The organism is Pseudomonas sp. JS425 (assembly GCF_018223845.1).
GTDB lineage: Bacteria > Pseudomonadota > Gammaproteobacteria > Pseudomonadales > Pseudomonadaceae > Aquipseudomonas > Aquipseudomonas asiatica.
In genome coordinates, this window is the sequence record NZ_CP073661.1 from 6,204,940 (window position 1) to 6,262,297 (window position 57,358).

At 59.0% G+C, this 57,358-nt stretch carries 50 protein-coding genes and 4 pseudogenes (1 of these 54 cut by a window edge); 22 read left to right on the forward strand and 32 right to left on the reverse strand.

What is annotated here, in order from left to right:
- The first annotated feature begins 48 nt into the window (after positions 1-48).
- From zwf to KDB76_RS28590, 5 genes are all read left to right on the forward strand, one after another.
- Complete coding sequence (gene zwf, locus KDB76_RS28570; protein WP_023660645.1) at positions 49-1,491, forward strand: glucose-6-phosphate dehydrogenase; 1,443 nt, start codon at positions 49-51, stop codon at positions 1,489-1,491.
- 87 nt (positions 1,492-1,578) lie between these two features.
- Complete coding sequence (locus tag KDB76_RS28575) at positions 1,579-1,893, forward strand: hypothetical protein (protein ID WP_013974840.1); 315 nt, start codon at positions 1,579-1,581, stop codon at positions 1,891-1,893.
- A 130-nt stretch (positions 1,894-2,023) separates the two neighbouring features.
- Positions 2,024-4,210: a DNA helicase II gene (uvrD, locus tag KDB76_RS28580; protein ID WP_013974841.1), complete on the forward strand. Its 2,187-nt coding sequence runs from the start codon at positions 2,024-2,026 to the stop codon at positions 4,208-4,210.
- A 292-nt stretch (positions 4,211-4,502) separates the two neighbouring features.
- Positions 4,503-5,357 (forward strand): TIM44-like domain-containing protein, encoded by an 855-nt coding sequence (locus KDB76_RS28585; RefSeq protein WP_013974842.1) that lies wholly within the window; start codon positions 4,503-4,505, stop codon positions 5,355-5,357.
- Positions 5,358-5,471: 114 nt separating this feature from the next.
- Entirely contained in the window at positions 5,472-5,879 is a 408-nt protein-coding gene (locus tag KDB76_RS28590; RefSeq protein ID WP_013974843.1) for an SMI1/KNR4 family protein, read from the forward strand.
- A gap of 261 nt (positions 5,880-6,140) precedes the next feature.
- On the opposite strand, the gene KDB76_RS28595 is transcribed toward KDB76_RS28590, so the two are convergent.
- The gene (locus KDB76_RS28595) at positions 6,141-7,901 is read right to left on the reverse strand and encodes a cation:proton antiporter (protein ID WP_013974844.1); all 1,761 of its coding nucleotides are present in this window, start codon (positions 7,899-7,901) and stop codon (positions 6,141-6,143) included.
- Positions 7,902-8,244: 343 nt separating this feature from the next.
- Here KDB76_RS28595 and KDB76_RS28600 point away from each other — a divergent pair, with 343 nt between their 5' ends.
- Entirely contained in the window at positions 8,245-8,730 is a 486-nt protein-coding gene (locus KDB76_RS28600; RefSeq protein WP_003260046.1) for an acyl-CoA thioesterase, read from the forward strand.
- Here the strand turns inward: KDB76_RS28600 and pdxY are convergent.
- Complete coding sequence (gene pdxY / locus KDB76_RS28605) at positions 8,727-9,599, reverse strand: pyridoxal kinase PdxY (RefSeq protein ID WP_013974845.1); 873 nt, start codon at positions 9,597-9,599, stop codon at positions 8,727-8,729. The genes KDB76_RS28600 and pdxY overlap by 4 nt on opposite strands.
- Positions 9,600-9,719: 120 nt before the next feature.
- Between pdxY and KDB76_RS28610 the strand changes: the two genes are divergently transcribed.
- The gene (locus tag KDB76_RS28610; protein WP_013974846.1) at positions 9,720-10,112 is read left to right on the forward strand and encodes a DUF3301 domain-containing protein; all 393 of its coding nucleotides are present in this window, start codon (positions 9,720-9,722) and stop codon (positions 10,110-10,112) included.
- Here the strand turns inward: KDB76_RS28610 and KDB76_RS28615 are convergent, their stop codons facing one another.
- The 3 genes from KDB76_RS28615 to zigA are packed head-to-tail and all read right to left on the reverse strand — an operon-like array spanning position 10,113 to position 12,955.
- On the reverse strand, positions 10,113-11,084 hold the full coding sequence (locus tag KDB76_RS28615) for a GTP-binding protein (RefSeq protein WP_013974847.1): 972 nt from the start codon (positions 11,082-11,084) through the stop codon (positions 10,113-10,115).
- A gap of 39 nt (positions 11,085-11,123) precedes the next feature.
- Positions 11,124-11,750, reverse strand: coding sequence for a DUF1826 domain-containing protein (locus tag KDB76_RS28620; protein WP_013974848.1), 627 nt, complete (start codon positions 11,748-11,750; stop codon positions 11,124-11,126).
- Positions 11,747-12,955, reverse strand: a complete 1,209-nt coding sequence (gene zigA / locus KDB76_RS28625; protein WP_013974849.1) for a zinc metallochaperone GTPase ZigA — start codon at positions 12,953-12,955, stop codon at positions 11,747-11,749. The genes KDB76_RS28620 and zigA overlap by 4 nt, the downstream gene beginning before the upstream one ends.
- Before the next feature lie 201 nt (positions 12,956-13,156).
- On the opposite strand from zigA, the gene folE2 reads away from it, so the two are divergent.
- A complete protein-coding gene (folE2, locus tag KDB76_RS28630) occupies positions 13,157-14,062 on the forward strand; it encodes a GTP cyclohydrolase FolE2 (protein WP_024087926.1) in 906 nt (301 codons plus the stop codon).
- Here folE2 and KDB76_RS28635 read toward each other — a convergent pair.
- The gene (locus KDB76_RS28635; RefSeq protein WP_015272374.1) at positions 14,046-14,573 is read right to left on the reverse strand and encodes a DUF3617 domain-containing protein; all 528 of its coding nucleotides are present in this window, start codon (positions 14,571-14,573) and stop codon (positions 14,046-14,048) included. The genes folE2 and KDB76_RS28635 overlap by 17 nt on opposite strands.
- A gap of 131 nt (positions 14,574-14,704) precedes the next feature.
- Between KDB76_RS28635 and cls the strand changes: the two genes are divergently transcribed.
- The gene (cls, locus tag KDB76_RS28640) at positions 14,705-16,144 is read left to right on the forward strand and encodes a cardiolipin synthase (protein WP_024087927.1); all 1,440 of its coding nucleotides are present in this window, start codon (positions 14,705-14,707) and stop codon (positions 16,142-16,144) included.
- A 141-nt stretch (positions 16,145-16,285) separates the two neighbouring features.
- Here the strand turns inward: cls and cfaB are convergent, their stop codons facing one another.
- The gene (cfaB, locus tag KDB76_RS28645) at positions 16,286-17,470 is read right to left on the reverse strand and encodes a C17 cyclopropane fatty acid synthase CfaB (protein ID WP_013974853.1); all 1,185 of its coding nucleotides are present in this window, start codon (positions 17,468-17,470) and stop codon (positions 16,286-16,288) included.
- A 207-nt stretch (positions 17,471-17,677) separates the two neighbouring features.
- Between cfaB and lpdA the strand changes: the two genes are divergently transcribed.
- Both lpdA and KDB76_RS28655 read left to right on the forward strand, forming a co-directional pair.
- Positions 17,678-19,078, forward strand: a complete 1,401-nt coding sequence (gene lpdA / locus KDB76_RS28650; protein ID WP_013974854.1) for a dihydrolipoyl dehydrogenase — start codon at positions 17,678-17,680, stop codon at positions 19,076-19,078.
- Between the two features lie 482 nt (positions 19,079-19,560).
- Positions 19,561-19,893, forward strand: a complete 333-nt coding sequence (locus KDB76_RS28655) for a DUF2790 domain-containing protein (RefSeq protein ID WP_019752830.1) — start codon at positions 19,561-19,563, stop codon at positions 19,891-19,893.
- Between the two features lie 66 nt (positions 19,894-19,959).
- Here the strand turns inward: KDB76_RS28655 and KDB76_RS28660 are convergent, their stop codons facing one another.
- From KDB76_RS28660 to KDB76_RS28690, 7 genes are all read right to left on the reverse strand, one after another.
- Positions 19,960-20,415, reverse strand: a complete 456-nt coding sequence (locus KDB76_RS28660) for a DUF411 domain-containing protein (RefSeq protein ID WP_019752831.1) — start codon at positions 20,413-20,415, stop codon at positions 19,960-19,962.
- A complete protein-coding gene (locus KDB76_RS28665; protein ID WP_024087928.1) occupies positions 20,405-21,187 on the reverse strand; it encodes a cytochrome c in 783 nt (260 codons plus the stop codon). The genes KDB76_RS28660 and KDB76_RS28665 overlap by 11 nt, the downstream gene beginning before the upstream one ends.
- Before the next feature lie 9 nt (positions 21,188-21,196).
- Positions 21,197-22,273, reverse strand: a complete 1,077-nt coding sequence (locus KDB76_RS28670) for a copper resistance protein B (protein WP_019752832.1) — start codon at positions 22,271-22,273, stop codon at positions 21,197-21,199.
- Positions 22,263-22,580, reverse strand: a complete 318-nt coding sequence (locus KDB76_RS28675; RefSeq protein WP_019752833.1) for a hypothetical protein — start codon at positions 22,578-22,580, stop codon at positions 22,263-22,265. The genes KDB76_RS28670 and KDB76_RS28675 overlap by 11 nt, the downstream gene beginning before the upstream one ends.
- Positions 22,581-22,594: 14 nt before the next feature.
- Positions 22,595-24,484: a copper resistance system multicopper oxidase gene (locus tag KDB76_RS28680; protein WP_024087929.1), complete on the reverse strand. Its 1,890-nt coding sequence runs from the start codon at positions 24,482-24,484 to the stop codon at positions 22,595-22,597.
- Positions 24,485-24,667: 183 nt separating this feature from the next.
- A complete protein-coding gene (locus KDB76_RS28685) occupies positions 24,668-24,874 on the reverse strand; it encodes a co-regulatory protein PtrA N-terminal domain-containing protein (protein ID WP_019752835.1) in 207 nt (68 codons plus the stop codon).
- Positions 24,875-25,065: 191 nt separating this feature from the next.
- A complete protein-coding gene (locus KDB76_RS28690; RefSeq protein ID WP_010955862.1) occupies positions 25,066-25,425 on the reverse strand; it encodes a co-regulatory protein PtrA N-terminal domain-containing protein in 360 nt (119 codons plus the stop codon).
- Between the two features lie 192 nt (positions 25,426-25,617).
- On the opposite strand from KDB76_RS28690, the gene KDB76_RS28695 reads away from it, so the two are divergent.
- The 6 genes and pseudogenes from KDB76_RS28695 (at position 25,618) to KDB76_RS28720 (ending at position 34,391) form a co-directional block, all read left to right on the forward strand.
- The gene (locus KDB76_RS28695; protein WP_019752836.1) at positions 25,618-26,295 is read left to right on the forward strand and encodes a heavy metal response regulator transcription factor; all 678 of its coding nucleotides are present in this window, start codon (positions 25,618-25,620) and stop codon (positions 26,293-26,295) included.
- The gene (locus KDB76_RS28700) at positions 26,295-27,701 is read left to right on the forward strand and encodes a heavy metal sensor histidine kinase (protein ID WP_110096817.1); all 1,407 of its coding nucleotides are present in this window, start codon (positions 26,295-26,297) and stop codon (positions 27,699-27,701) included. The genes KDB76_RS28695 and KDB76_RS28700 overlap by 1 nt, the downstream gene beginning before the upstream one ends.
- Before the next feature lie 476 nt (positions 27,702-28,177).
- Positions 28,178-29,431 (forward strand): TolC family protein, encoded by a 1,254-nt coding sequence (locus KDB76_RS28705; protein ID WP_024087931.1) that lies wholly within the window; start codon positions 28,178-28,180, stop codon positions 29,429-29,431.
- Entirely contained in the window at positions 29,428-30,900 is a 1,473-nt protein-coding gene (locus tag KDB76_RS28710; RefSeq protein WP_019752840.1) for an efflux RND transporter periplasmic adaptor subunit, read from the forward strand. The genes KDB76_RS28705 and KDB76_RS28710 overlap by 4 nt, the downstream gene beginning before the upstream one ends.
- A pseudogene (locus KDB76_RS28715) lies at positions 30,897-34,053 on the forward strand (efflux RND transporter permease subunit). Before KDB76_RS28710 ends, KDB76_RS28715 begins: the two are co-directional and overlap by 4 nt.
- Positions 34,050-34,391 carry a copper-binding protein gene (locus tag KDB76_RS28720; protein WP_019752842.1) on the forward strand — a complete coding sequence of 114 codons (342 nt, stop codon included), beginning with the start codon at positions 34,050-34,052 and terminating at the stop codon, positions 34,389-34,391. The pseudogene KDB76_RS28715 and the gene KDB76_RS28720 overlap by 4 nt, the downstream one beginning before the upstream one ends.
- Before the next feature lie 181 nt (positions 34,392-34,572).
- Here KDB76_RS28720 and KDB76_RS28725 read toward each other — a convergent pair whose 3' ends face one another.
- Entirely contained in the window at positions 34,573-35,028 is a 456-nt protein-coding gene (locus KDB76_RS28725; protein ID WP_144084450.1) for a hypothetical protein, read from the reverse strand.
- Positions 35,029-35,223: 195 nt separating this feature from the next.
- Between KDB76_RS28725 and KDB76_RS29995 the strand changes: the two are divergent.
- Positions 35,224-35,460 (forward strand): annotated as a pseudogene (locus KDB76_RS29995) (hypothetical protein); the annotation flags it as partial.
- Here the strand turns inward: KDB76_RS29995 and KDB76_RS28730 are convergent.
- The 7 genes and pseudogenes from KDB76_RS28730 to KDB76_RS30000 all read right to left on the reverse strand — a co-directional run.
- The gene (locus tag KDB76_RS28730) at positions 35,414-36,073 is read right to left on the reverse strand and encodes an isoprenylcysteine carboxylmethyltransferase family protein (protein WP_019752844.1); all 660 of its coding nucleotides are present in this window, start codon (positions 36,071-36,073) and stop codon (positions 35,414-35,416) included. The pseudogene KDB76_RS29995 and the gene KDB76_RS28730 sit on opposite strands and share 47 nt — an antisense overlap.
- Positions 36,070-36,345, reverse strand: a complete 276-nt coding sequence (locus KDB76_RS28735; protein ID WP_010955870.1) for a DUF2933 domain-containing protein — start codon at positions 36,343-36,345, stop codon at positions 36,070-36,072. Before KDB76_RS28735 ends, KDB76_RS28730 begins: the two co-directional genes overlap by 4 nt.
- A gap of 25 nt (positions 36,346-36,370) precedes the next feature.
- Positions 36,371-36,826: a hypothetical protein gene (locus KDB76_RS28740; RefSeq protein WP_019752846.1), complete on the reverse strand. Its 456-nt coding sequence runs from the start codon at positions 36,824-36,826 to the stop codon at positions 36,371-36,373.
- 134 nt (positions 36,827-36,960) lie between these two features.
- Positions 36,961-37,983, reverse strand: coding sequence for a cytochrome D1 domain-containing protein (locus tag KDB76_RS28745; RefSeq protein WP_019752847.1), 1,023 nt, complete (start codon positions 37,981-37,983; stop codon positions 36,961-36,963).
- A gap of 265 nt (positions 37,984-38,248) precedes the next feature.
- The gene (locus KDB76_RS28750; RefSeq protein ID WP_004575963.1) at positions 38,249-38,449 is read right to left on the reverse strand and encodes a heavy-metal-associated domain-containing protein; all 201 of its coding nucleotides are present in this window, start codon (positions 38,447-38,449) and stop codon (positions 38,249-38,251) included.
- A gap of 340 nt (positions 38,450-38,789) precedes the next feature.
- A complete protein-coding gene (locus KDB76_RS28755; protein ID WP_024087932.1) occupies positions 38,790-41,159 on the reverse strand; it encodes a heavy metal translocating P-type ATPase in 2,370 nt (789 codons plus the stop codon).
- Between the two features lie 48 nt (positions 41,160-41,207).
- Positions 41,208-41,341 (reverse strand): annotated as a pseudogene (locus KDB76_RS30000) (DUF2933 domain-containing protein); the annotation flags it as partial.
- A 208-nt stretch (positions 41,342-41,549) separates the two neighbouring features.
- Between KDB76_RS30000 and KDB76_RS30005 the strand changes: the two are divergent.
- A pseudogene (locus KDB76_RS30005) lies at positions 41,550-41,672 on the forward strand (helix-turn-helix transcriptional regulator); the annotation flags it as partial.
- A 70-nt stretch (positions 41,673-41,742) separates the two neighbouring features.
- On the opposite strand, the gene KDB76_RS28760 reads toward KDB76_RS30005, so the two are convergent.
- Positions 41,743-42,777, reverse strand: a complete 1,035-nt coding sequence (locus KDB76_RS28760; protein WP_019752850.1) for an IS110 family transposase — start codon at positions 42,775-42,777, stop codon at positions 41,743-41,745.
- A 117-nt stretch (positions 42,778-42,894) separates the two neighbouring features.
- Here KDB76_RS28760 and KDB76_RS28765 point away from each other — a divergent pair.
- The 3 genes from KDB76_RS28765 to KDB76_RS28775 all read left to right on the forward strand — a co-directional run bounded on the left by KDB76_RS28765 (position 42,895) and on the right by KDB76_RS28775 (position 45,794).
- A protein-coding gene (locus tag KDB76_RS28765; RefSeq protein WP_085982912.1) for an IS3 family transposase occupies positions 42,895-44,045 on the forward strand; the annotation gives its coding sequence in 2 pieces (ribosomal slippage) (positions 42,895-43,138 and positions 43,138-44,045; 1,152 coding nt in all).
- 133 nt (positions 44,046-44,178) lie between these two features.
- A complete protein-coding gene (locus KDB76_RS28770) occupies positions 44,179-45,159 on the forward strand; it encodes an IS5-like element ISPa26 family transposase (RefSeq protein ID WP_024086516.1) in 981 nt (326 codons plus the stop codon).
- Positions 45,160-45,455: 296 nt separating this feature from the next.
- Positions 45,456-45,794, forward strand: coding sequence for a hypothetical protein (locus KDB76_RS28775; protein WP_080676077.1), 339 nt, complete (start codon positions 45,456-45,458; stop codon positions 45,792-45,794).
- Between the two features lie 658 nt (positions 45,795-46,452).
- Here the strand turns inward: KDB76_RS28775 and istB are convergent.
- The 9 genes from istB to atpA all read right to left on the reverse strand — a co-directional run.
- Positions 46,453-47,208 carry an IS21-like element helper ATPase IstB gene (gene istB / locus KDB76_RS28780; RefSeq protein WP_038408850.1) on the reverse strand — a complete coding sequence of 252 codons (756 nt, stop codon included), beginning with the start codon at positions 47,206-47,208 and terminating at the stop codon, positions 46,453-46,455.
- A gap of 17 nt (positions 47,209-47,225) precedes the next feature.
- Positions 47,226-48,740, reverse strand: a complete 1,515-nt coding sequence (gene istA / locus KDB76_RS28785) for an IS21 family transposase (protein ID WP_038408847.1) — start codon at positions 48,738-48,740, stop codon at positions 47,226-47,228.
- A gap of 977 nt (positions 48,741-49,717) precedes the next feature.
- Positions 49,718-51,553, reverse strand: a complete 1,836-nt coding sequence (glmS, locus tag KDB76_RS28790; protein WP_013974900.1) for a glutamine--fructose-6-phosphate transaminase (isomerizing) — start codon at positions 51,551-51,553, stop codon at positions 49,718-49,720.
- A gap of 3 nt (positions 51,554-51,556) precedes the next feature.
- A complete protein-coding gene (locus KDB76_RS28795) occupies positions 51,557-52,333 on the reverse strand; it encodes a DeoR family transcriptional regulator (RefSeq protein WP_013974901.1) in 777 nt (258 codons plus the stop codon).
- Between the two features lie 307 nt (positions 52,334-52,640).
- Positions 52,641-54,008, reverse strand: coding sequence for a bifunctional UDP-N-acetylglucosamine diphosphorylase/glucosamine-1-phosphate N-acetyltransferase GlmU (gene glmU, locus KDB76_RS28800; protein ID WP_013974902.1), 1,368 nt, complete (start codon positions 54,006-54,008; stop codon positions 52,641-52,643).
- A 121-nt stretch (positions 54,009-54,129) separates the two neighbouring features.
- The gene (locus tag KDB76_RS28805) at positions 54,130-54,549 is read right to left on the reverse strand and encodes a F0F1 ATP synthase subunit epsilon (protein WP_003260039.1); all 420 of its coding nucleotides are present in this window, start codon (positions 54,547-54,549) and stop codon (positions 54,130-54,132) included.
- A 43-nt stretch (positions 54,550-54,592) separates the two neighbouring features.
- On the reverse strand, positions 54,593-55,969 hold the full coding sequence (atpD, locus tag KDB76_RS28810) for a F0F1 ATP synthase subunit beta (protein WP_013974904.1): 1,377 nt from the start codon (positions 55,967-55,969) through the stop codon (positions 54,593-54,595).
- 27 nt (positions 55,970-55,996) lie between these two features.
- Positions 55,997-56,857 (reverse strand): F0F1 ATP synthase subunit gamma, encoded by an 861-nt coding sequence (gene atpG / locus KDB76_RS28815; protein ID WP_013974905.1) that lies wholly within the window; start codon positions 56,855-56,857, stop codon positions 55,997-55,999.
- 48 nt (positions 56,858-56,905) lie between these two features.
- Positions 56,906-57,358 carry the end of a F0F1 ATP synthase subunit alpha gene (atpA, locus tag KDB76_RS28820; protein ID WP_013974906.1) on the reverse strand. Its footprint extends 1,092 nt past the window's final position, so only the last 453 of its 1,545 coding nucleotides appear in the window; the start codon falls outside the window, past its right edge; the stop codon is at positions 56,906-56,908.

Below are 57,358 nucleotides of genomic sequence, written 5' to 3' on the forward strand. Positions count from 1 at the left end.
TACATGGACGCCAACCCGCCCAGTTAAACGAACGTGGAGAGTGGTGGTTTGACTATTCCTTGCGACATTCTGGTCTTCGGCGGCACCGGCGATCTGGCCCTGCACAAATTGCTTCCGGCGCTCTACCACCTGTTTCGCGAGGCCCGTCTGAACAACGCCGTGCGGATCATCGCGCTGGCACGACGCAACTTGCCACGTAACGATTATCTCAAGCTCGCCGAACGCCATTGCCGGGCACAGATTGCCCGCAACGACTTCGACGAAGAGGTCTGGCAGCGGTTTTCCGCACGGGTCGACTATTTCGCCATGGATGCTTCGCAAAGCGCCGACTTCGGTCGCCTGGCGCGCTACCTGGGCGAGCCCGGCGGCTTGACGCGCATCTTCTACCTGGCCACCGCCCCCAATCTGTTCGTGCCGATTGCCAAGCACCTGCATAACGCCGGCCTGGCAGACACTGAGGCGCGCATCGTGCTGGAAAAGCCGATCGGCCACTCGCTGGAATCGGCTACCGCCATCAACGAAGCGATTGGCGCAGTGCTGGAGGAAAACCAGGTATTTCGCATCGACCACTACCTGGGCAAGGAAACCGTGCAGAACCTCATGGCCCTGCGTTTTGCCAACGCCCTGCTGGAGCCGGTGTGGCGCAACAACCAGGTTGATCACGTGCAGATCAGCGTTTGCGAGACCCTGGGTGTAGAGAACCGTGGTGCTTACTACGACCGCGCCGGGGCGACCCGCGACATGTTGCAGAACCACCTGCTTCAGCTGCTATGCCTGGTGGCCATGGAGCCCCCCGCGCAGTTCGAGGCCGAAGCGGTGCGTGACGAGAAAGTGAAGATCCTGCGGGCCCTCAAGCCCATCACTGGCCAGGACGTGCAGGACAAGACCGTACGCGGCCAGTATGGCGCCGGGCGCATCGGCGGCCAGGAAGTGCCGGCCTATTACTTCGAAAAGGACGTCGACAACGACAGCGACACCGAAACCTTCATCGCCATCGAGACGCACATCGACAATTGGCGCTGGGCGGGCGTGCCCTTCTACCTGCGTACCGGCAAGCGCATGGCACGGCGCTCATCGCAGATCGTCATCCAGTTCAAGCCGGTGCCCCACGAGCTTTTCAATGGTGGCCAGGTCAACCAGCTGCTGATCCAGTTGCAACCGGACGAACGCATCAGCCTGCGCATGATGACCAAGAGCCCGGGGAAGGGCATGCGCCTGGAGCCTGTGGACCTGGACCTGAACCTGGCCCAGGTGTTCAGCCAGACCCGCCGCTGGGACGCCTACGAGCGCCTGCTGCTGGATGTGCTGGAGGGCGACTCGACGCTGTTCATGCGCCGCGATGAGGTGGAAGCGGCCTGGGCCTGGATCGACCCGATCATCAAGGGCTGTGAAGAGCACTTCCAGGCGCCGCGACCGTACCCGGCAGGCTGTAACGGGCCAGAGCAAGCCAACAGCCTGCTCGCCAGGCACGGCAGGCAATGGCATAGCTGAAGCACTGCCCTGCTCCCGTGGCAGGCGAAAGGGCAGAAAGTAGCCCAGCGCACTGGCGCTACTTTCAACCCGAAACAGGAGCAGACAATGGCCATTATCACCAACCTCGTTGCAATCAACGACATCGCTCACGGCAAGCAGGTTTTCAGGGTTCACGGCACCGTTACGGTCGCCTCCCCGGCCATCGAACCGGTGCTGGTCGAACCCAAGCTGCGCCACAGGGGTGGCTGGGAAGTACTTGAGCTTCAACTTCTGGATAGCGGCGCAATCACTCCGCAGGTGCTGACGGAAAAAACCGTGGCTTTCGAGCGTGCAGGCGGCACTGGCTGGAAAACCGTGGAGATCATTCATGCAGACGGTTCGCAGCGCTGCGAAATTCGTACCATCGAGGCGATTGACTGAGCCGCTGCCGGCCAGGTCGCCCGAGCGGTGGCCTGGCACCTTCCATCGGCTCGATGAACGGGCATGTTGCAGGTGAATATTTATACAGTAGAGGTTTGCCCCATTTCCTGCCGCGCCCTAGAATGGCCCGATGCGCACAGACGACCTCTCCCTCCTGCTGAATTCCCTCAACGATGCCCAACGCCAGGCCGTAGCGGCCACGCTAGGGCGTCAACTGGTGCTTGCTGGCGCCGGTTCCGGTAAAACCCGCGTGCTGGTGCACCGCATTGCCTGGCTGATCCAGGTGGAGCAGGCATCGCCGCACTCGATCCTGTCGGTGACCTTCACCAACAAGGCCGCGGCAGAAATGCGCCAGCGTATCGAGCAACTGCTGGGTATCAACCCGGCGGGCATGTGGGTCGGCACCTTCCACGGCCTGGCCCATCGCCTGCTGCGGGCCCATTGGCAGGAAGCGAGGCTGGTGCAGAACTTCCAGATCCTCGACAGCGACGACCAGCAGCGCCTGATCAAGCGGGTGATGCGCGAGTTGGGCCTGGACGAGCAGAAATGGCCGGCACGCCAGGCCCAGTGGTTCATCAACGGGCAAAAGGACGAAGGCCTGCGTCCACAGCATATCCAGGCCGGGGGCGACCTGTTCCTGTCGACCATGCGCGACGTCTATACCGCCTATGAGCAGGCCTGCGAGCGCGCCGGGGTCATCGACTTCTCCGAGCTGCTGCTGCGCGCCCTGGACTTGTGGCGCGACCACCCGGGCCTGCTGGAGCACTACCAGCGGCGCTTCCGCCACGTGCTGGTGGACGAGTTCCAGGATACCAACGCCGTGCAGTACGCCTGGCTGCGCCTGCTGGCGCGCGGCGGTGACAGCCTGATGGCGGTGGGCGATGACGACCAGTCGATCTACGGCTGGCGCGGTGCCAAGATCGAGAACATTCACCAGTACACTGCCGACTTCCCCGACGCCGAGATGATCCGCCTGGAGCAGAACTACCGCTCCACCGGTGGCATCCTCAAGGCGGCGAACGCGCTGATCGCCAACAACAGCGGGCGCCTGGGCAAAGAGCTGTGGACCGACATGGGTGAAGGCGAACCGCTGACCCTGTATGCGGCCTACAACGAGCACGACGAAGCGCGCTACGTGGTGGAAACCATCGAGAGCCTGGTCAAGAAGGGCAATGCGCGCAACGAGATCGCCATACTGTACCGTTCCAACGCCCAGTCGCGGGTGCTGGAAGAAGCCCTGCTGCGCGAACGCATCCCCTACCGCATCTATGGCGGTCAGCGCTTCTTCGAGCGCGCCGAAATCAAGAACGCCATGGCTTACCTGCGGCTGATCGAAGGCCGCGGTAACGATGCTGCCCTGGAACGGGTGATCAACGTGCCGCCACGTGGCATTGGCGAAAAAACTGTCGAAGCCATACGCGAGCACGCCCGCCACAGCCAGCTGTCGATGTGGGAAGCAATGTGCCAGCTGCTTGCCGCCAAAGCCCTGAAAGGCCGCGCTGCCAGTGCCCTGGGTGCATTCATCGAGCTGATCGAGGGGTTGGCTGCCAAGGTCGTGGACATGCCGCTGCATACCATGACCCAAACCACCATCGAGCAGTCCGGGCTGATCATCTACCACCAGGAAGAAAAGGGTGAGAAGGGCCAGGCACGGGTAGAAAACCTTGAGGAACTGGTCAGCGCAGCGCGCAACTTCGAGTCTACCGACGAAGACGCCGACCTCTCGCCTCTCTCGGCATTCCTTGGCCACGCCTCGCTCGAAGCAGGCGATACACAGGCCGACGAGCATGAAGACAGCGTCCAGCTGATGACCTTGCACAGTGCCAAGGGCCTGGAGTTCCCGTATGTGTTCCTGGTGGGCATGGAAGAAGGCCTGTTCCCGCACAAGATGAGCCTGGAAGAGCCTGGCCGCCTGGAAGAGGAACGCCGCCTGGCTTATGTGGGCATCACCCGCGCCATGCGCCAGCTGGTCATGACCTACGCCGAAACGCGTCGCCTGTATGGCAGCGAGACCTACAACAAGGTGTCACGTTTCGTACGAGAAATTCCGGCAGGCCTGGTTCAGGAAGTGCGCCTTTCCAACAGCGTCAGCCGCCCGTTCGGCGGGGCCAAGACGGCCACGAACAGCAACCTGTTCGCCAATGCCAGCATTCCGCAGACCTCGTTCAATCTGGGCCAGCGTGTTCAGCATGCGGTGTTTGGCGAGGGTGTGATCCTCAACTTCGAAGGCTCCGGCGCCCAGGCGCGGGTGCAGGTAAATTTTGCCGAAGGCAGCAAGTGGCTGATGCTGGGGTATGCCAAACTCGAGGCCATCTGAAAGCCTGCGCGGTCCCTTGTAGGAGCGGCCTTTGTGGGAGCGGCCTTGTGTCGCGAAAGGGCCGCAAAGCGGCCCCACGATTGTGGCTTTGACGCTGATATCTCGGGGCTGCTTCGCAGCCCTATCGCGACACAAGGCCGCTCCCACAAGTATTGCGCCAGCATTCCGAGGGCAGGTCGTGCCGGGTTTGTAACATTCAGGCAAAAGCTCGAAACATTATGTCGCTGGTCATGTGCCCGGGAACCTGTGCACCATGACGCGCGTGCAATCCACAACAGGGGATATCCCACTTATGCAACGTTTTCTTAGCATCGCTCTGGCGCTCTGCGTCGGCCTGACGCTGAGCCTGGACGCCAACGCCAAGCGTTTTGGCGGCGGCAAGAGCTCGGGCTCCGCGCCTATTCACCAGACCCGCCAGGCCACGCCAACCACGCCTGCCGCCGCGCCGACCGCACCTGGCCGTGCCGCTCCGGCCGCCAGCGGTGCTTCGCGCTGGCTGGGCCCTCTGGCCGGCCTCGCCGCCGGTGGCCTGCTGGCTTCCATGTTCATGGGCGACGGTTTCGAAGGCTTCCAGATCATGGACTTCCTGATCGTGGCGCTCATCGCCTTCCTGGTGTTCCGTTTCATCGCCGCGCGCCGTCGCCAGCAGCAGCCGCAAATGGCCATGCCGGGCCATGCGCCGATGCAGCGTGAAGCTCACGCGCAGCCTGCCCAGCCGTCGATCTTCGGTGGTTCGGCCGCACCTGCTGCCGCAGCCGCCCCGGTGATCAACGCCCCGGCCTGGTTCAACGAGCAGAACTTCCTGGCTGCTGCCCGTAACCACTTCCAGGCGCTGCAGCAGCACTGGGACGCCAACGAGATGGACAAGATCGCCGAGTTCGTCACCCCGCAGATGCTCGAGTTCCTCAAGCGCGAGCGCGCCGAACTGGGTGATGGCTTCCAGTCCACCTACATCGACAACCTCGAGGTGCAGCTGGACGGTGTCGACGACCGCGCCGACCGTACCGACGCCACCCTGACCTTCCGTGGCGTGTCGAAAAACTCGCGCTTCGACCAGGGCGAAGTGTTCAGCGAAAGCTGGCACATGGTTCGCGCCCAGGGCGAAAACCAGCCTTGGCTGGTGGCCGGTATCCGTCAAAACGGCTAACCGCTGCGTGCTGCACAAAAAACCCCGGGCCTGTCCCGGGGTTTTTGCTTTTGCCAGAGTGGCCTACTAGGGTATAACGCGCAGCGTTGTCATCTAGGTCAGAGGAAGTGAACCGTGGAAGAAGTGATCGAACAACTCCGTGAAGCCAACGAGCCAGTGCCGGTGCCCCTTGAGCTTCCCGACGAGGACCTGCTGGTCGAAATCGAAGAAGAGCTGTTCATCAACATTCCGTTCGTGTTCAAAGAGTTCCTGCTGACCGTCAGTGACGTGGTGTATGGCTCACTGGAGCCGGTGACCGTTACCGACCCACAGTCACATACCTACCTGCCCGACGTCGCCGCCAACGCCTGGGATGCCGGCGTACCGCGTGACCTGATTCCACTGTGCCAGGACGGCGACAACTACTACTGCGTCGAAGAGGATGGCACCGTGGTGCTGTGGGATGCTGAAGAGGAAATCGTCGGTGAAGACAGCTGGGAATCGGTTTGGCACTGGGCGCGGGATGTCTGGCTGGAGAGCTGATTTCGATCTCTGATCTGGTGCTGCTTGTGCCGGCCTCTTCGCGGGTAAACCCGCTCCCACAGGTATTGCACAGGTGCTGATCATTGTGCAGTACCTGTGGGAGCGGGTTTACCCGCGAAGAGGCCGGCCCAAAAATGGGAAATTTATGGCCTAGTGCCACCGGTATAGTTAATATCGCCAGGCTTTCTGCGCCTGGCGACATCGCTACCGCTCCATCCCCTCGGACGACGGTGAAATCTTGCGCAGGGAGCATTGCCCTCTTCAGTGCGTATTCTCGCGGCTGTTCTCCAGCGTCTCCAGCAAGGCAATCTGCATGCGCGTATGCACGCGGATAAACCAGCGCCACAGCAAGGCCACCACCACCGCAGCCACCACGGCGATCACCAGCAGCAGCTCGCTGGTCGGCAGAATGCTCGCCGACAGCGCCGACAGCAGCAGGAAAATCACCAGCAGCGACAACAACGGGATCACCTCGGCAATAACTCGGCGCACGCGCTGAGTATGCCGTCCGGCCGTTTCCGGTTTGACGCCCATCTCCGCCAACAGCATCGACAGCGCCTTGAGCTTTCGATAGGCGGCAATCAGGAATGGCAGCGACAGCAATAGCGCTGCGCCCCAGATCAGCGCTTTCTGTTGGCTGGTATCGCTGACCCACTCGCTGAGCCAGTTGCCGATCCGCTCGGCGAAATAGCCTCCACTGAAGAAGATGGCGATCACCAGCGCCAGGTTCACCCCAACCTGCAACAGGATGCGCCGGATCATCGCCGCGAGCATGGCGCTCTCGCCTTGCGGCTGGATGCTCCGCAACCATTCGCCATACAACGACAACACCCGCGCCAGGCGGCTGGGCACCACCTTGCCCAGCTTGAGCGACAGCGGGTCGGCGGCACGGATCAGGTAGGGTGTCAGCAGCGTCGTGATTGCCGATACCGCCACAGCCACCGGGTAGAGGAAGTCGCTGGTCACCTGCAGAGTCATGCCCAGCGCGGCGATGATGAAGGAAAACTCGCCAATCTGCGAAAGCCCCATGCCCACCCGCAGCGATGTACGCCCGTCATTTCCGGCAATGAACGCGCCCATGCCACACGACAACATCTTGCCCAACACCACCGCCAGGGTAATGACCACGATTGGCCAGGCGTAGTCGATCAGCACCTGGGGGTCGATCATCAGGCCGATGGCGACGAAGAAGATGGCGCTGAACAGGTCGCGTACCGGTTCGATCAGGCTCTCGATCTTCAGCAACTGGCGCGATTCGGCCATGATCGCGCCAATCAGGAAGGCGCCAAGCACCATGCTGTACTCGAGCTTCACCACCAGCAGGCAGAAGCCGAAGCACAGGCCCAATACGGTTATCAGCAGCATCTCGTTGCTTTCGAACTTGGCCACGTAGGCCAGCAGGCGCGGCACCAGCAAGATACCGATGACCAGCGCGACGATCATGAACAGCGACAGCTTGCCGACCGTGGAGAACACCTCGCCCGAGCTGACCGTACCGCTGACGGCGATGCCCGACAGCAGGGCGATGATGCCGATACCGAGGATGTCCTCGACGATCAGCACGCCGAATATCAGCTGGGCGAAACGCTCGTTCTTCATCTTCAGGTCGTTGAGCGCCTTGACGATGATGGTGGTCGAGGAAATCGCCAGGATGGCGCCGAGGAACAGCGAATCCATGGTGTTCCAGCCGAACCAGCGGCCGATCTCGAAGCCGATCCAGATCATCAGCACGATTTCCAGGAACGCCGCGATAAACGCCGTGGCGCCTACCTTGAACAGCTTGCGCAGGCTGAATTCAAGACCCAGGCAGAACATCAGGAAGATCACCCCCAGCTCGGCGAGGGTCTTGATGGTGTCTTCATCGTGGATCAGGCCGAACGGTGGGGTGTGCGGGCCGATGATGAAGCCGGCGACGATGTAGCCCAGCACCACAGGCTGCTTGAGGCGGTGAAAGAGAATGGTGACCACGCCAGCAACCAGCATGATGACTGCCAGGTCCTGGATGAAGCTGATGGCATGCATGGCGTGATACTCCTTTTCTCGTCCGTTGCTGGATGCCTGGGCAGACCGCTCCTCTGCCAAGGCAACCCTGAGCGAGCAGCAAGTACATACTGTTTTGAATGCAGGAAAAGCCCATGTTGCATGGGTGCAGTCAGGTTAACATCGCACCCCGCCGCAAAGAGGCGGTGCAATATGCAGAAACAGATCGACTGGAAAAGCGCCGCTGATGGCATGATCGGCGTGACGATGGAGCGTCAGCCAACGTCCCGTACCAGGAAGGCAAATTCAAAAGAGGGGAACAGAAGTGTCTGCAGATAATGCCCCCCATTCGCCCGATTCCGCGCAACCTCACCGTGAGCACCCTATGGAACCTGGAAACGCCCAGCTGAGCATGACCGTCCTGATGACCCCGGACATGGCCAACTTTTCTGGCAACGTACATGGCGGCACCCTGCTCAAGTACCTCGACGAAGTGGCCTATGCGTGCGCCAGCCGCTATGCCGGCAGCTATGTAGTCACCCTGTCGGTCGACCAGGTGATCTTCCGTGAGCCGGTGCACGTGGGTGAACTTGTAACCTTCCTGGCGTCGGTCAACTACACCGGCAACACCTCGATGGAGGTGGGCATCAAGGTGGTGACCGAGAACATCCGAGAGCGCTCGGTGCGCCATTCCAACAGCTGCTTCTTCACCATGGTAGCGGTCGACGACAACCGTCGCCCGGTGCAGGTGCCGCCGCGCCAGCCGCAAAGCAGTGAAGAAAAGCGCCGCTTCCTGCAGGGCCAGCAGCGCCGTCAGATCCGCCAGGAGCTGGAAAAGCGCTACCAGGACCTGAAAACCGACGCGATTTAAAGCGCCAGCAGCTGTGCCTCGAAGCGCACCCTTGGGTGCGCAATGCGGTCCTGGGCCCGCACCAGCTGCAGTTCATAGCTGGAGCAGGCCTGAGTTTCCAGCAGCACTTCGTGTACGGCCGCAGCAGTGAATTCGAACGCCTGCACCCAACTGTCGCCGAGCAGGACGCGGGCCAGGAACAGGCCTGAGGTCAGGTCACCCACCCCTACCGGCTGCCGCGGGAACGCCAGCAGCGGGCGGCGCAGGTGCCAGCTCTGCTCGGCGGTCACCAGCAGCATCTCGAACTGGTCCTCGGCGCGCCCGGGGTAAGCAAGGTGCTTGACCAGCACCACCTGCGGCCCGCGCTGCAACAGGCTGCGCGCCATGTTCACGCAGTCCTCCAGCGACTGCGCTCGGCGGCCACAGAAGCTGTCCAGCTCCAGCTGGTTGGGGCACAGGATATCGGCCCTGGTAGCCGCCTCATCGAGCAGGAACTCGCTCACTTCCGCTGGCACGATACAGCCCTTCTCAGGGTGCCCCATGACCGGGTCGCAAAGGTACAAAGCCTTTGGGTTGACTGCCTTGATCCGCTCGACGCCAGCCAGAATCGCCCGGCCTTGTTCGGCACTGCCCAGGTAACCGGACAACACCGCATCGCAATGGCCCAGCTCGCCGATGTTGGAAATGCCTTCCACCAACGCGGGAATTTGCGCGGGGGCAAGCACTTCACCCGCCCACTGGCCATACTGTGTGTGATTGGAGAACTGCACGGTATTGAGCGGCCACACATTGACCCCGATACGCTGCATGGGAAACACCGCGGCGCTGTTGCCGGCGTGGCCGAACACCACGTGAGACTGGATGGCGAGCAGGTGCGGGGTACGTTTCATGCGGGAGGTTTCCAAAGCTGTTTCAGGGATTGTGCGCAACGCAGTATGAACTCGATTGCCACCTGTACGACAGGCCAGGGACGCAGTTAAGCTGGATCGACCTGTTTGGAGCATACGCAAATGTTGACCCTGGAAAACCTCTTCGTCCTGATGCTGGTCGCCACGGCAGGCGCCTGGTTGTGGCACAACCACGGGTTGCGCGAGAAAGCCCTGGAACGGGTCAAACAGCATTGCGCCAAGCTCGACCTCGAACTGCTCGACGACGCGGTCGCACTCAAGCGCATCGCCTTTGTCCGTGACGCCAACGGCCGCAAGCGCCTGGCGCGCGTCTACGCCTTCGAATTCACCGTCACGGGCGAACAGCGCCACCCCGGTACCGTGACCCAGTTCGGCGCCCACAGCGTGCAGATCGAACTAGCGCCCTACCCGTTCGAGATCAAGACCCCGCCGCGCGCCGACAACGTCATCGAGATGCAGCAGTGGCGCCAGGAGCACAACCGCTGGCGCAACTGATCAGCTGACACGACATTCGCTCAACCCGGCCTGCAGCGCGGATTGCGATTGCGGCTGGTCGAAAATCAGCTCGATACGCGTATCCCTGCGCCAGTCGCTGGGCTGCCAGGCGGGCATGTCCCCATTCAGGCCATTGAATGATTGCCAGCCCTCCACGCTGTGGATAACCCCTTTGGCACGCCGCCACGGCCAAGCCCGCAAGAACGCCTGCAACCGCTGTGGATAAAACTGCTGCCCAGGGTGCCAGCGCCAGCCGATGCTCCAACCTCCCTCTCCCTGCTGGGCAAGACAGATCGGCTGCCCGGGGTCTGCCCATAGCGCTGTCGGTGGATTTACAAGATTGTCGACAATCCTGTTATCCACAAGCGAGCTGTCGACAATGCCATGGGGTACAGCCGGAAGGTCCGACAAGGGCAGCCCACCTTGGACGGTCCAGAATATTTTCTTTTTATAAAATTTATTAGTTATCAACAATTTAGCGCTTTCATCCACAGCCTCTGATTTGTTCAAGACAACGCTTTCAGCAGCATCGAACGCCTGCTGTTGATCCTCCTGAAGCTGCTCGTTCCGGACCATCGACTGCGCGTCCACGACCATCAGCAATGGCTGTATTGTCAGCACTCCAGCCCAAGGGGCTTTTTGCAACTGAGCGAGTAACTGCAAGGGATGACCCAGCCCGGACGGCTCGATGAACAGCCTGTCAGGGCGGGATTTGCGCAGCAGTCGGCCCAGGCCCACCTGGAACGGCATGCCATTGACGCAGCACAGGCAGCCACCTGCGACTTCGCCGATGGCGATGCCGTCTTCGTCACGGCTGAGCAAGGCCGCATCCAGGCCTACCAGGCCGAATTCGTTGATCAATACTGCCCAGCGCTCATTGGCCGGGCGTTGGGCCAGCAGGTGACGGATCAGGGTAGTCTTGCCGGCCCCCAGCGGACCGGCAATCACGTGGGTGGGAATGTTCTGCAGCATGGGCGGCTTCGGGCGATGGCGATGCCTCACTATGCGCCGTCAGGCCAGCCAGTCAAGACTGAGCAGCAGGCGCCCCTGCTGCCCCGATGGCGACCGATGCACCAGGCCCGCACCTTCGTTGCCCTGCCACTTTTCACCTTTGAGCACCGCCACATCGCCAGCTTGCAAGTACTGAACGTTATCCACAGGAAGTATTGCTGTGTGTAAGTTGCCACGAGGGCTCGCGTCCTCTTTCAACCACTCGCTACCTGGGCCTGCGTAGGTAGTGAGCAGACGCAGCGGAACGTTATCCACATGGAAGCGCGGGCACATCGGGCCTGTCAGTACCCGCAGGCGCAAACCTACCCGCTGCGCACCCACCAGGCAGGTATAGGCCGCCACCAGCCAGGCCACATCCGCCACGAATGCCTCATAGCCGTGCAAGTCGGCCGCTTCGCGCAAGAGTTCGGTGAAAACCGGCATGTGCTGCTCATCCACATCGATGACGCGCTGGTCTGCCAAGGGCTGGCCGAGGCTGACCACCAGCGCGGCAAAGTCCTCCAGTTGTGGTGGCAAACGTCGCCGCCATACTGCCAGGTTTACGCCATCCTGCAGCACATCGGTCAGCACCTGCGGTGTCTCGCCAAATACCTGGAAAATATCCACAGGCTTGGATGCAGGGTTCATGCTGCGGCCTCCTCATGCCATGGACCGAACGGATCGGGCAGGCGCAACCAGCCCATGTGCCCCAATTCCATTTCTTGATCGGTCAAAAGGCATGCATCGAGTGCTGTGGATAATTCTTCGAAGTCAATATTCTGCCCGATGAACACCAGTTCCTGGCGGCAGTCACCGCTCTCGGCAACCCAGTTCTTCAAGATCGCGATTGTGTTATCCACATCCTGTGGCCACTGCTCGCGCGGCACGAAACGCCACCAGCGGCCCGCCAAGCCATGGCGCATCATGCCGCCTGCCTGCGACCAGCTTCCGGCTTCCTGGTATTTGCTGGCCAGCCAGAAAAAACCTTTCGAACGCAGCAGGCGCCCATTGCTCCATGGCTTGTGGATAAAGTCGAAAAAGCGCTGTGGATGAAAGGGGCGCCGGGCCTGCCAGGTGGTGGCGGCAATGCCATACTCTTCGGTTTCCGGCACATGCTCGCCGCGCAACTCTTGCAGCCAGCCCGGTGCCTGGGCGGCCTGGTCGAAGTCGAACAGGCCGGTGTCGAGGATGCGGTCCAGCGGTACCTGGCCCATGACCATGGGCACGATCCGCGCCCGGGCATTGAGGCTGCGCAGAATGGCCATGAGCTCTTCGCGCTCGTGCTGGCTGATCAGGTCGATCTTGCTCAGCAACAGTACATCGGCGAACTCGACCTGCTCGATCAGCAAGTCACTGATTGAGCGCTCGTCCTCCTCACCCAGGGTTTCGCCACGGCTGGCCAGGCTGTCTGCTGCCTGGTAATCACGCAGGAAGTTCAGGCCATCGACCACAGTGACCATGGTGTCCAGGCGCGCCATGTCGGACAGGCTACGGCCCTGTTCGTCGCGGAAGGTGAAGGTCTCGGCCACAGGCAGTGGCTCCGAGATCCCCGTGGACTCGATCAGCAAATAATCGAAACGCCCTTCTTCAGCCAGCCGCGCCACTTCCTCGAGCAGGTCTTCACGCAGCGTGCAGCAGATGCAGCCATTGCTCATCTCCACCAGCTTCTCCTCGGCACGGTTGAGGCTTACGTTGCGCTGCACCTCGCTCGCATCGATGTTGATTTCGCTCATGTCATTGACGATGACCGCGACTCGCAGGTTGTCGCGGTTACGCAGCACATGGTTGAGCAAGGTGCTCTTGCCGGCGCCAAGGAAGCCGGATAGCACGGTGACAGGGAGACGGTTGGACATGGCGAAACCTCTTCAGGCGAGCGCATTCGAAACGATGCATTGCACAATGTTATAAAGTAACAATACAATTTCGCCAAGCCGTTCGTGACGAACGAATGCCCACCGGGAGGAAAAGTGAACCCGCCACGTGCCAGGGTGCCCTCCTGGCATTGCAGCTTGATCGGTGATGGCCGCTGATCTCCCTTTTGTTTGGAATACCAGATGACTCAGCTCAAGCTCCCCGACATTGCCGCACAAACCCATGAATACGCCTTACCTTTGAACTGGGTGGGTATGTGCGGGATCGCCCAACCTGTACAGTTCGAGGGGCGCACAGCAGCTGCCACGGTCGATGCCGGCGTTAGCCTGGTAGACGGCAGCTCACGCGGTATCCATATGTCGCGGCTTTATCTCGCCCTAGAGTCGTTGGAACATCAGCCTCTGACGCCGCTCACCATCCGCCAGCTGCTGGGTAACTTCCTCAGCAGCCACGAAGGCCTTTCTTCCGCCGCCTATCTGCGTTTGCGCTTCGAGCATCTACTGAAAAGGCCTGCGTTGATCAGCCCGTTGGAGGGTTGGAAAAGCTATGCGGTCACAGTCGATGCAAGGATCGAAAATGAAATGTTCCACGTGGAACTATCCGTTTCTGTCCCTTACTCCTCGACCTGCCCATGCTCGGCTGCACTTGCACGGCAACTGATTCAGCAGCAGTTCCAGGCGCATTTCAGTACAGAGCAGGTCGACAAATCTGCAGTGCTGCAGTGGCTTGGCAGCGCCGAAGGCATCGTAGCGACGCCCCATAGCCAACGTAGCAGCGCGCTAATCCAGGTAAGGCTGCGCAGCAATCAGCAGGTTCTGCCAATCACCGAGTTGATCGACTGCATAGAAGCAAGCCTGGGGACAGCGGTGCAGACCGCAGTTAAGCGCGCAGACGAACAAGCCTTTGCCTTGGCCAACGGCCAGAACCTGATGTTCTGCGAAGACGCCGCACGACGCCTGCACAAGGCGCTAAGGCAAATAGAATGGAGCACGGCCTTCAAGCTGCGCGTGGAACATGCAGAAAGCCTGCATGCCCACGACGCTGTCGCAACCAGCCAGTGGCAATGGGATGTCAGCTGCGCGGCTTGACCGAGCCGCAGTCATTGCCCAACCACACGGCACGGGTGTTCATGCTGCCTTGCTGCTGTACACCCGAGGCGTTGAATGTACCGTTGACCTGGGTGGTGAATTCCCGGTCACTGAGGAAAGTCGCCTGGCCACTGCCCTGCGCTTTGGGGCAGCTGAACTGGAACTTCCATACATTGCCGGTGCGGTCGGTTATCTTTTGGGTACAACCTGACTTCGGGTCCTGCAGAGGGATATCGTTGGTTGCCACCTGTTCTGGCGTCAGGCACGAGCGCACCCCCTTACCCCCAACAGTCACTCCCTGCTTGGCCAGCACCCCTTCCATCATCGCGCGCTGCTCTGGCGGCAGGTTCTTCAACTGGCCGAGCATGAACTCCATATCGGGTAACGGCTTGCCATCGACCTGCATGTTGCTAGTGGTCAGCTCCCACAAACCTGGCTGTAGCATCTGAGCATGCACCAGCGGGCTGCTCACACCTAGGGCCAACGCCAACAGTGGCAGACGAATCTTCATGGACGAACGCTCCTGGAAAAAGCCGGCCAAGTGGGCCGGGCTGAGCCTTAGACGCCAAATCCACCTGCAGGTTGCAAGGCGGACCGGGAACGTGTTCTGTTACTCAAGTGTACTCGGCAAGCAGGATGCATATGGACTACCACAGCCCCTACTTCTTCGGTTACCTACTCGGCCTGGTTCACCTGCTGGGTATCGTCGCCGCACTGCACGCACTGTTCACCGTGCGCACTGCCCAAGGCGCAATCGCCTGGGCCATGCCGTTGTTCTTCATCCCTTACCTCACCCTGATCCCTTACCTGATTTTTGGTGCGCGCTCGTTCTATGCCTACATCAAGGCCCGGCGCCAGGCCAACCAGGAAATGCATGTGGCCATGGCCAACCTCAACTGGCGGCCTTGGGTAGAAGAAGCCCTCACGGCCCGCGAGTCGGAAAGCTATGCGGCGTTGCGCGCCATGCCCAAGCTCGGGCGCATGCCTTGCCTTGCCAATAACGAGGTGAAGCTGCTGATCGATGGCAAAGCAACATTCGATGCAATATTTGCCGCCATCGAAAAAGCCCGCGACGTGGTGTTGGTGCAGTTCTTCATCATCCATGACGACAATCTTGGCAAAGCGTTGCAGCAACTGCTGCTGCGCAAGGCCGCCGAGGGGGTGCGGGTGTTCGTGCTGTATGACCGTGTCGGCAGCCATGCCTTGCCGGCAAGCTACAGCCAGTTGATGCGCGACGGTGGTGTACAGATTCATGCCTTTGCAACCCGTCGGGGCTGGTTCAACCGCTTCCAGGTTAACTTCCGTAACCACCGCAAAATCGTGGTGGTGGATGGCTTGCTCGGTTTTATCGGCGGGCACAACGTGGGCGATGAGTACCTCGGTGGCCACCCGCAGCTTTCACCTTGGCGCGACACCCACGTGCAGATCAGCGGGCCGGTGCTGGCCTGCCTGCAGGAGTCGTTCGCCGAGGACTGGTACTGGGCCACGCGCCAGCTACCGCCGCTGATTCTGCCGGACGCCTACCCTGACAACGGCGTGCTGTGCCAAGCCTTGGCCAGCGGCCCGGCCGATCCACAGGAAACCTGCTCGCTGTTCTTCCTTGAGGCGATCCATTCAGCCACCCGGCGCGTGTGGATCACCAGCCCGTACTTCATCCCCGACGAGGCGGTGTTCGCCGCGTTGCGTTTGGCAGTACTGCGTGGGGTCGATGTGCGAGTGCTGATTCCGTCACGCCCAGACCATCGCATCGTCTATGCCGCCTCCAGCCTTTTCGCCTTCGAAGCGGTACGTGCGGGTGTACGCATGTTCCGCTACCAACCGGGCTTCCTGCATCAGAAGGTGGTGCTGGTGGATGACGATGTCAGCGCGATCGGCAGTGCCAACCTGGACAACCGCTCGTTCCGCCTGAACTTCGAAATCACCCTGCTCACGGTCGACCACGGCTTCGCTGACCAGGTCGAGAAAATGCTGAGCAATGACTTTGAACAGGCACGGGAAATTACTGCGGAGGACAGCCGCGATACTCATCAGCTGCAGCAACTGGGGATGCGGATTGCTCGGCTGATTTCGCCGATTCTCTGAAGCGTAAGCGCCCCTCTCTGGGTATCGCACACCTTGTGGGAGCGGGTTTACCCGCGAAGACGTCAGTGGCTGTACCGACGCATTCGCGGGTAAACCCGCTCCCACAGAGTATGGTGTCGCGCTTGCGTACTTTTTAGCAATTCAACGATATAGGTCTTCACGCGTCCAGGGCAGATCATGGTGCCCATCGGGGTAGGGTTTAACTGCCAGAATCTGATGCAGGTTGATCCAGCCTTTCTGGAAGGCATAAGCACACCCGGCCAGGTACAGCCGCCAGATGCGCAAGGTCTTCTCGGGCACCAGCGCCGCCGCCTTGTGCAGCTGGTTCTCCAGGTTCTCGCTCCAGTGGTGCAAGGTCTTGGCGTAGTGCAAACGCAGGCTTTCCACGTCTACCACTTCCAGCCCCGCTTCACAGATGCTGGCACTGATCATCGACAGGTGCGGCAGCTCGCCATGGGGGAAGACGTAGCGATCGATGAACTCGCCAGCGCCACGCCCGACCGGGCGACCATCCACATGCTTGGCGGTGATACCGTGATTCATCACCAGCCCCCCTTCCCTCACGGCACCGAACAGCTTCTGGCTATACAGCGCCAGGTTGGCATGCCCGACATGCTCGAACATGCCAACGCTGACAACCTTGTCGAAGCGGCCGTCCTGAGGCAGGTCGCGGTAGTCGAGAATCTGCAGGTCGACCTTGTCGGCCAAACCCTCTGCCTTCACCCGCTCGCGACCGAGCTTGAGCTGCTCCTTGCTCAAGGTGATACCAAACACCTTGGCGCCATATTCGCGAGCAGCGAAACGCGCCAGCCCACCCCAGCCGCAGCCAACGTCGAGCAGGTAATCACCTGCTTCCAGGCGTAGCTTGCGGCACAGATGATCGAATTTGTCCTGCTGTGCCTGATCCAGCGTGTTGTCCGGCTCACGGAAGTAGGCGCACGAGTAGGCCATGTCCTGATCCAGCCATAGCTGGTAGAACGCGTTTGAAACATCGTAATGGTAGGAAATCGCTTCGGCGTCGGTGCTCTTGTCGTGGGCCTGACGCTGCGGTGGGGTGTCGTCTTCGTCGGTCAGTAGCGCTTCGCTCAGCTCATCGCATACGCGGATGGCTTCACCAATATCGCCCTCCAGCTCCAGCTTGCCTTCGACGAATGCCGTGCCCAGTTGGTCCATGCTCGGGTGGCTCAACTGGCTGATCAGCTGTGGCTCCTTGACCAGGATAGTGACCTGCGGGCTAGGCCCCAGATCGAACTGGTTACCGTCCCACAGTTTCAGCCGCAGCGGCAGATGCAGGCTCTGCAGTGCCGGTGGAAGTTGCGCAAGCATGAACGACCCTCCTGTCCGTATTTGGCCACGACGCCTGATATTTCGAACGTCGCCGGATCAGAGTAGTTCATTCGTGGGATGTTTCCTCTAAACGAGACCATGGTCTAGAACCAACTAATCTTATGCACATCGCGGATTGTATACAATTCTTGCATCTCAGCTTAACCTTGTGCCCCTCTTGCGCTTCTTCATCCTGGAGTTGAACCCATGAAATCCTATGACGTGGTGATCATCGGCGGTGGCCCTGGCGGCTACAACGCAGCCATTCGCGCCGGCCAACTAGGCCTGAGCGTAGCCTGCGTGGAAGGCCGCTCGACCTTGGGCGGCACCTGCCTGAACGTGGGCTGCATGCCCTCCAAGGCACTGTTGCATGCTTCCGAGCTGTACGAAGCCGCCAGTGGTGACGAGTTCGCCCACCTCGGTATCGAAGTCAAACCTACCCTCAACCTCGCCCAGATGATGAAACAGAAGGACGAGAGCGTGACCGGCCTGACCAAGGGCATCGAGTACTTGTTCCGCAAGAACAAGGTCGACTGGATCAAGGGCTGGGGTCGCCTGGATGGCGTCGGCAAGGTCGTGGTCAAGGCTGAGGATGGCAGCGAAACCGCACTGCAGGCCAAAGACATCGTCATTGCCACCGGCTCCGAGCCTACGCCCCTGCCGGGCGTGACCATCGACAACCAGCGCATCATCGACTCCACCGGCGCGCTGTCGCTGCCACAGGTGCCCAAGCATTTGGTCGTCATCGGAGCTGGCGTGATCGGCCTCGAGCTGGGTTCGGTATGGCGCCGCCTGGGCAGCCAGGTCACGGTCATCGAATACCTCGACCGCATCTGTCCGGGCACCGACGAAGAAACCGCCAAGACCCTGCAGAAGGCCTTGGCCAAACAAGGCATGGTGTTCAAGCTGGGTAGCAAGGTGACCCAGGCGAACGCCAGCGCCGATGGCGTGAACCTGACCCTGGAGCCAGCAGCTGGCGGCACCGCAGAAACGCTGCAGGCTGACTATGTACTGGTCGCCATCGGCCGACGCGCCTATACCAAAGGGCTGAACCTGGAAAGCGTGGGCCTGGAAACCGACAAGCGCGGCATGCTCGGCAATGACCACCACCGCACTTCCGTGCCGGGTATCTGGGTGATTGGCGACGTCACCTCCGGCCCGATGCTGGCGCACAAAGCCGAAGACGAAGCGGTGGCCTGCATCGAACGCATCGCCGGCAAGCCCCACGAGGTCAACTACAACCTTATTCCTGGCGTGATCTACACCCGCCCGGAGCTGGCCACCGTGGGCAAGACCGAAGAGCAGCTCAAGGCCGAAGGGCGTGCTTATAAAGTAGGCAAGTTCCCGTTCACGGCCAACAGCCGGGCCAAGATCAACCACGAAACCGAAGGCTTCGCCAAGGTCATCGCCGATGCCGAGACCGACGAAGTGCTGGGGGTGCACCTGGTAGGCCCAAGTGTCAGCGAGATGATCGGTGAGTTCTGCGTGGCCATGGAGTTCTCGGCCTCGGCGGAAGACATCGCCCTCACCTGCCACCCCCACCCGACCCGCTCCGAGGCCTTGCGCCAGGCAGCGATGAATGTGGACGGGATGGCGATGCAGATATGATGTGAGATAGCCGGGGGCTGCTTTGCAGCCCATCACGACACAAGGCCGCTCCTACAGGAGAACGCAATTTCCTGTAGGAGCGGCCTTGTGTCGCGACGGGGCGGTGAATTTAGAGAATTAAAACTGTCGCAAAGAGGCCTCATTTCATGGGGCCTGCGGCTCCTTTGGAGAAAATGCAAAACTGTCGCAAACGGACGAAATGCGGCTTCAGGCGATTGCTCTAGAGAATTAAAACTGTCGCCGCCAGTATTCACGCGGCTTTGTGGTGGCTTTGATTGAATCCGCTCGACGGAGCCCCCGTATCACTATGCGGCTGGAGAATTCAGGTTTGCCTCTTAGCAGCATCGGTTGCCTATTGGGCATTACACATGCCAGATGCCAGCTCTGCACCGCCTGCGGCTGACAAAGATGTAATCCACAGATCACCCGAGAGACAGGTGCTGCCCCCTAAGATTCAGTCACACCAAATCGGAGTGACGAACATGAAAGCTCTCAACGGCATTGCCGCCTTACTGATTCTGACGGCTTCCTCGGCCGCGATGGCTGAAGGTGGATCTGACCGCCTGCACGGGAAGATGATTCAGGCGAATGAACAGGCCATGCGCGCATACGCAGCCTCCATCGGTAAAAATCCCCCTGAGGTTGTCCACTACCGCTACGGCATGGAGCTCGATGTAGCAAAAGTGATTGCTGTGACCTCGAACCGGGGAAGCTGTGACGTGATGCCTGCGCAAATGACCTATGAAGACTCGACAGGCAAGCTCAACATTCTCGAATACCGCGTAGCTGGCATCAATTGCCGCGGCCAAAATTGAGCTCTGAATGCTGTCCAAACGCAAACGGCGCCTTAAAAGCGCCGTTTGCGTTGGGAAAACGGTGGGTCAGTGGCCTGGATACTCTGCAACCACTTCATCCCGTCCGCTCTGGTTGAGACCGATGACCTGGTATGCATGAGAGACACCATCCACTTCCATACCTGGAGAGCCTGCCGGCATTCCTGGGACGGCGACACCGATCAGATCATCCCTGCTTGCCAGCTCACGAACCTGCTCAGCTGGCACGTGTCCCTCGACAAACTTCCCATCAATCACTGCCGTGTGACAGGAAGCCAAACGCGGTGCGACTCCAAGGCTCTGTTTCACAGCGCTCATATCGGTTTCAACATGGTCAATGACCTTGAAGCCATTTTGCTCCAAGTGCGCGATCCACTTTTTACAGCACCCGCAATTGGCATCCCGATGAACATCAATCGTGGTCGGTACGGCTGCGTAGACTGGCGGCAGCGCGATGAATGCCGCAAAGGCGGCCAACCTGAGAAAGCGGCTGTTAGCCTTCATGGGTGTGTACCTTTCCATCTTTGTGTGTGTGCGTCTTCGAGCCTGGCTTGGCATGCTGATCGCTAGAGGACTCGGTAGCATCATGATGGCCGCCCTCAGACTCGTGACCCTCGGAATCTGCCGAGTGTGAGTGATGAGCCTCTGACTGCTCCATATCGTGGTGCCCTGCCTCAGAGGAGGCCTTGCCATGATGGTCTGGCTCATTGCCGCCATGCTGGCCCTCATGGTTGTGCATCTCACTTTCCCCACCACCGTGCTGGTGGCCGCCACTGGTTGTTACCAGGGCCTTGTACTGCTCTGCGTTCATCTGCGGCATTTGCTCAAGGAAAGCGACAATACCCCAGATGTACTGATCACCCATGCTCTTGCCCCAAGCGGGCATACCGGTAGCCTTGATACCGTGTTTAATGGTCCAGAACGCAGCTGCGGGGTCATCGCTTAAACCAATCTTGGCAAGATTGGGCGGTGCCGGATAAAGCGCTTGGCTGAGCTCGGTTTTATCCACCCCTGGGGCGAGGTGGCAGCCAATGCACATAGCATTGTAGTTACCGGCACCGGCACGGATAATGGTTTCATCCTTCAGGTTCGGAACCTCGATGTCCCGTGCGCGAACTTCAATAGAGCGATCCCGCGCCATGGCGAGGAAAGCATGCACAGCCGGGAAATGAGGGTCATCGGCACCGACGTTGACTAGGCCGAAATACGCGGCCCCCAATGCCGCCGCACTACCCACGGCGCCTGCTACTACCAGCGTTGTAATTGTTCTCTTCATGTCAGGCTCTCAAAACCACATCCGAATGCCGGCTACGAAACGCGCTTCATCGACATCCCCGCCTTCATCGCGAATCAGGTCTGCCGTTTTTCCGTAGGAGCGGTTCCAGGTTACGCCGATGTAGGGTGCGAACTGGCGCACGATCTCATACCGTAAGCGCAGGCCGACTTCAGTGTTGGCCAGGCCAGAACCCACTCCGCGCTCGGGATCGTTTTTGCCATAAAAATTAGCTTCAGCGGTTGGCTGCAGGATCAGGCGATTGGTCAGGAGAATGTCGTATTCGCCCTCCAGCCGAGCAGCTGTCTGGCCATTCTCACCGATGAACGCTGTGGCTTCGGCTTCGAAGTTATAGAGCGCCATGCCCTGGATACCAAAAGCTCCCCATGTCTGAGGAGATCCTGGTTGGAAATCCTGGCGCACCCCAGCGACCACATCCCACCATGGGCTAATGGAACGCCCATACAGAAGCTGCAACTCAGCGTCCTCGGTGACGCCATTCGTCCGCTCACCTTCGGATCGGATCCACAGCCGGTTGATATCGCCGCCAACCCATCCAGAAGCTTCCCAAGCCAGCGCGCTGCCTTCGTCTGCATCCTGGTACTCAAGCTTATCTAGCAGGAAGAAGCTGTTGATCGCGCTGTCATGCATCTGATGCCCGCCCAACGGAGGAAAGGCAGCTTGGCGATCAGCATCCGTCAGCACAGGTATCGGAGTACGGCTAGTCGTCGTTGGGGCATCAGAGCCATGGTTCATCATCGAGTGATCCATGGCCCCATGGTCCATCCCCTGCATGCTGCCATGATCCATCTTGCTGTGGTCCATGTGCGCAGGTTTGTCTGCAGGTTGACTGTGTTTCATTTTGCTGTGATCAATAGGCGCGGGTTTCTTCTGCTGCTTACTCGCGCCCATCTGAGAGTGGTCCATGCCTGGCATCGGGTCAGCCGACGGAGCGGAATCCATTTCCATGGCTCCGTGCCCCATTGCCGAATGGTCCATCTCCTCAGCAGCAAAGCTGGGCGCAGCACCCAGCATGCTGAATGAAACGGTCAATGCCAGCAGCGATGGTCGTGCCAGGCTATTGGCCATTTTTCCCTGCCTTAGCTTTATCGCTGCCATGCGATTCCATCATTTTGCTGTGATCCATACCTTCCATCGAGCCATGGTCCATACCTTTCATGCTGTCGTGGTCCATACCCTTCATGGAGCCATGATCCATACCCTTCATCGAGTCATGATTCATACTCTGAGAACCCTTCGATTTCGCGGCATCAGTAGACTTCTGGGTGTGCTGTTCATGGTTGTCGCTGGACCACGACGTAGGAGCATAAACAGCAAACAGACCAGCCATCGCAGCAGAGAGGAAAAAGGCGTTTCGCTTCATTGGTTTGCTCATCTTGGATCTCCAGTTCATTCGTCCACGCGGACTTCTCGGAACATGCCCATTTCCATATGGAACAGTAGGTGGCAGTGGTAGGCCCAACGGCCCAAAGCATCCGCGGTAACTCGGTAGCTTCGTTTTGAGCCTGGAGGCATGTCGATGGTGTGCTTTCGAACCATGAAATTACCGTCCTCATCCTCCAGATCGCTCCACATTCCGTGGAGGTGGATGGGGTGAGTCATCATGGTGTCGTTGACCAAAGTGATTCGCAGACGCTCGCCATATTTGAGGCGTAGGGGTTCAGCATCGGAAAATTTGACGCCGTCAAATGACCAGGCGAACTTCTCCATATGGCCTGTGAGATGCAGCTCGATGGTGCGCCCTGGTTCACGTCCATCTGGATCAATGAACGTGCTTCGCAGATCCGCATAGGTCAGGACACGACGTCCATTGTTGCGCAAGCCGATTCCCGGATCGTCCAACTTAGGCGTTGGACTCATAGTCTGCATGTCGACCAAGGGGTTGTTAGTCTCTGAGGCTGGGTGAGACTGCATGGCGCCACCCATACCTTCCATGCTGCTGTGGTCCATATCGGCCATGCCGCCTTGGTCCATCCCAGCCATCTTGCTGTGGTCCATGCCGGCCATGCCGCCGTGGTCCATCTCAGCCATTTTGCTGTGATCCATGCCGGCCATGCTGCCATGGTCCATCCCAGCCATTTTGCTGTGGTCCATACCGGCCATGTTGCCGTGGTCCATCCCAGCCATTTTGCTGTGATCCATGCCGGCCATGCTGCCGTGATCCATACCCATATCACTCATTGAGATGAGAGGGCGCGGATCAACTGCCGGAACTGCAGCTTGCATACCTTCGCGAACGGCTAAAGTGCCTCTGGAGTAGCCTGTGCGATCCATGGATTGAGCAAAAATGGTGTAAGCCTGCTCGTCTTCCGGCTCAACAATGACGTCGTAGGTTTCGGCAACGGCGATGCGGAACTCGTCGACCGCAACGGGTTTGACATGCTGCCCATCCGCCGCGACAACCGTCATCTTCAGGCCGGGAATTCGCACATCGAAATACGTCATGGCCGAGCCATTGATGAAGCGCAGGCGGATTTTCTCGCCCGGCTTGAACACGCCCGTCCAGTTACCGTCCGGGGCCTGGCCGTTCATCAGGTAGGTGTAGGTGTAGCCGCTCACATCAGCGAGATCGGTGGGGCTCATTTTCATCTCGGCCCACATCTTGCGGTCGGCTACCGCGGCGGACCAGCCCATTTCGCTCACATCGTTGACGAAATCGCCCACCGTGCGCTTGTGGTAGTTGTAGTAGTCGGACTGCTTCTTGAGCTTGGACAGCACCCGTGCAGGGTCTTCATCCGTCCAGTCGCTGAGCATGACCACGTAGTCCCGGTCATAGGTGAACGGCTCAGGTTCTTTCGCATCGATGACCAGGGCACCATACACCCCGACCTGCTCCTGGAAACCGGAGTGGCTGTGGTACCAGTAGGTGCCGTTCTGCTGGACCTTGAACCTGTACTCATACATGCCGTCGGGGGCGATGCCATGGAAGCTCAGGCCCGGCACGCCGTCCATGTTCGCCGGCAGGATGATGCCGTGCCAGTGGATGGAGGTGTCCTGTTGCAAGCGGTTGCGCACACGCAGCGTGACGGTATCGCCCTCGCGCCAGCGCAGGATGGGCCCGGGAATGGAGCCGTTGATTGCCATCGCTGTACGTACAGTGCCGGTAATGTTGACCGGCAACTCACCGATGTAGAGATCAAAATCGGTGCCTGTCAGAACATTCGGTTGGCCAGGGCTGGTCACAGCCCAGACCGGCGCGCGCCACATGCCCAGTCCACCCAGTAATCCAGTAGCGGCCAGGCCTTTGACGAAAGATCGTCTCGTGGTTTTGCTTTGCATGCCGTAGTGTCCAGTCAGTCAGATAATTCGCTGATATCCGGGCCGCTCGATCGCAGGCCCGGCTTCCTTGGGGATCCCACAAGTCTTAGGGACTTGCTCGAAAGCGCAAGTCACAGTGGGAGAAAGCGATTTGAAACTGCCACATAAAAGATTCCCGAGTGATTACATTTCTGTAAGCTCGGATCAGCAGTTCTCATGCTGCCCGTGTTTATGGCTCTGGCTTGCCGCCGGCGCTGGGTCCGTCTTCTGCTGTGCAAGCTGATATGCATCCGTGGCGGTTTGGCGGGCTGCCTCCATCTTCGCAAAGGTCCGGTCACCACCACCTTCAGCCAGAGCAAGGCCAGCCATTCCAAAAGTGATAACCATTACGAGTGCTTTGATCGAGTTCATCTGTTGTTCCTCGGCGGATTACTGGGCGGCCCATGGGGTTCAGGCTTAGGGTCACATTAGCCAGGCTGCGCTTTCAGAAAGCTGAGCTCGGCATTACAGTTCCGTCAGCTTCATGCGGCCCACAAAAAAACGGCGCCGTGTGGGCGCCGATAGGCCAAAGGAGCTGAGGGGGAACGGCCACGAATCCTGGGCTATGGATGACACTCCTTGTCCGCCATCATCAACTTGTGTTCACGAATCATCTGACCGAGTACGTCATCAACCATCTTGTCGTGTTTCTCCATCCACGCCAGGTGATCTTCTTTCGACATACCGGTTTTGGGGTGATCTTGGTGCAATTGGCCCATCAGGTCCTGGAGCATGGTCATGTGCTCCTTCATATGCACATGTCGCTGGCTGGGTTCAGCTTTTTCCGCCTTCACCAGAACCGCTTCGGCTTTGTCGCGAAGCTGCTGTATCCGCTCTAATGCCCGATCGCTTCCACCTTCAGCAAAAACGGCCGACGACAGCAGCATCGATGTAGCCACAAGCAAAAGTCTGATCGATTTCATGGGACTCTCTCCATCAGGGGGTTGAAACCATTGCTACCGATAACGGCAGGCGTGACTGCAATGCCCGTCTTCAATGACCGTAGACGGCAGGCCCTGACAGCTGGCTGATACCAACATTACTTTTACGTCAGCTTCTGGTTAGCTCCTTTTTTTGCTGCACACTGGATGTGTACACCTTTGGAAGCTGAGCACATGAAACTACTCGTAGCCGAGGATGAACCGAAAACCGGTACTTATTTACAACAGGGCCTTGCAGAGGCGGGATTCACTGTTGACCGGGTCCTCACGGGTACCGATGCCCTTCAACATGCACTCAGCGAAAGCTATGACCTGCTGATACTTGACGTGATGATGCCGGGGCTAGAAGGATGGGAAGTCTTGCGAATGGTCCGCGCAGCCGGCAAAGACGTCCCGGTATTGTTTCTGACTGCCAGGGATGGGGTAGATGATCGAGTGAAAGGCCTTGAGCTGGGAGCCGATGACTACCTGATCAAGCCCTTCGCTTTCTCAGAGCTACTGGCTCGGGTGCGGACCTTGCTACGCCGAGGCACCAGCACAGCAGCCCAGACCACCATGAAAATGGCGGATCTTGAGGTAGATCTCCTCAAGCGAAGAGCTACTCGAAGTGGCAAGCGAATCGACCTGACCGCTAAAGAGTTTTCACTTCTGGAGCTTTTGATGCGCCGGCGCGGTGAGGTGCTCCCCAAATCTCTGATTGCGTCCCAGGTGTGGGACATGAACTTCGACAGCGACACCAATGTGATCGAGGTTGCGATACGACGGCTACGGGCAAAGATCGATGATGACTTTGCCCCTAAGCTGATTCACACAGCTCGGGGAATGGGCTACATGATGGATGCACCGGAGTGATTTTGACCCGTTCCTCACTCGTCAAGCGCCTGACGCTGATGATCATGTTCGCGGTCATCGCCGTTCTTGTGGTCGCAGGCATCAGCTTCAACATGCTGAGCCAGCATCACTTCCGCATGCTCGATGAACAAGCGCTGTCCGAAAAGCTGGAGTCAACGAGACACATCCTGTCAATCCAGGCACCTGGAACAGGAATGGAAGAGTTGAGACCACAACTACGTGCATTGCTGGGTGCTCATCAGGATCTGACGGCGGAGATTCTGACCTCACAGGGTGAGGTACTATTTTCAGACCTCAAAGCAGTACACATTCCAGATAACTATAAGCGCGCTGACAAGGAAGGAATGTGGGAGTGGCAGGACGAGTCCCATAATTTCCGTGGTATCACCACTGACGTTGAGATCCAGGGCCAACCAGCTCCCGGCACCGTCATGCTGATGCTGGACATCACCAGCCATGCGCACTTCTTTGAGACGCTGCAACGATGGTTTGCGATTGGTTTGGTTATCAGTGCGTTGGTCAGTGCTGGTATAGGCTGGCTGGTCGCGAAAAGTGGTCTACGCCCCGTCGAACAGATCACGAAGGTTGCTACGTCCATATCTGCCAGGTCACTTCAAGAGCGCATCCCTCTGGAGCCTGTACCACTCGAACTGCAAAAACTGATCTTGTCCTTCAACGGGATGCTTGCACGCCTGGAGGATGCCTTCGTTCGTCTATCCAATTTCTCAGCTGATATCGCGCATGAGCTGCGAACACCTGTCAGTAACCTGTTAACGCACACCGAGGTGGTGCTGACCCGGAAGCGCGACGTCGACGCGTATGAAGAAAACCTGTATTCAAACCTGGAAGATCTGAAGCGAATGTCACGCATGATCGATGACATGCTCTTCCTCGCCAAGTCAGACAACGGCCTCATCATCCCTGAGCAGGTTGACATCCAGCTTCATGACCTCGTTTCCAAGTTATTTGAGTACTACCAGTTGCTGGCGGACGATCGAGGCATACGACTCACGCTTCAAGGGAAAGGTACTATCTCCGGAGACAGGCTCATGATCGATCGGGCTGTATCCAATATTCTCTCGAATGCCGTTCGATACACGCCGGACGGAAGCGAGATCTCGGTAGAAATTCAGCAAGCCGCAGACAAGGTAACCCTCACGATCAAAAACGGCGGGGCCACCATTGACCCACAACACATCAACAAGATTTTTGATCGCTTCTACCGGGCCGACCCGGCAAGGCGAGAGGGGGGACCTAGCAATGCTGGGCTTGGTCTGGCCATTACCCGCTCCATCGTCAAAGCACATGATGGAAAAGTCTGGTGCACCTCGGCCGAAGGGGTTACAGCATTCAATTTCGTTTTTCCTGCCGCCCACCGAACAGCTCACAATCGCACGCGGCATTAATGCTGCGGTAATCGCTTTGGCCTACACTCGACCATCATGATTCGATTCCTACGACTGCTAACCATGTTGATGCTCGTGGTCGCGCTTCCTCTCCATGGGATGGCGGGAATCGACTCACCCATAGAACCATGCCCGATGCAGTCTCAGGGGATGGATATGATGGCAGGCATGGACCACGATTGTTGCCAGGATCAAGACAACGGAAAGCCCAACCAACACTCTTCCAAAGCCTGCAAAGTCGGTCAGGAATGTAGAACTGCAAGCACACTGCAGGTCAGCATGGTCGAGCCCGCGCTCACCTTCTCCACGCCACGTCCCGTCGATACCTACGGGCAAAGCCTTCTTACCAGGGCGCCCCCCGATCACTGGCGTCCTCCTCGCGCCTGATTCCTTCGTAAAACTCACACCATTGTTCTGCCTCGGGGGCTGAACGATGACATGCGCCTGTGCGCCGGTTTTTTCGAGGAATCATCTTCATGACTCCCCAATGTTCCCATCCAGGGCGGATGCTTGCTGCCGCCTTGGTACTCCTGCTGCCGGCGCTATCGGTGCAGGCGAATTCGCTCACTCTGGACGATGCGCTGCAACTCGCCGAGCGCAACGCACCTTCGCTTCAAGCACGCCAGGAACAGGCGTCCGCGGCGCGTCACTCAGTTGTGCCAGCGGGTGAATTGCCCGATCCACGACTCAATCTCGGCGTGCAGAACCTGCCAGTGGACGGCAGTGATCGATGGAGTACCAACCGAGACTTTATGACCATGCAGGTGGTCGGCCTTTCTCAGGAGGTGCCCAATCGCGACAAACGCAAAGCGCGGGTCGAAACCGCTCAGGCCACAGTCGAGCGGGCGGATGCCGAAGCACTGTTTGAGCGCTTGAAAGTGCGCGCCGCCACGGCACAAGCCTGGATTACTGCGTACACCCTGCAACGCAAACTGCAGCAGTTCGACATGCTGTTCAACGAAAACCGCCTGCTGGCAGCGGCGGTGCGTGCGCGCCTGGCCGCTGGGGGCGGCGCTTCCGCCGATGCCCTGGCCCCCGGCCAGGAGGCCGCGCAACTGGAAGAGCAGAAGGACCAACTGCTGACCCAGGCCACCCAGGCCCGCGCCGCACTTAAACGCTGGATCGGACAGGACGCCGATGCGCAAGCGCCGGCATTTCCGCAGTGGCCGGTACGCGCACCTGACTATCTGCACACCCTGCACGCCCATCCGGAGCTGGCCGCCTACGGGGCCATGACCCGTGAAGCGCAAGCCCAGGTGCAGCAGGCCATCGCCGAGAAAAAGTCGGATTGGGGCTGGCAGGTCGACTACCAACGCCGCGGGCCCGAATTCAGCAACATGGTCAGTGTCCAGGTCAGTTTTCAATTGCCGCTGTTCAGCGGCTCGCGGCAAGACCCGATGATCGCTGCTCGCCGGGCCCAGGTGCGTCAGCTGGAGGACGAACAGGAAGCGGCACTGCGTGAGCACACCGCGCAACTCGAAGCTGACCTGGCGGAATACCAACGCCTACAACGGGCAGTGACGCGCAGCCGCGATACTTTGCTTCCGCTGGCTGAACAACGGGTCAGCTTGGCCTTGGCCGACTACCGAGCAGGCAAGTCGGCGCTAGAGGAGGTGCTCACAGCGCGACGCCAACGCGTCGAGGCACGATTACAGGATATCGACCTGCAAGGCCAGCTAGCGGCGACCGCCGCCCGCCTGCACTTCGTATATGGCGAGGTGCGTGCATGAACAACAGGTCTATCGGTTTGATCACGGCACTCGCCCTGGTCATTGGCGTCGGGACAGGCTACTGGCTGGGACATCCGACCCAACCTGCACAAGCACCCGCCGCAATAGCCCAGCAGAAGCCGTTGTATTGGTACGACCCCATGTACCCGCAGCAGCACTTCCCAGCGCCCGGTAAGTCGCCATTCATGGACATGCAACTGGTAGCGAAATATCCCGAGGAAGGCGGAAACCCCGCGCAACCTGCGGTACAAATCAGCCAAGGCGTTCAGCAGAACCTTGGAGTGCGCCTGGCGACGGTGAGCCGTGGCCGGCTGCAGCGCTCCCTGCAAGTCAGCGGTGTGCTGGCCTTCGATGAGCGGGACTTCAGTGTGCTTCAGGCACGCACTGCAGGCTTCGTCGAGCGCACCTACAACCGTGCCACGGGCGATGTGGTGACCAAGGGTGCGCCTCTGGCAGATGTACTGGCACCGGAATGGGCTGGGCTGCAGGAAGAGTATCTCACGCTACGCCACCTGGGCGATGCGCAGTTGCTATCCGCAGCGCGCCAACGCCTGCTGTTGGCCGGCATGCCAGCTGAACTGGTCGACCGGGTCGCCCGCAGTGGCAAGGTGCAGAACCAGGTGACGCTGGTCGCACCGAGTGCCGGGGTAATCCAAGCGCTGGACCTGCGTCCAGGGATGACAGTGGCTCCTGGCGCAACCCTTGCGCGCATCAATGGTATAGCGAGTGTGTGGCTCGAAGCCGCCGTGCCGGAAGCTCAGGCAAGTGGACTGCATGAGGGGCAAGCGGTAGAGGCCCACTTGCCGGCGTATCCCGGCGAGACCGTGCAAGGCAAACTGACCGCTCTACTCGCGGATGCAGACCTGCAAAGCCGTACCTTGCGCCTGCGTATTGAGCTGCCCAACAAAGACGGCCGGCTAAGGCCGGGCATGACGGCACAGGTTTCGCTGCGCCCAGGTGAGAACGCCGATGACAGCCTGTTGCTGCCCGCCGAGGCCGTAATCCGCACCGGCAAACGTGACCTGGTGATGGTCGCCGAAGACCAAGGCCGTTTCCGCCCAATAGAGGTGGTGCTAGGCCAGGAGAACGGCGGCCAGGTCGCAATCTTGAAAGGCCTGCAGGCCGGGCAGAAAGTCGTGGCATCCGGGCAATTCCTGATCGACTCCGAAGCAAGCCTCAAGGGTATTGAGGCCACCACAGCATCGGATTCACCGCCTGCCTCGCAAGCACCTGAACCCGAACTGCACCAAGCGGATGGCCGTGTCGTACAAATCGAAGGCACCCAGCTGACCATCGACCACGGGCCATTCGTCACCTTGGGAATGCCTGGGATGACCATGACCTTTCCCGTCGCTGATCCTGCCCTGGTTAACGGTCTCAAGGTGGGTGAACGTATCCGCTTTGGTATCCGGGAGCGCGACGACGGCATGATCATCGAACAGATCAATGCGCTGGAGGACCAGCCATGATCGAAAAACTGATTCGTTGGTCAGTGAGCAATCGCATGCTGGTTCTGCTCGCCACCTTGTTCCTGATGGCCTGGGGGATATTTTCGCTGCGCAGCCTGCCGATCGATGCCCTGCCGGATTTGTCAGACGCCCAAGTGATCATCCGCACCTCCTACCCAGGACAAGCACCTCAGATCGTCGAAAACCAGGTCACCTACCCGCTGACCACCACCATGCTATCGGTGCCGGGAGCCAAGACCGTGCGGGGCTTTTCCGCCTTCGGCGACAGCTTCGTTTATGTGATTTTCGAAGATGGCACGGATCTGTACTGGGCGCGCTCCCGCGTGTTGGAGTACCTCAGCCAGGTTCAGTCACGCCTACCCGCAACGGCCAAGCCAGCACTCGGGCCGGACGCCACAGGCGTTGGTTGGATCTACCAGTACGCGTTGGTCGACCGCAGTGGTAGGCATGATCTGGCACAACTGCGGAGCCTGCAGGATTGGTTCCTGCGCTTTGAGCTCAAGACCGTGCCGGACGTCGCCGAAGTGGCAAGCATTGGCGGCATGGTTAAGCAATACCAGGTGGTACTCGACCCGCTGCGCATGGCCAGCCTCGGCATCACCCAGGGCGAGGTCGCAAACGCCATCGGTAAGGCCAATCAGGAAACAGGCGGTGGCGTGCTGGAACAGGGCGAGGCGGAGTTCATGGTGCGGGCCTCGGGCTACCTGAAGACACTGGACGACTTTCGCGCCATCCCCCTGCGCCTGGCTGCCAACGGTGCACCGGTGATGCTGGGCGACGTTGCCAGAGTACAGCTCGGACCGGAAGCCCGACGGGGTATCGGAGAGCTGGACGGCGAAGGCGAAGCCGTGGGTGGTGTGGTGATCCTGCGCAGTGGCAAGAATGCCCGGGAAGCCATCACCCATGTGAAGGATAAACTCGAAACACTGAAGAAGAGCCTGCCCGCCGGCGTCGAGCTGGTGACTACCTATGATCGCAGCCAATTGATCGACCGCGCCGTGGACAACCTCAGTCACAAGCTGATCGAGGAGTTCTGTGGTCGCACTGGTGTGTGCCGCCTTCCTGTGGCACCTGCGCTCGTCGCTGGTTGCAATCGTGTCATTGCCGGTGGGAGTACTGATCGCGCTCATCATCATGCGGCACCAGGGCATCAACGCCAACATCATGTCTCTGGGCGGCATCGCCATCGCCATTGGCGCAATGGTCGATGCCGCTGTGGTGATGATCGAGAACGCGCATAAACGGGTTGAAGCTTGGCACGCCCGTTATCCTGGGCAGGTTCTGCGTGGTGCCGAGCACTGGCGGGTCATGACAGATGCGGCGGTGGAGGTCGGCCCGGCGCTGTTCTTCAGCCTGATGATCATCACTCTGTCGTTCGTGCCGGTGTTCACCTTGCAGGCCCAAGAGGGACGGCTGTTCGCACCCTTGGCGTTCACCAAGACCTATGCCATGGCGGCAGCGGCGGGGCTGGCAGTGACATTGGTACCGGTGCTGATGGGCTACTGGATCCGTGGACCATTGCCTGCCGAGGAGCGCAACCCACTCAACCGCGGGCTGATTCGCGTGTACCGCCCAGCGTTGGAGGTAGTGCTGCGCCGGCCGTGGATGACGCTACTAGGCGCATTAGCAATCTTGCTCAGCAGCCTGTGGCCATTGAGCCACCTGGGTGGGGAATTCTTGCCGCCGCTGGACGAAGGTGACCTGCTGTACATGCCCTCGGCCCTACCTGGCCTGTCGGCGCAAAAGGCCTCGGAGTTGCTACAGCGCACCGATCGACTGATCCGCACGGTGCCGGAGGTCGCCAGTGTGTTCGGCAAGGCCGGTCGCGCAGAGTCAGCCACCGACCCGGCACCGTTGGAGATGTTCGAGACCATCGTGCGGCTCAAGCCCAAGGATCAGTGGCGGCTTGGAATGACCAGCGAGAAACTGGTCGAGGAACTCGACCGTACCGTACGCGTACCGGGCCTGACCAACATCTGGATTCCGCCGATCCGCAACCGAATCGACATGCTCGCCACCGGTATCAAGAGCCCGATTGGCGTGAAGGTGGCCGGCAGCGACCTGACGCAGATCGATCGCACGACCCTGGCCATCGAACGGGTAGCGAAGTCTGTACCTGGCGTGACCTCGTCACTGGCCGAGCGTTTGACCGGCGGGCGTTACGTCGATCTCGATATCGACCGCCAGGCTGCAGCCCGATACGGCCTGAACATTGCCGACGTGCAAGCCATTGTCGCCGGCGCCATTGGTGGAGAGACCATCGGTGAGACGGTAGAGGGCCTGGCGCGCTACCCGATCAGCGTGCGCTATCCCCGTGAATGGCGCGATTCAGTCGACTCCCTGCGGCAGCTCCCGATCTACACCGCACAAGGGGGCCAGATCACCCTCGGCACCGTGGCCCATGTGCGAATTGCCGAAGGCCCGCCAATGCTCAAGAGCGAAAATGCCCGTCCTTCTGGCTGGGTATACATCGACGTACGCGGTCGTGATCTGTCGTCTGTGGTCGCTGACCTCCGTCGGGCAGTTGACCGCGAAGTGAAGCTTAATCCTGGCATGAGCCTGAGCTATTCAGGGCAGTTCGAGTACCTGGAACGTGCCAATGCACGACTGGCCTGGGTGGTGCCGGCGACCCTGGCGATCATCTTCGTCCTGCTCTACCTGACCTTTGGCCGCATGGGCGAGGCACTGCTGATCATGGGCACCCTGCCTTTCGCCCTCACCGGCGGTGTGTGGTTGCTGTACCTGATGGGTTTCAACCTGTCGGTGGCCACCGGCGTTGGCTTCATTGCCTTGGCCGGGGTCGCGGCGGAGTTCGGCGTGATCATGCTGATCTACCTGAACAACGCTTGGGCTGAGCGGCAAGCCAACAGCGAGCGCACGCAGGATGCGCTACTGGAGGCAATTCGCGAGGGCGCGGTGCAACGCATCCGACCGAAGGCGATGACGGTGGCAGTTATCGTTGCAGGCTTGCTACCCATTCTTTGGAGCAACGGAACCGGCAGCGAAGTGATGAGCCGCATCGCCGTACCGATGGTTGGGGGAATGCTGACCGCACCGTTGCTCTCTCTCTTCGTGATTCCCGCAGCGTATTGGCTGGTCCGACGCCGCGATCTTGTAGTACCTCATAATTCCACACCAGGAGACATCCGATGAAAAAGCTCTACCTCAGCATTGCACTGCTCTTTGCCTTCGCATCAGGCGCGCAAGCCCAAGACTCCATGGCCGGGATGAGCATGGATGGAATGGATATGAAGGAAACCCAATCAGCACCTTCCGCTCATGCAGAAGGGACGGTAAAGGCAATTGACGCCCAAGGCGGCACAGTGACCCTGATGCATGGACCGGTTGCTGCGTTGAAATGGCCGGCCATGACCATGGCCTTCAAAGCCTCTGCGCAACAGCTCGATGGATTGAAGGTGGGAGACAACGTAGCGTTTGATTTCCGGATGGATGGCAGCACGGCAACGATTGTTGATATTCGCAAACAGTAATTCGCCTAACATTATCCTGTCTGCCAACGCTTGATTCGCCCATGACCTCCTGACGCCTCCTAGCAACTGGAAAAGCTTGGAAGCATCTAGGAAGTCGGGGCGATTCAGATCATGGTAACCCCGGCCGCTGGAGCCATTTCTGAAGTACTGACACGGCGCTGAAGCGATGTGGCAGTTCCGCCTAAGGCGGCGAGCAGCAGCGAGAAAAGATCGTCACCCCAAGTTTTTCTTCTTGCAGGCGACTGACTAGAGGAGAAATCGAGATAACAGCTCGCAAGGCATCCTGATTGGCGCCCGACCATGCCTGATCCTGTACATCATTGAGCACGTGCTGTGTCGGAATTGGCCGAAACGCTTGCGTCGCGGGGTCGTAGACGTAAACGTGAAGACCTATTTCAATCGCTCGCGAGGCCTGACGGTGCCAGTTAAAATTGCCACCATTCGTCATCGTGTCCGCAGCTACGAGGATGTCGTAGTCATTAACGATGTAGCCGAAAAGTACATGCAGCGAGATATCGCGGAGAGCTAGAGAATGACGCCTGCTCGCCGATCGCCAGACTAGGTTGCGTGCAAAGTGTCGCCTACTGACCCTTGGGTCATCCAAAAGCGTGACCTTGTCGTAATAGGCTACTGACAAATCAATATCGTCGACCAGGGCTATTTCGAATTCATTCCGCTTCGCCTGTTGCCGCGGCCCTGATAGCACAGGCTGCGGCTGGTGCCCGACTGAGGTAGATCTCCACTTGCAGCTGCGAATTTACGAGCTGCCCCAGCTTCTTTCGCTACTCGACGTACTTACTTGCGTTTTCACACAGCCTGCGTCGAAAGCGGACAGGGCATCGCAAAGTCATCCAACTGTCTGAGTTATCCGAACGCCAACAAGGATGCCACCGAGCTTGTCGACAAGAAAATCCGCGACAATTCAGGGTTTCATCCAAGCAAACAGACTTTGGATACCTTACTCCCGCTAGAACCACTGCCGCTGAAACCCTCCTGGCATAGTAGCTCCTTCGTCCTACGCTTCAGCCTCTATGACCCCCACCCAACCTTTCGCGCATGCGCGGAATGAACCTAGGCGTAACGCGGGTATAAGCTTCGTAGGCAGCGCCAAACTGCTTGTGCATTTCCCGCTCTTCGGAAACCGCCAAACGCCCGTACATCACCAGCAACACCGGGAACATTGCAAGCGTCAGCAGCGTCGGCCACTGAAGGAGAAAACCCAGAAGAATCAGCACAAATGCCACGTACTGCGGATGTCTGATCCAGCCATAGGGCCCGACCGTTGCAAGTGAATGGCGGCGTTGCGCGTGATATAGCACGTTCCAGGCGGCAGAAAGCAAATAGAAGCCGAAACCCAGGAATAGGTAGCTGGCAATGTGCAAAACACTGAAGTGTGGGTTGCCCTGGTCACCGAGCAACGTCGACCACAGATGGCCGGATTCGTGGGAAAGCAGATCGAGGTTGGGGAACCTGGCCTGCAACCAGCCTGACAACAGATAGATCGTCAGGGGGAAGCCATACATTTCCACAAACAGGGCAACGATGAACGCCGAGAATGCACCGAAGCTCCTCCAGTCTCTCGCCGTTGCCGGCTTGAAGAAACTGAAGGCAAACATGATGAAGATCGCGGAGTTGATGAAAACCAGCGACCAGAGGCCATACGCGCTTTCACCATGATTCATGATGGATCTCCCGGCTTATGGATATCAGCCTTATCGGAGGGGGCCGGTTTGCTCTGGCCCTGGTGATGGTGTCCCCCATGTCCTCGATGCATGAAGACATGCATCAGCGGACAGGCGAGCAACAACAGATAAGGCAGGGCTCCAACGACATGGGCAAGGTGCTCGGTGAGCAGGAAGTAAACGGCGATCCCACCGATTACCACCAGGCCGATTGCGTAGCGTGAACGCCAGAAACTGGGCGGAGAGCCGTGTTCATCGAAGTGAGGGTTCATAGCGACTCCAGGGAAAGGAGGTGGGTTACTTCGATGCTGCAGATGGCATGCGGTCCATCATCATCTGCATCATCGACTCCATCATGTCCATGCGCTTCTCCATCATCTGGTGGCGGGCGGCCATATCCCCGCCCATGCCGCCATGCATACCCCCCATTCCCGGCATGCCACCCTCCATGGACTTCATCATGGCCATGCCATTTTTCATCAGCGCCATATGCTCGGCCATCAACGCCTGACGGGCTTCCGGCGTTTTGGCTGCAGTCATCTTTTCGTGCATGGCTTGCATGGCCTTCATTTGCTGGTCCATCGCCGCCATTTGCCCTTTGTCCATTGGCTGAGAAGGCGTATTCACAGTGGCCGCCGCGCCTGGCGCATCGGCCGGGTGATGTGCCGAGTGTTCATCGGTGTTTTGCGCCATCGCGCCCACGGACGCTGCACCCAAACAAAGTCCGATCAGTAAATTGCGAACGTTGGACATCATCATCTCCTTAACACTGTTATAAAGCCGGATGCCTAGGTCTTGGCGCCAAGCCTCACCTGGCACGACAAACAAATGACTGCGCCGGCGTAAATGCTCATTTTTCGTCTCGTGCTCGGGTTGCACATCGACGGCTATTGGGCTCTCGGCGGCTCGAAGCTGATCCCGTTTGGCCCGGCGCCAACCTTATGGGTAGCAACGACCTTACGGCTGCTCGTATCGATGACAGATACGGTGCCCGCTTCAATATTGCTGACAAACACATAAGCGCCGTCGCTGCTGATGGCCACACCATGGGCACCCTTGCCGGTGGTCACGGTGCCCAGGCTGCTACGCGTCTGGATATCTACGACGGAGACTCGGTCGTCCGGATTCTGGCCGCTGCCCTGGTTCGCGACATAGACCTGGCGACCGTCAACGGTGGCCATCATCTGGATTGGCGTGCGGCCGACATCAACCTTGCCGATCACCTTGCGTCTGGCCGTGTCGATGATGCCAAGCTGATTTGTCGCACTGAGCGAGACGAATGCCAGGCGACCGTCGGGGGCAAAGCCGACCTGGACAGGGCCTTTACCTACGGGAATCTGCGCGGTTTCTTTGAGTGTGACGACGTCGATAAGCGATACGCTGTCGCTCTTCATGTTCGCGATATAGAGCGTCCGGCCATCAGGGCTCAAGCGCAGCCCATGGGGATAACGCCCAGTTGGAATACCGGGCAACTCGATTCGCTGCTCAAGGTCAAATATTCGTACCCGGTTGGCAGCGGAATCGGTCACGAAAGCTCGCAGCCCGGTGACGTCGGTGACCACATGAGCCGGGTGATCGCCTGCCGAGAAGCTGAACGGTGGCCTGTCCAGCGCGCTGGTACTGAACACCAGCAACTGCCCACCGGGCTTTTCACCACTCGAATGCCCCGCATGTCCAGCCACTCCAACAACCAGAAGCAAGCTGCCGTCGGGCGAAACCTGTAGGTTGTGGGGTGCGATCGGCAAGGCGACCGTGCTCACATCACCTGTCGCAAGATTTACCTGGCTAATGGAAGCGGACCGTTCATTGGCCGTGTAGACGTTACCCGTAGGGTTTGCCATGACCAGCCCCAGAGGGATGAGCAGGGATATCCCCAAGGCCATAGAACTAAACCGCTTGGCAGTCATCATGGTGAATGAGCTCCAACGAGGGGCCGGGGTATGTGAGCCAGGCTGACCTATGCATTCACTCAAGATAAACACCAATCGCGAAGCATTTTCTTGATCAGCGTCAACGTCCACGGCTTGACTCGGTGCGGAGTGATCGAAGGCCGTCCACTTTTTGGGGAGTATCGCTGGCTATCTCGACCCGGAGTCAGTCGACATCAGGCCGTATATGAAGAAACCGCGCCATGAAACATGGCACGGCGGCTTGCCATCTGAGCGGCAAGGAGACTTAGCGACTGACTTTGGTTGGGTAACCAAGCGCCTGGACCAGTGCACCGACGCGTTCCGCCTCGATGTTGCTTTGGACACTCACTGTACCGGCAGCACGATCAACGATCACCTTCGCGTCGCCATCGGCAGCCTGGATGGCCTTGGTGATCTTGTTGACACAACTGCCACATCCCATACCGGAAACTTCCAAAACGAACATAGCGGGCCTCTCATGCTGGTACGGCTTCTCTCGCCGCATTTACAGCTTCAACCTTGACACGATGACAAGGTCAAGGCCCGGCCGAGGGATTTATCTTCGCCCTAAAATCTCGTCCAACTCCTCTGGCGACGGACCCTGCTGCATCTTCAGTTGTCCCTTACGATCCTGGCAGGCGATGGCGGACGTCGCTGTTGCCCCGAGGTCCCCCATCAGGACCAGATTGGCGCCGAACTGGCGGACATACCCGCTAAGGCCAACAGCCCCAGACAGTCAGTCATATGGATCAGGCGTTGAAACGCTGATGGCGGAACTTCCTCTCATAGGTTGCGGTGTGCCCATCTCAGTCTGTGACTACGCGCTTCAACCGCAGTGCGTTGAATACCACGGAAGCCGAACTTACGCTCATGGCCAATGCGGCAATCATCGGTGACAATAGATGGCCAGTAAGGGGGTAGAACAAGCCGGCCGCCAGCGGTATGCCCATAGCGTTGTAGAAGAATGCGAAGCCCAGGTTTTGACGCATGTTCTTCACCGTGGCCACGGATAGTGTTCGGGCCCGCAGGATACCCATCAGGTCGCCCTTGACCAGCGTCAACTGGGCGCTGTTCATGGCAACATCGGTGCCGGTTCCCATGGCGATCCCGACATCAGCCCGGGCCAGCGCGGGGGCATCGTTGATCCCATCTCCTGCCATGGCAACCCGGCGCTTATCGCCCTGCAGGAGCGCCACCAGTTGCTCCTTGTCCTCGGGTTTCACTTCTCCGTGGACTTCCTCAATGCCGAGTTGTTTCGCGACCGCACGTGCCGTAGTCAGGCCGTCGCCGGTGGCCATGATGACCTTCACATCTTCTGCCTGTAGCCGGGTTACCGCCTCCTTGGAGGTGGGTTTGACCGGATCGGACACCGCCAGCAGGCCAGCGAGCACACCATCGACGGCCAGGTACATGATGCTCATGCCTTCCAGACGCAGCTGCTCGGCGCGGTCTCGCAACGGACTGGTGTCGAGGCCAGCCTCTTCCATCAAGGTCGTGTTGCCAAGCTGCAGCCGTTTGCCGTCCACCTGGCCACGTACACCGATCCCAGAGCCCGACTCAAACGCCTCTGGCTTGGACAAGCTGTGTCCATGCGCTCGCGCATGATCGACAATCGCATGTGCCAGCGGGTGCTCGCTGCCTTGGTCCAGGCTGGCGGCAAGGCGCAAGACTTCGGGTGGCATGAACTGCCCGGTACCGACCACGCTATGAAATACTGGCCGGCCTTCGGTGAGGGTCCCGGTCTTGTCGACGATTAGCGTGTCGATCTTGCAGAGGTTCTCGATAGCACTGGCGTCTCGGAAGAGCACGCCACTGCTGGCAGCCTTCCCGGTAGCGACCATGATCGACATGGGAGTGGCTAGGCCGAGCGCGCAGGGGCAGGCAATGATCAAAACCGCTACCGCATTAATAAGGCCGAAGACCCAGCCAGGCTCCGGTCCGAAAAGCCCCCAGCCGAAGAGGGTGACCAGCGCGACCAGAATCACCCCCATGACGAAATAGCCGGCCACGGTGTCCGCCATCCGCTGCATCGGGGCTTTCGAGCGCTGAGCCCGCGCGACCATCTGCACGATTTGCGAGAGCACTGTCTCGGCGCCGACCTTCTGCGCCGCCATCACAAGGCTGCCGTGGGTATTCAGCGTGGCACCGATGAGTGCATCCCCAGCTTTCTTCATCACTGGCACGGGCTCGCCTGTCAGCATGGATTCATCGATAGCACTTTCGCCCTCCAGGACCACCCCGTCGACCGGCACCTTCTCGCCAGGGCGAACGCGCAGGTGGTCGCCCGTATGCACGTGGGTGAGCGGAATATCTTCCTCCTGACCATCGGTCCCGATGCGACGGGCCGTCTTGGGGGCAAGGCCCAGGAGCGACTTGATGGCGGCGGAGGTTTGTGAGCGCGCCTTGAGCTCGAGCATTTGGCCGAGCAACGTTAATGAGATGATGACTGCAGCCGCTTCGAAGTAGACGCCGATGCGGCCATCCTGCATGAAAGTCGTCGGGAAAACCTGCGGGAACACTGTGGCCGCAACGCTGTATAGGTACGCCGCAGCCGTTCCCAAACCTATCAGGGTCCACATATTCGGGCTGCGATTACGAATCGATGCGACCCCACGCACGAAAAACGGCCAGCCCGCCCATAGTGTCACGGGAGTGGCCAGAATCAACTCCACCCAATTCTGTGTGGCCCCATGCAGCAATTGGAGTTGGTGGGCAGTCATGGCCAACACGGTCACGATGACCGTCAGGGGCAAGGTCCACCAGAAGCGGCGGGAGAAGTCCTTGAGTTCCGGGTTCTCGTCTTCCTCAAGCTCCGGTATTACCGGCTCTAGGGCCATGCCACAGATTGGGCAACTGCCCGGCCCACGCTGGCGGATTTGGGGATGCATCGGGCAAGTGTATTCGGCGTCCGCCGCGTTGCTTGGCTGCGGGGCAGCCGAGTGGAGATGGCCCGCGTGTTCTTGGTCCTGGGGGGGGCTAAGATAATGCACAGGCGCTGCGCGGAATTTCGTCAGGCACTTTTCACTGCAGAAGCGGTATGTCTTTCCCTCGTATAGCTCGAAGTAGCGACTATCCGGTGGCACCGTCATACCGCATACCAAATCGCGCTGACTACCATCCGGTTGCTCATGCGGGTGCGAGTGGTCATGGTCATGCTGGCACGATTCGGTGTGCATGAAGTAGTTCCCTTTGTTGTCCGGTTTGGACGAGTTTTCACCCTTCTGGTGAGAATACCCGCCATGGTTGTGCCCGAAGAGTTGCGTCAGCGGACAGAGCAACAAAATTAAATAACTGTAGTGCCTGTGACAGGTGGCCATAGTGCACGAGCCACATAAAACAGGCCAAATATGGCCAGCATGATCAGTGCAATACCGCCTTTAGTCCGCCAAAAAGGTATTGCCAGATCTGTACCATGGCGATGGGCTCCGTCATGATCAACTCCCAAGCTGGGTGGGAAATATCGGCCGCTGCCGTATTGTCCAGCCTAGACAACATCTCCTTGAACAGCTGTGACGCCAATCAATGCTCCTGTAAGCGTGTCGATTATTGTTGTGGTGTAGCGTCATGGCATAGATCATTTCTGGAGGTAGCTGATCCTGCTGCTGCACCAGTGGTTGCCCTTCGATACTGCGCTGGCTGCCTTGTACCCCGGCGAGGGAGTGCCAAAGCCGCTGGAGGAGTACGACGCCGGCTCCCGGTAGGGAACGCCGTCCATGCTTTCCTGCCTGGACGGCCTAAATCACGCCCTGAGGAAGTCAGTCAACCCAAATTGAGGGTCTTGAGAAGCGGTGAGCCGCGCTTCCTCAGCGCATTCAAGTAGGTGGTTTCATCGTAAGGCGTCCTGGTTTGCCAGCACCTGTACAAAATCCGAATCCACTTGAACGCAAGTGCGCGTACAGCAGCCTGGTAACTGCTTCCTTTGGCACGCTGCTGCCGGTAATAGGCTCCAGCCCAGAAGGACTTGTTGATGGTCTGACCTGCCCACTCAACGAAGGTTTGGCGAAGAAACGTTGGACACTGCCATCGCCAGTGCACCCAGCTTTTCTTTCCACTGCGCTCTGTGACCGGGGCTATACCGGAATACTTTTGTAGCTCGTCTGCGCCATGGAAGCGTTCACGTTGTTCTCCAAAAGCTGCAAGTAGGCGTGGTGCTAGATGCTGGCCTGCGCCTGGCAAGCTTTGAAACAACGCGTAGTCAGGTAGCGCAGAAGCTACCCGCTCAATTTCCGTATCGAACCGATCAATCACCATCAGAACGGTACGCAGTTGCTCAACCAGCGCGAGGACATGCAAACGGCATGGCTCAATGATACCGGCATCATCGGTGAGCGCAGAGGCTGCACGGATCGATGCCACACGCGTCTGTATCAATGCGGCTCGGCGTCCGTTGTGTGAGTAAAAGAACGCCTCAAGCGTGGTTTTGCGTGCCCGTTTGGCTGACAGAAGTGTCGGCCAGCGAGCTAGGAAATCGCAGAATAACAGAGTGTCTCGCTGCTCAAACCATTCCAGTGCTTGCGGGTAATACTGCTTAAGGGTGCTACACAGTCGGTTGGTGAAGCGCGTTTTGTCGTTGATCAAATCTCGGCGCTGTTCAATCAGGCTCAGTAGCGATCTCATTGCCACGCTCTGTGGCTTGAGTGCGGTGAACTGCTCCGGGTGGCGAAGCAGCATATCGAGTGCCAACTCTGCATCGGAGGGATCGTCCTTGGCACGACTAGGTTTGAATGCCAAACGATACCTGGCAAGCGTCGACGGATTGATGGGGAAAAGCACAAGAAAGTCGTACTTCAGCAAGGCTGAGACAATCGGTCCTTTAGCTAGCTCGACAGCCACTGCGATGGGCCCACCTGAATCGCCCCTGGTTTCGTAGACACCTCCAAGCCTCATAATGAGGCCCAAATAGGAGGTGCCATGAGTCGTCAGCGTTACCCTGAAGAATTCAAGATCGAAGCGGTCAAGCAAGTGACCGAGAAAGGCAAGCCTGTCGCTGAGGTTGCCCAGCGCCTGGGCATGTCCGTGCACAGCCTTTACGCCTGGATCAAGGTCTACAGCAAGCCCCAAGAGCAGCGTCAGCAAGACAATGATCAGCAGGCCGAACTGCGCAAGCTGCGCGCTGAACTCAAGCGCGTGACGGAAGAGCGAGACATCTTAAAGAAGGCCGCCGCGTACTTTGCCAAGGAGTGCGGCTGAAGTACGCCTTCATCAAGAAGCACTCGACGGATTACCCGGTGCGGCGCCTTTGCCAAACCCTCAAGGTGCATCCCAGCGGCTACTACGCTTGGTTGGCGGAGCCTCAATCTGCCCGAGCAAAAGAAGATCATCGTCTGCTTGGTTTGATCAAACATGCTTGGCTCGAAAGCGGAGGTGTGTACGGCTATCGCAAAATTCATGGTGACCTGCGTGAGCTGGGAGAGACATGCGGGCGAAATCGAGTCGGTCGTTTGATGCAAGCAGAGGGGTTGCGTTCGCAAACGGGTTATCGCCGTCGTCCTGGGTTTTATGGCGGAAAACCAACCGTGGCCTCGCCCAACCACCTTGCCCGGCAGTTCAAGGTCAGCGAGCCGAACAAGGTCTGGGTGACAGATATCACTTACATCCGCACCTATGAAGGATGGCTTTATCTGGCGGTAGTGCTGGATCTCTTCTCACGCCAAGTAATTGGTTGGTCAATGAAGCCAAGGATGTGCAGCGACCTTGCTATCGACGCGATGCTGATGGCCGTTTGGCGACGCAAGCCACAGCAGCAAGTGATGATTCACTCAGACCAAGGCAGTCAGTTCAGTAGCTCAGATTGGCAAAGCTTCCTTAAGGCCAACAATGTGGTCAGCAGCATGAGCCGACGGGGAAACTGCCACGACAATGCCGTAGCCGAGAGCTTTTTCCAGCTTTTGAAGCGGGAACGGGTTCGACGAAAGACCTACGCGACACGTGACGAAGCCCGGAGTGATATTTTCGATTACATCGAGATGTTCTATAACCCAAAACGTCGACACAGCAGTGCTATGCAGCTGTCTCCAGTAGAGTATGAGAAACGCTATTTCCTGAGCTTGGAGAGTGTCTAGGAAACCAGGGGCGATTCAAGAATTCATTACCGACACACTCAAAATTATCCGAGCATTGGTCTCTAAGGAAATCCTGAAAAAGACTTCCTGATTTGGCAAAATCCCCGGACACCAATCGCCGAGCTTTTCGATGATGAAACAAATGACCTTCGCCGATGCCGAGTACGCCGGTAAGCGCAAGCAGACCCGCAAGGAGCTGTTCCTGATAGAGATGGATCGGGTCGTACCCTGGGAGGGTTTGATTGCTCTGATCAAACCTCATTACCCAAAGGGCGAAGGGGGCCGTCCAGCCTATCCGCTGATGGCGATGCTGCGGATTCATCTAATGCAGAACTGGTTCGGTTACAGCGATCCGGCGATGGAAGAGGCGCTGTACGAGACGACGATCCTGCGCCAGTTTTCCGGTCTGAGCCTGGAGCGAATCCCGGATGAAACCACCATCCTCAACTTCCGTCGCCTGCTGGAAAAGCATGAGTTGGCCACCGGTATTCTCGGCGTGATCAATGGCTATTTGGGCGACCGTGGCTTGTCACTGCGACAAGGCACCATCGTCGATGCCACTCTGATTCATGCGCCCAGTTCGACCAAGAACAAGGACGGCAAACGCGACCCGGAAATGCATCAGACCAAGAAGGGCAACCAGTATTACTTCGGTGCCAAAGCTCACATTGGTGTCGACGATGAGTCCGGGCTTGTGCACAGCGTGGTGGTCACTGCGGCCAACGTCGCGGACGTAACCCAAGTCGACAAACTGCTGCACGGTGGTGAGAACGTGGTCTGCGCTGATGCGGGCTATACCGGTGTAGAGAAGCGTGAAGAGCATGAGGGGCGCCAAGTCATCTGGCAGATTGCAGCCCGGCGCAGCACTTACAAAAAGCACGGTAACCGCAGCGCGTTATACAAAGCGATACGTAAGATCGAAAGAGCCAAGGCCCAGGTTCGCTCCAAGGTTGAGCATCCATTTCGGGTGATCAAGCGCCAGTTTGGTTATACGAAAGTGCGCTTCCGAGGCTTGGTGAAAAACACTGCTCAGATGGTGACGCTGTTCGCCCTGTCGAACATTTGGATGGCGCGTCGACATTTGCTCTCCAATGCAGGAGAGGTGCGTCCGTGAAGAGTGAAGTGACTGCTGCGAGGTGCTTGCAGCGGCAAAAAAGGCTGAAATAGACGGCAGGTTTGACCGGGATTTGAGCGGCTACCGTTTTTTGAAAGTGTCGATGGCGAAGTAGCCGGAAAACAGGGGCTACTTCAGACCATCCCTAACGGGATCACAATTACTCGAGCTATTGAGTGGTTTCGCAATGAACCACTTTCCAGCTTTAACTCTCGCACCGCTGAAATGGTCATCAGTGAAGGTAAGACAGATCAACTGCTACAGTTTCTAGAGTCTTGGCAGGCAGGGAGCCAAGGATGAGCAAACCACGAATATCTCCAGAAACAGGATACCAACAACCGGTTTATCACGCTTGCTACTCGAGGGTGATCAAAGCCATTGATGCACGGTACGACATCCGTGGCTATCTGCTGGCAGAGCTGGTGAAGTTATGCCTAAAGAACCGAGCGAAAGTCCCCTTGGCCAAACGTGCTTATTACCTACGCTACGTCCAGCCTGAGGCCCTAACGTATCTGGAGCTTATCGCCACCCGCTTGTTGTTCGGCCCTGGCGGACGATTTTCGCCTCACGAGTATCACTACAGAACCAACGGCGATTCAGACCGCTTTGGAAAGAAGGGTACACGGCGTAACTAGAGATGTGCATCGTCAGGGATGACTGAAAAGTTCACGTCGCTATCGGACATTCCCATCTGGCGCCTACAAAATTCGGGACCTTAGGGAGTGCTTTACCCACACGCGCCGGCTGCAATTGATGCCCCTTTCGCCGCGGTATGGGTAGATTGCAACAGGGGTATATCACAGGACGGCGGTTACCCCAATCCGCCATCTGAACTAGACAGCTGGTGTGCTCTTTAAAGTATGACCATCTTGCCACTCCAAGCCTATAATCCTCTTGTATAAACACCCCTAACGCAACACCTGGGATTTGATAAGCATTCCAGCAAGAATCTATCGGCGCGGGACTGGGTTCATACCATGCGCACTCCTGCCAAAACTCTTCGAAGACTTCATAAGAAAGGGCAACCAGCTCAATTAAGTCCGTTAATTGACTATAGCTAACTTGTGTTCCTGCTAACTCTCCTCGCTTCACTACCTGGGATTTAAAGCCCTCAAAGGTTTTATATATAAATACATCTATAATACCTGCCTGGTATAATTTAGATATCCTCTCCTTTGTCACATGTAATGCGGATTCCACGCCATTCGGACACTCAGCCCACGCTGATCCGGACACCTGTTCCACGATCATTCGGACAGGCAGTCGGAGCGCAGCGACGCAGGGGTTGCATTGTTAGTCTGAGGCGCCCGGCGCCGTCAATTTCTTCACCCGCTTTCTCATCGACTCGCCCTTGAGGTTGATCCGGTAGGCGTTGTGCACCAGGCGGTCGAGGATGGCATCGGCCAGGGTTGGATCGCCGATCAGTTCGTGCCAGTTGTCCACGGGCATTTGGCTGGTCACGAGGGTCGAGCGCTGGCCGTAGCGGTCGTCCAGTAGCTCCAGCATGTCGCGGCGCTGTTCGGCGGTGAACGGGGCCAGGCCCCAGTCATCAAGGATCAGCAGGTCGGTCTTGGCATAGCCGCTCATCAGCTTGGCGAAGCGCCCGTCGCCATGGGCTAGGCCCAACTCTTCCAACAGGCGCGGCAAGCGCAGGTAACGCACGCTGTAACCCTCTCGGCAGGCCTGGTGTGCCAGGGCGCAGGCCAGCCAGGTTTTACCCACGCCGGTGGGCCCGTTGATGATCAGGTTGAGTCCGTCGCGTAACCACTGACCGCTGCTCAGCTGGAGGATCAGCGCCTTGTCGAGTCCGCGCGGGCTGCGGTAGTCGATGTCTTCGAGGCAGGCGTTGTGCTTGAGCCGGGCCTGACGCAGGCGGCTGCTGAGGCGCTTGTCGTCGCGTTCGGTCAGTTCGCGGTCGACCAGCAGGCCGAGGCGTTCCACGAAGCTCAGGCTGTCGATGTCGGGGGTTTTCAGTTGCTCGGCGAGTGCCTTGAGCATGCCGGTCAGGCGCAGGGTCTGGAGCTTGTCCAGGGTCGGATGGGGCAGCATGGTGGGATTCCTTGTGTTCAGTGGTAGTAGCCGGGGCCGCGCAGATTGGCGTGGTCGTCCGGCAGCAGGGGCAGGTTGGCTTGAGCCAACGGCAGGCTTTCCAAACCCTGGCGCAGGATCGATTCGAGGCTCTTGTAGCTGCACGCACCGAGGCTGAGGGCGCGACGGCAGGCCAACTCCAAGCGCACTTCGCCATGGGTCTTGCCCAGGCGCAGGATGCCCAGGCAGGCCCGGTAGCCTTGGGTTGGGTGGATGCGCCGTTCGAGGATGTGGCTGATCACGCCGGCCGTGTTCGGCCCGGTCTGCTCAGCCCAGCGGATCAGCCGTTGTGGCGTCCACTCGGCGTGCTCGCGATGGCTCTTGGGCATGTGCTCGGCCTGTGTGCTGTGCCGGCCCTTGTGCGGTGAGCGAAGATGGCTGGCCACCCGCTGATTGGCGTGGAAGCACTCCACCGTGCGCGCTGTCAGGCGTACTTCCAGTTGTTTCTTCACCAGTTGGTACGGCACCGAGTAGTAGTGCCCATCAACCTCGACGTGGTAGTCGATGTGCACACGCGCCTTCTTCCACTCGGCATACACGTAGGGTTGCTCCGGCAGCGGCCGCAGCACCGGACGATCCAGGGCTTCGAAGGCCGAGTGCCGGGAGCCCGGCAGCTTGCGAAACGGTCGTCGGTTGAGGCGCTCCAGCAATAAGGCGATGGCGCTGTTGAGTTCGTTCAAGGAGAAGAACTGGCGGTTCCTCAGCGCGGCGAGGATCCAGCGCTCGACCACCTGCACGCCGACCTCGGCCTTAGCCTTGTCGCGCGGCTTACGCGCCCGCGCCGGCACCACCGCCACGCCATAGTGCTCGGCCAGATCGCGGTAGCTCGGGTTGATGTCCGGCTCGTAGCGATGGCTCTTACTCACCGCGCTGCGCAGGTTGTCCGGCACCACGATCTCCGGCACGCCCCCGAGGAAGGCGAAGCAGCGGGTATGCGAGCCCAGCCAGTCCGGCAGCTGCTGCGACCAGGTGGCTTCGGCGAAGGTGTAGCTGGAGGCGCCGAGCACCGCGACGAACACCTGCGCCTGGCGGATCTCGCCGCTGTGCCGGTCGATCACCGGCACCGTCTGCCCGGCGTAGTCGACGAACAACTTCTCGCCGACGCGATGTTCCTGGCGCATCACCACGTCCAGCTTGCCCTGCCAGGCCCGGTAGTGCTCGCAGAACCAGCTGTACTGAAAACCCTGCGGCTGGCTCAGGCGATACTCCTGCCAGAGCAGCGCCAGGGTCACGCCGGGGCGACGCAGCTCGGCGTGCACCCAAGACCAATCAGGCAGTGGCCGCTGCTCACTGGGCACCGCAGGGGCCAGTGGGAACAGTTGCTGTTCCAGTTCGGAATCGGACAACGAGCAGGGCCAGGCTAGACCGCTGGCGGCAAAGCGACAGAGGTAATCACCGGCACTGCTGTGGCCTATGCCCAGACTGCGGGAGATCTTACGGACAGACAGCCCGCAATCGAACTTGAGGCGCAACACCTCACGGATTTTACGCATGGACAAACGCTCCACGACGACCTCTCTGCTTCGAAAAAGAGGTCGATGGTAGTGAATAAATCCTGCGTAGCTGCCTGCCTGGAAAGTGTCCGGATGGCCGTGGAATCGGTGTCCGGATGCTCGTGGAATGAGTGTCCGGATCAGCGTGGAATCACTGTCCGGATGTGCGTGGAATGGGTGTCCGAGTCAGCGTGGAATCCGCAACATGTAATGCTACTTCGCCTGAGATATGATGGGGGACGGAGCACAACTCTCGGTAAAAATGCGCTAGTCTGAGAGCGATAGGGTCACGGTTTACTACAGGCTCTGCATCGCCTAGATGCCTCCCAGAGCACCCGCTCCACATAACGTGAACAGCATGGCCTCTGCGTGCAAAGGGCTTACCGCAAAATTGACAGTACGAAAGCAAACCCACGTTATGCTTGGCACAAACCGTTACCTTATGGTGAATACGCCTCCAATAAGAGTAGCCAAATTCTTGTATATCTTCTCTAACGCATAGCGGGCAATACGAGCGACACTCAATAAGGTCATCATAACCAAAGATGCTACTGACATACTCCGATTCAGAGTAGGTGTGATTGAACCTTGACTTAAATACTCTAAGCCAAGGAGCGTGAGTGTGGTTATGTAGTAATTTATTGAAACCGTAACATCCAGCCCAGCCGAGCGATTTAGCTATTAAAGCTACAATATCGCTACCCCAGCTGCAATTATTCCATTTATCCAAACTCTCTACGAAAGAGCTTTTGGGGTCAATGAATTTATTACGTTCCACGTACGAGCGAAGGGATTCATCTCTCTGAAGTTTAAGCAGCATGATGCGGTTCTTCGGTTCAGGCCCTGCGAACGCTGCCAGGAACGAGAAGCTGCAGAAGGTGGGAGGGAAGGCCTCCCAGAGCTCCTGCGACAGTTTTTATTCTCTCGCGACAGTTTTTATTCTCTAAATCCAGCGCAAAGCGCCCCTGGCTTCTGGCTTACTCGACCGTAACCGACTTGGCCAGGTTACGCGGCTGGTCCACGTCGGTGCCCTTGAGCACGGCCACGTAGTAAGACAGCAGCTGCAGCGGGATGGTATACAGGATCGGCGCCAGGGCGTCGGCGATGTGCGGCACCTTGATCACGTGGGTACCTTCGCCATTTGTCATGCCGGCCTGCTCGTCGGCAAACACTACCAGCTCGCCACCACGGGCGCGTACTTCCTGCAGGTTGGACTTCAGCTTCTCCAGCAGTTCGTTGTTCGGCGCAACGGTTACCACTGGCATGTCGTTGTCCACCAGAGCCAGCGGGCCGTGCTTCAGCTCGCCTGCCGGGTAGGCTTCGGCGTGGATGTAGGAGATTTCCTTGAGCTTGAGCGCACCTTCCATCGCCACCGGGTACTGCGCACCACGACCGAGGAACAGGGTGTGGTGCTTGTCGGCGAACAGCTCGGCGATTTTCTCGACGGTGGCGTCCATGGCCAGGGCTTCGCCCAGGCGGGCCGGCAGGCGGCGCAGTTCTTCGACCAGCTCGGCTTCAACGCCGGCTTCCAGGGTACCGCGCACCTGGCCCAGGGCCAAGGTCAGCAGCATCAGCGAAACCAGTTGGGTGGTGAAGGCTTTGGTCGAGGCTACGCCGATTTCCGGGCCGGCCAGGGTCAACAGGGTCAGGTCCGACTCACGCACCAGCGAGCTGATACCGACGTTGCAGATCGCCAGGCTGCCGAGGAAGCCCAGCTCCTTGGCGTTGCGCAGTGCGGCCAGGGTGTCGGCGGTTTCGCCAGACTGCGAGATGGAGACGAACAGAGTGTCCGGCTGCACCACCACCTTGCGGTAACGGAACTCGCTGGCTACTTCGACCTGGCACGGGATCCCGGCCAGACTTTCCAGCCAGTAACGGGCGACCATGCCGGCGTGGTAGCTGGTACCACAGGCAACGATCTGCACGTTGCGCACCTTGGCGAACAGTTCCGCAGCCTGCGGACCGAAGGCCTGGACCATCACATTGTCTTTGCCCAGGCGGCCTTCCAGGGTGCGCTGCACCACGCTTGGCTGCTCGTGAATTTCCTTGAGCATGAAGTGGCGGTAGGTACCTTTGTCGGCAGCTTCGGCACCTTCGTGGTACTGCACGGTTTCGCGCTGAACCTTGTGGCCATCCTGGTCCCAGATGGAGACCTGGTCACGGCGGATTTCGGCGATGTCGCCTTCTTCCAGGTACATGAAGCGGTCGGTGACCTGGCGCAGGGCCAGCTGGTCGGACGCCAGGAAGTTCTCGCCCAGGCCCAGGCCGATGACCAGCGGGCTGCCACTACGTGCGGCTACCAGGCGGTCAGGCTGCTTGGCGCTGATCAGCGCCAGGCCATAAGCGCCATGCAGGCGCTTCACCGCAGCCTTCAAGGCATCGGTCAGGTCCGGAATGCTCTTCAAGGTGTGGTGGATCAGGTGGACGATGACTTCGGTATCGGTCTGCGAAGTGAAGACATAGCCAAGGCCCTTCAGCTCTTCGCGCAGTTCTTCGTGGTTCTCGATGATGCCGTTGTGCACCACGGCCACTTCATTGCCCGAGAAGTGCGGGTGGGCGTTGCCCTCGGTCGGCGCACCGTGGGTGGCCCAGCGAGTGTGGGCGATACCCAGCTGGCCGGCCAGTGGCTCGGCAGCAACAGCGGCTTCCAGTTCACTGACCTTGCCGATACGGCGACGGCGCTGCAGTTCACCGTTCTGGGTGAGGACGGCCAGGCCGGCGCTGTCGTACCCGCGGTACTCAAGACGCTTGAGGCCTTCGATCAGGATGGCTGTGATGTTGCGCTCGGCGACGGCACCAACGATTCCACACATGGTTTATTGCTCCTGGCTGATCGCGGCGCAGATCAGGTTGATGCCGCGGGCTTGAATTTGTTCGCGTGCCGCTGCGGGCAGGCGTTCGTCAGTAATAAGGGTGTGCACGCTGCCCCAGGGCAGCTCGAGGTTGGGGATCTTGCGCCCTACCTTGTCCGATTCGACCATCACGATCACTTCACGGGCGACTTCGGCCATGACCCGGCTTAGGCCGAGAAGTTCGTTGAAGGTGGTGGTGCCGCGGCCGAGGTCGATACCGTCGGCGCCTATGAACAGTTGGTCGAAATCGTAGGAGCGCAGCACCTGCTCAGCCACCTGGCCCTGGAACGACTCGGAATGCGGGTCCCAGGTGCCACCGGTCATCAGCAGCACCGGCTCGTGTTCAAGGTCGCAGATGGCGCGGGCCACGTTCATCGAATTGGTCATCACCACCAGGCCAGGATGGCGGCCCAGTTCAGGGATCATGGCTGCCGTGGTGCTGCCGCTGTCGATAATGATCCGCGCATGTTCGCGGATACGCGCCACAGCAGCGCGGGCGATGGCCTTTTTATAGGAAGACACCGGCTGGGTAGGTTCACCGAGCAGCTCTTGAGGCACCGGGACCGCGCCACCATAACGTCGTAGCAACAGGCCATTGGTTTCCAGGGCAGCGAGGTCCTTGCGGATGGTGACCTCCGAGGTAGCGAAACGCTTGGCCAACGCGTCCACACTCACCTCGCCCTGCTCGCTGAGCAACGCCAGGATGTTGTGCCGCCGCTGCGGGGTATTTCGTTTCGACATGAGCGCTTAAGTTTCGATTCGAAAGATAATGATGGCAATCAAAACCTAAGATGAGCGATTCGTCAAGTCGTCACTGCCCTGTGGATAGATTCTCCCGGCACTCGCCATGCCCTTGTGGGAGCGGCCTTGTGTCGCGAAAGGGCCGCAAAGCGGTCCCAATGATTTCAAAGGTAACGCGAATATTGCCGGGCCTGCTTCGCAGCCCTTTCGCGACACAAGGCCGCTCCCACAAGTAACACCAAACGACCAAGAAAAAAGCCGACTTATTCACATAAGTCGGCTTTCGATCGAAACAGCTGTGTATAACTCAGCTCTTCTTGATCTTCTCCGGACGCTTCCAACCCGAGATGTTGCGCTGACGTGCACGAGCCACCGCCAGGTCGCCTGCCTCCACGGTCTGGGTGATGGTCGAGCCGGCAGCAGTGGTCGCACCAGCCTTGATTTCTACAGGCGCTACCAACGAGTTGTTCGAGCCGATGAACACGTCCTCGCCCATTACGGTCTTGAACTTGTTGGCGCCATCGTAGTTGCAAGTGATGGTGCCGGCGCCGATGTTGGTGCGTGCACCGATTTCGGCATCGCCCAGGTAGGTCAGGTGACCTGCCTTGGCGCCTTCACCGAGGTGGGCGTTTTTCAGTTCGACGAAGTTACCCACATGGGCCTTGGCGTCCAGCACGCTACCCGGGCGCAGGCGGGCGAACGGGCCGGCATCGCTGCCCTCGCCCATCACGGTACCTTCGAGGTGGCTGTTGGCCTTGACCACTGCACCTTTGCGCAGGGTGGTGTTCTTGATCACACAGTTCGGGCCGATCTGCACATCGTCCTCGATGACCACCTTGCCTTCGAGAATCACGTTGATATCGATCAGCACGTCACGGCCAACGGTCACTTCACCGCGGACATCGAAGCGCGCCGGGTCGCGCAGGGTCACACCCTGGGCCATCAGGCGACGACCTTCGCGCAACTGGTAGTGGCGCTCCAGTTCGGACAGCTGGCGACGGTCGTTGGCGCCCTGCACTTCCATCGGGTCGTGCGGCTGTTCAGTAGCCACCATCAGGCCATCGGCCACAGCCATGGCGATGACGTCGGTCAGGTAATACTCGCCCTGAGCGTTGTTGTTCGACAGGCGGCCCATCCAGTCGGCCAGGCGCGCGGCTGGCAGGGCCAGAATACCGGTGTTGCCTTCCTTGATTGCTTTCTGCTCATCGTTGGCGTCCTTGTGCTCAACGATGGCGGTCACCTTGCCCTGCTCGTCACGCACGATGCGGCCATAGCCGGTCGGGTCGTCGAGGGTCACCGTGAGCAGGCCCAGCTGCTGCTCGTTGGCCTTCGCCAGCAGACGCTGCAGGGTTTCCACTTCAATCAACGGCACATCACCGTACAGCACCAGCACGGTTTCGGCGGTCAAGGCCGGCAATGCCTGGGCAACCGCATGGCCGGTACCCAGCTGCTTGTCCTGCATGACGAAGTTCAGGTCGTCGGCGGCCAGGCGCTCGCGAACCAGCTCGGCACCATGGCCAATGACCACATGAATACCTTGCGGCTGCAGCTGGCGCGCGCTGTGGATAACATGGCCGAGCATGGAGTTGCCGGCAACCGGGTGCAGCACCTTGGGCAGCGCCGAGCGCATGCGGGTGCCTTGGCCGGCGGCGAGAATAACGATATCGAGTGACATTACTGGCTACCAATCCTGGGTGGTCAGTGAAATGACCGGGGGGGAGAAATCAGAAAAGAAAAAGGGTAGCCGAGGCTACCCTTTTACTCAATCGCAACAGAAGTTATCAGCCGAGGGCCGATTACTTGCCTCTGCGCATTTGCTGGACGGTACGCAGCTGAGCTGCGGCCTCGGCCAGACGTGCGGCGGCGGCGCCGTAGTCGAAGTCCGCGCCTTTCAGATTCAGGGCGTTCTCGGCAGCCTTGAGGGCTTCCTGAGCCTGAGCTTCATCCAGGTCTGCAGCACGTTGCACGGTATCGGCAAGCACCTTGACCATGTTCGGCTGAACCTCGAGGAAACCACCAGAGATGTAGAACACCTCTTGGGCGCCACCCTGCTTGGTCAGCGTGATCGGACCAGGCTTGAGATTGGTGATCAGCGGCGCGTGACCCGGAGCGATACCAAGATCACCTAGGTTACCGTGCGCAACTACCATCTCGACCAGGCCGGAGAAGATCTCTCCTTCCGCGCTGACGATATCGCAATGGACTGTCATAGCCATCTGCTTGCCTCAACCTGATAGCGCCCCTTGCGGGGCGCAGGAATTACAGTTTCTTGGCTTTCTCGATCGCTTCGTCGATGCTGCCGACCATGTAGAACGCTTGTTCTGGCAGGTGGTCGTAGTCACCTTTGAGGATGCCGCTGAAGCCAGCGATGGTGTCTTTCAGGGAAACGTACTTGCCTGGCGAACCGGTGAAGACTTCGGCCACGAAGAACGGCTGCGACAGGAAGCGCTGGATCTTACGAGCGCGGGCTACCAGTTGCTTGTCCGCTTCGGACAGTTCGTCCATACCCAGGATCGCGATGATGTCTTTCAGCTCTTTGTAGCGCTGCAGAACATACTGAACGCCACGAGCGGTCTCGTAGTGCTCGTTGCCGATCACGTTCGGGTCCAGCTGGCGCGAAGTCGAGTCCAGTGGGTCGACCGCTGGGTAGATACCCAGGGAGGCGATGTCACGGGACAGAACGACGGTGGCGTCCAAGTGGGCGAAGGTGGTCGCTGGCGACGGGTCGGTCAAGTCGTCCGCAGGTACGTATACGGCCTGAACGGAGGTGATCGAACCTTCCTTGGTGGAGGTGATACGCTCTTGCAGAACGCCCATCTCTTCAGCCAGGGTCGGCTGGTAACCTACTGCCGAAGGCATACGGCCCAGCAGTGCGGATACTTCGGTACCGGCCAGGGTGTAACGATAGATGTTGTCGACGAACAGCAGAACGTCGTTGCCTTCGTCACGGAACTTCTCAGCCATGGTCAGGCCGGTCAGCGCTACGCGCAGACGGTTTCCTGGTGGCTCGTTCATCTGGCCGTAGACCAGCGCTACCTTGTCGAGAACGTTGGAGTCCTTCATCTCGTGGTAGAAGTCGTTACCCTCACGAGTACGCTCACCCACACCAGCGAACACGGAGTAACCGCTGTGTTCCATGGCGATGTTACGGATCAGTTCCATCATGTTTACGGTCTTGCCGACACCGGCACCACCGAACAGACCAACCTTACCACCCTTGGCGAACGGGCAAACCAGGTCGATAACCTTGATGCCGGTTTCCAGCAGGTCGTTGCCGCCTGCCTGGTCAGCGAACGAAGGCGCTGGCTGGTGGATACCGCGACGCTCTTCTTCGCCGATCGGGCCGGCCTCGTCGATCGGGTTGCCCAGTACGTCCATGATACGGCCCAGGGTGGCCTTACCAACAGGAACGGAAATGGCAGCGCCGGAGTCAACGACTTCCAGACCGCGCTTCAGGCCTTCGGTCGAGCCCATCGCAATGGTACGAACCACGCCGTCGCCCAGCTGCTGCTGAACTTCCAGGGTGGTTTCCGCGCCTTGTACTTTCAGCGCGTTGTAAACACTCGGCACGACGTCACGTGGGAATTCCACGTCGATGACGGCGCCGATGATTTGAACGATACGTCCGCTACTCATAGCTGGATCCTCTGAATATTTGAACCGTTAAACCGCGGCAGCGCCGCCGACGATTTCCGAGATCTCCTGGGTGATCGCAGCCTGACGCGCCTTGTTGTAGATCAACTGAAGCTCTTTGATCAAATCACCGGCGTTGTCTGTGGCGTTCTTCATGGCGATCATCCGGGCCGCTTGTTCAGCAGCGTTGTTCTCGACCACCGCCTGGTACACCTGCGACTCCACGTAACGCACCATCAAGCCGTCCAGCAGCTCTTTTGCGTCGGGTTCGTACAGGTAGTCCCAGTGATGCTTGAGATCCTGATCCGGGGTTGCCACCAACGGTACCAATTGCTCGACCGTTGGCTTCTGGGTCATGGTGTTGATGAACTTGTTCGAAACCACCGAGAGGCGATCGATACGGCCGTCCAGGTAGGCGTCCAGCATCACTTTGACGGAGCCGATCAGATCGTTGATCGATGGCTCTTCGCCCAAGTGGCTGATCGCGGCTACGACGTTGCCGCCAAAGATGCGGAAGAAAGTCGCACCCTTGCTGCCGATCACGCACAGGTCGATTTCCACGCCCTGTTCGCGGTTTTCGTTCATGTCCTTGACCAGGGCCTTGAACAGGTTGGTGTTCAAGCCACCGCACAGACCACGGTCACTGCTCACCACGATATAACCGGCGCGCTTTACAGGGCGCTCAATCATGAACGGGTGGCGGTATTCCGGGTTGGCGTTGGCCAGATGACCGATCACCTGGCGGATACGCTCCGCGTAAGGACGGCTAGCAGCCATGCGCATTTGTGCCTTGCGCATCTTGCTGACCGCCACTTTCTCCATGGCGCTGGTAATTTTTTGCGTGCTTTTGATGCTCGCAATCTTACTGCGAATCTCTTTTGCGCCTGCCATGTATCACCTATCAGGTTAGCAAGCGGGGGCCTGAGCCCCCGCTGCGGCTTACCAGGTCTGGGTGGCCTTGAACTTCTCGATACCGGCTTTCAGGCCTGCGTCGATTTCGTCGTTGAAGTCACCCTTCACGTTGATCTTCGCCATCAGTTCAGCGTGATCACGGTTGAAGAAGGCGATCAGTGCTTGCTCGAAGCTACCGATCTTGGAGACTTCTACGTCAGTCAGGAAGCCACGCTCAGCGGCGTACAGCGACAGGGCCATGTCCGCGATGGACATCGGCGCGTACTGCTTCTGCTTCATCAGCTCGGTAACGCGCTGACCATGCTCCAGCTGCTTGCGGGTCGCTTCGTCCAGATCGGAAGCAAACTGGGCGAATGCAGCCAGTTCACGGTACTGAGCCAGAGCGGTACGGATACCACCGGACAGTTTCTTGATGATCTTGGTCTGAGCGGCACCACCTACGCGGGATACCGAAACACCGGCGTTCACTGCTGGGCGGAT

Excerpts from the sequence above, each read along its gene's own strand:
- KDB76_RS28575 (WP_013974840.1), top strand. The coding sequence starts at position 1,579 with ATGGCCATTATCACCAACCTCGTTGCAATCAACGACATCGCTCACGGC.
- uvrD (WP_013974841.1), top strand. The coding sequence starts at position 2,024 with ATGCGCACAGACGACCTCTCCCTCCTGCTGAATTCCCTCAACGATGCC.
- KDB76_RS28585 (WP_013974842.1), top strand. The coding sequence starts at position 4,503 with ATGCAACGTTTTCTTAGCATCGCTCTGGCGCTCTGCGTCGGCCTGACG.
- KDB76_RS28595 (WP_013974844.1), bottom strand. The coding sequence starts at position 7,901 with ATGCATGCCATCAGCTTCATCCAGGACCTGGCAGTCATCATGCTGGTT.
- KDB76_RS28600 (WP_003260046.1), top strand. The coding sequence starts at position 8,245 with ATGGAACCTGGAAACGCCCAGCTGAGCATGACCGTCCTGATGACCCCG.
- pdxY (WP_013974845.1), bottom strand. The coding sequence starts at position 9,599 with ATGAAACGTACCCCGCACCTGCTCGCCATCCAGTCTCACGTGGTGTTC.
- KDB76_RS28610 (WP_013974846.1), top strand. The coding sequence starts at position 9,720 with ATGTTGACCCTGGAAAACCTCTTCGTCCTGATGCTGGTCGCCACGGCA.
- KDB76_RS28615 (WP_013974847.1), bottom strand. The coding sequence starts at position 11,084 with ATGCTGCAGAACATTCCCACCCACGTGATTGCCGGTCCGCTGGGGGCC.
- KDB76_RS28620 (WP_013974848.1), bottom strand. The coding sequence starts at position 11,750 with ATGAACCCTGCATCCAAGCCTGTGGATATTTTCCAGGTATTTGGCGAG.
- zigA (WP_013974849.1), bottom strand. The coding sequence starts at position 12,955 with ATGTCCAACCGTCTCCCTGTCACCGTGCTATCCGGCTTCCTTGGCGCC.
- folE2 (WP_024087926.1), top strand. The coding sequence starts at position 13,157 with ATGACTCAGCTCAAGCTCCCCGACATTGCCGCACAAACCCATGAATAC.
- KDB76_RS28635 (WP_015272374.1), bottom strand. The coding sequence starts at position 14,573 with ATGAAGATTCGTCTGCCACTGTTGGCGTTGGCCCTAGGTGTGAGCAGC.
- cls (WP_024087927.1), top strand. The coding sequence starts at position 14,705 with ATGGACTACCACAGCCCCTACTTCTTCGGTTACCTACTCGGCCTGGTT.
- cfaB (WP_013974853.1), bottom strand. The coding sequence starts at position 17,470 with ATGCTTGCGCAACTTCCACCGGCACTGCAGAGCCTGCATCTGCCGCTG.
- lpdA (WP_013974854.1), top strand. The coding sequence starts at position 17,678 with ATGAAATCCTATGACGTGGTGATCATCGGCGGTGGCCCTGGCGGCTAC.
- KDB76_RS28655 (WP_019752830.1), top strand. The coding sequence starts at position 19,561 with ATGAAAGCTCTCAACGGCATTGCCGCCTTACTGATTCTGACGGCTTCC.
- KDB76_RS28660 (WP_019752831.1), bottom strand. The coding sequence starts at position 20,415 with ATGAAGGCTAACAGCCGCTTTCTCAGGTTGGCCGCCTTTGCGGCATTC.
- KDB76_RS28665 (WP_024087928.1), bottom strand. The coding sequence starts at position 21,187 with ATGAAGAGAACAATTACAACGCTGGTAGTAGCAGGCGCCGTGGGTAGT.
- KDB76_RS28670 (WP_019752832.1), bottom strand. The coding sequence starts at position 22,273 with ATGGCCAATAGCCTGGCACGACCATCGCTGCTGGCATTGACCGTTTCA.
- KDB76_RS28675 (WP_019752833.1), bottom strand. The coding sequence starts at position 22,580 with ATGAGCAAACCAATGAAGCGAAACGCCTTTTTCCTCTCTGCTGCGATG.
- KDB76_RS28680 (WP_024087929.1), bottom strand. The coding sequence starts at position 24,484 with ATGCAAAGCAAAACCACGAGACGATCTTTCGTCAAAGGCCTGGCCGCT.
- KDB76_RS28685 (WP_019752835.1), bottom strand. The coding sequence starts at position 24,874 with ATGAACTCGATCAAAGCACTCGTAATGGTTATCACTTTTGGAATGGCT.
- KDB76_RS28690 (WP_010955862.1), bottom strand. The coding sequence starts at position 25,425 with ATGAAATCGATCAGACTTTTGCTTGTGGCTACATCGATGCTGCTGTCG.
- KDB76_RS28695 (WP_019752836.1), top strand. The coding sequence starts at position 25,618 with ATGAAACTACTCGTAGCCGAGGATGAACCGAAAACCGGTACTTATTTA.
- KDB76_RS28705 (WP_024087931.1), top strand. The coding sequence starts at position 28,178 with ATGACTCCCCAATGTTCCCATCCAGGGCGGATGCTTGCTGCCGCCTTG.
- KDB76_RS28710 (WP_019752840.1), top strand. The coding sequence starts at position 29,428 with ATGAACAACAGGTCTATCGGTTTGATCACGGCACTCGCCCTGGTCATT.
- KDB76_RS28720 (WP_019752842.1), top strand. The coding sequence starts at position 34,050 with ATGAAAAAGCTCTACCTCAGCATTGCACTGCTCTTTGCCTTCGCATCA.
- KDB76_RS28730 (WP_019752844.1), bottom strand. The coding sequence starts at position 36,073 with ATGAATCATGGTGAAAGCGCGTATGGCCTCTGGTCGCTGGTTTTCATC.
- KDB76_RS28735 (WP_010955870.1), bottom strand. The coding sequence starts at position 36,345 with ATGAACCCTCACTTCGATGAACACGGCTCTCCGCCCAGTTTCTGGCGT.
- KDB76_RS28740 (WP_019752846.1), bottom strand. The coding sequence starts at position 36,826 with ATGTCCAACGTTCGCAATTTACTGATCGGACTTTGTTTGGGTGCAGCG.
- KDB76_RS28745 (WP_019752847.1), bottom strand. The coding sequence starts at position 37,983 with ATGATGACTGCCAAGCGGTTTAGTTCTATGGCCTTGGGGATATCCCTG.
- KDB76_RS28750 (WP_004575963.1), bottom strand. The coding sequence starts at position 38,449 with ATGTTCGTTTTGGAAGTTTCCGGTATGGGATGTGGCAGTTGTGTCAAC.
- KDB76_RS28755 (WP_024087932.1), bottom strand. The coding sequence starts at position 41,159 with ATGCACACCGAATCGTGCCAGCATGACCATGACCACTCGCACCCGCAT.
- KDB76_RS28770 (WP_024086516.1), top strand. The coding sequence starts at position 44,179 with ATGAAACAAATGACCTTCGCCGATGCCGAGTACGCCGGTAAGCGCAAG.
- KDB76_RS28775 (WP_080676077.1), top strand. The coding sequence starts at position 45,456 with ATGAGCAAACCACGAATATCTCCAGAAACAGGATACCAACAACCGGTT.
- istB (WP_038408850.1), bottom strand. The coding sequence starts at position 47,208 with ATGCTGCCCCATCCGACCCTGGACAAGCTCCAGACCCTGCGCCTGACC.
- istA (WP_038408847.1), bottom strand. The coding sequence starts at position 48,740 with ATGCGTAAAATCCGTGAGGTGTTGCGCCTCAAGTTCGATTGCGGGCTG.
- glmS (WP_013974900.1), bottom strand. The coding sequence starts at position 51,553 with ATGTGTGGAATCGTTGGTGCCGTCGCCGAGCGCAACATCACAGCCATC.
- KDB76_RS28795 (WP_013974901.1), bottom strand. The coding sequence starts at position 52,333 with ATGTCGAAACGAAATACCCCGCAGCGGCGGCACAACATCCTGGCGTTG.
- glmU (WP_013974902.1), bottom strand. The coding sequence starts at position 54,008 with ATGTCACTCGATATCGTTATTCTCGCCGCCGGCCAAGGCACCCGCATG.
- KDB76_RS28805 (WP_003260039.1), bottom strand. The coding sequence starts at position 54,549 with ATGGCTATGACAGTCCATTGCGATATCGTCAGCGCGGAAGGAGAGATC.
- atpD (WP_013974904.1), bottom strand. The coding sequence starts at position 55,969 with ATGAGTAGCGGACGTATCGTTCAAATCATCGGCGCCGTCATCGACGTG.
- atpG (WP_013974905.1), bottom strand. The coding sequence starts at position 56,857 with ATGGCAGGCGCAAAAGAGATTCGCAGTAAGATTGCGAGCATCAAAAGC.